50 protein-coding genes and 4 tRNA genes (1 of these 54 cut by a window edge) are annotated in these 56,658 nt (G+C 63.2%); 37 read left to right on the forward strand and 17 right to left on the reverse strand.

Features of this window, described 5'->3' with window-relative positions; all coding sequences use genetic code 11:
- The 3 genes from aroQ to QFZ88_RS24570 all read right to left on the reverse strand — a co-directional run.
- Positions 1-196 carry the 5' portion of a type II 3-dehydroquinate dehydratase gene (aroQ, locus tag QFZ88_RS24560; protein ID WP_024926537.1) on the reverse strand. 239 nt of this gene lie to the left of the window's left edge, so only the first 196 of its 435 coding nucleotides appear in the window; its start codon is at positions 194-196; the stop codon falls past the left edge of the window.
- A 163-nt stretch (positions 197-359) separates the two neighbouring features.
- Positions 360-1,130 carry a DsbA family protein gene (locus tag QFZ88_RS24565; protein ID WP_024926536.1) on the reverse strand — a complete coding sequence of 257 codons (771 nt, stop codon included), beginning with the start codon at positions 1,128-1,130 and terminating at the stop codon, positions 360-362.
- A 62-nt stretch (positions 1,131-1,192) separates the two neighbouring features.
- Positions 1,193-2,542, reverse strand: coding sequence for a M48 family metalloprotease (locus QFZ88_RS24570; protein WP_244431210.1), 1,350 nt, complete (start codon positions 2,540-2,542; stop codon positions 1,193-1,195).
- 210 nt (positions 2,543-2,752) lie between these two features.
- Between QFZ88_RS24570 and QFZ88_RS24575 the strand changes: the two genes are divergently transcribed.
- On the forward strand, positions 2,753-3,901 hold the full coding sequence (locus tag QFZ88_RS24575) for a pyridoxal phosphate-dependent aminotransferase (protein WP_024926534.1): 1,149 nt from the start codon (positions 2,753-2,755) through the stop codon (positions 3,899-3,901).
- A gap of 112 nt (positions 3,902-4,013) precedes the next feature.
- Entirely contained in the window at positions 4,014-4,241 is a 228-nt protein-coding gene (locus QFZ88_RS24580) for a DUF378 domain-containing protein (RefSeq protein ID WP_373426398.1), read from the forward strand.
- Positions 4,242-4,359: 118 nt separating this feature from the next.
- Here QFZ88_RS24580 and QFZ88_RS24585 read toward each other — a convergent pair whose 3' ends face one another.
- Positions 4,360-7,170 carry an Rne/Rng family ribonuclease gene (locus QFZ88_RS24585; protein ID WP_024926532.1) on the reverse strand — a complete coding sequence of 937 codons (2,811 nt, stop codon included), beginning with the start codon at positions 7,168-7,170 and terminating at the stop codon, positions 4,360-4,362.
- Positions 7,171-7,806: 636 nt separating this feature from the next.
- Here QFZ88_RS24585 and QFZ88_RS24590 point away from each other — a divergent pair.
- Positions 7,807-9,054, forward strand: a complete 1,248-nt coding sequence (locus QFZ88_RS24590; RefSeq protein ID WP_024926531.1) for an N-acetylmuramoyl-L-alanine amidase — start codon at positions 7,807-7,809, stop codon at positions 9,052-9,054.
- 6 nt (positions 9,055-9,060) lie between these two features.
- On the opposite strand, the gene QFZ88_RS24595 is transcribed toward QFZ88_RS24590, so the two are convergent.
- Complete coding sequence (locus QFZ88_RS24595) at positions 9,061-9,873, reverse strand: class I SAM-dependent methyltransferase (RefSeq protein ID WP_024926530.1); 813 nt, start codon at positions 9,871-9,873, stop codon at positions 9,061-9,063.
- Between the two features lie 410 nt (positions 9,874-10,283).
- Here QFZ88_RS24595 and QFZ88_RS24600 point away from each other — a divergent pair, with 410 nt between their 5' ends.
- The 6 genes from QFZ88_RS24600 (at position 10,284) to QFZ88_RS24625 (ending at position 17,347) form a co-directional block, all read left to right on the forward strand.
- Positions 10,284-12,737: a penicillin-binding protein 1A gene (locus QFZ88_RS24600; protein ID WP_024926529.1), complete on the forward strand. Its 2,454-nt coding sequence runs from the start codon at positions 10,284-10,286 to the stop codon at positions 12,735-12,737.
- Between the two features lie 206 nt (positions 12,738-12,943).
- A protein-coding gene (prfB, locus tag QFZ88_RS24605; protein WP_137900470.1) for a peptide chain release factor 2 occupies positions 12,944-14,075 on the forward strand; the annotation gives its coding sequence in 2 pieces (ribosomal slippage) (positions 12,944-13,009 and positions 13,011-14,075; 1,131 coding nt in all).
- Between the two features lie 302 nt (positions 14,076-14,377).
- On the forward strand, positions 14,378-14,545 hold the full coding sequence (locus QFZ88_RS24610) for a DUF3311 domain-containing protein (protein ID WP_161773076.1): 168 nt from the start codon (positions 14,378-14,380) through the stop codon (positions 14,543-14,545).
- The gene (gene mctP, locus QFZ88_RS24615; RefSeq protein WP_024926527.1) at positions 14,545-16,089 is read left to right on the forward strand and encodes a monocarboxylate uptake permease MctP; all 1,545 of its coding nucleotides are present in this window, start codon (positions 14,545-14,547) and stop codon (positions 16,087-16,089) included. The genes QFZ88_RS24610 and mctP overlap by 1 nt, the downstream gene beginning before the upstream one ends.
- Positions 16,090-16,161: 72 nt before the next feature.
- On the forward strand, positions 16,162-16,530 hold the full coding sequence (locus tag QFZ88_RS24620; RefSeq protein WP_024926526.1) for a GFA family protein: 369 nt from the start codon (positions 16,162-16,164) through the stop codon (positions 16,528-16,530).
- A gap of 169 nt (positions 16,531-16,699) precedes the next feature.
- A complete protein-coding gene (locus QFZ88_RS24625) occupies positions 16,700-17,347 on the forward strand; it encodes an OmpA family protein (protein ID WP_024926525.1) in 648 nt (215 codons plus the stop codon).
- A 96-nt stretch (positions 17,348-17,443) separates the two neighbouring features.
- Here the strand turns inward: QFZ88_RS24625 and QFZ88_RS24630 are convergent, their stop codons facing one another.
- Together QFZ88_RS24630 and QFZ88_RS24635 are read right to left on the reverse strand one after the other, a co-directional pair.
- On the reverse strand, positions 17,444-18,964 hold the full coding sequence (locus QFZ88_RS24630) for a DEAD/DEAH box helicase (RefSeq protein ID WP_024926524.1): 1,521 nt from the start codon (positions 18,962-18,964) through the stop codon (positions 17,444-17,446).
- Positions 18,965-19,157: 193 nt separating this feature from the next.
- Positions 19,158-19,931, reverse strand: coding sequence for an NAD kinase (locus tag QFZ88_RS24635; RefSeq protein WP_024926523.1), 774 nt, complete (start codon positions 19,929-19,931; stop codon positions 19,158-19,160).
- Positions 19,932-20,174: 243 nt separating this feature from the next.
- Between QFZ88_RS24635 and QFZ88_RS24640 the strand changes: the two genes are divergently transcribed.
- On the forward strand, positions 20,175-20,324 hold the full coding sequence (locus QFZ88_RS24640; RefSeq protein WP_162835314.1) for a hypothetical protein: 150 nt from the start codon (positions 20,175-20,177) through the stop codon (positions 20,322-20,324).
- Positions 20,325-20,544: 220 nt separating this feature from the next.
- Here QFZ88_RS24640 and QFZ88_RS24645 read toward each other — a convergent pair.
- Positions 20,545-20,620 (reverse strand) — tRNA-Thr (locus tag QFZ88_RS24645).
- Positions 20,621-20,782: 162 nt separating this feature from the next.
- On the opposite strand from QFZ88_RS24645, the gene QFZ88_RS24650 reads away from it, so the two are divergent.
- On the forward strand, positions 20,783-20,950 hold the full coding sequence (locus tag QFZ88_RS24650; RefSeq protein WP_162835315.1) for a hypothetical protein: 168 nt from the start codon (positions 20,783-20,785) through the stop codon (positions 20,948-20,950).
- A 9-nt stretch (positions 20,951-20,959) separates the two neighbouring features.
- Here the strand turns inward: QFZ88_RS24650 and bhcR are convergent, their stop codons facing one another.
- Positions 20,960-21,781 (reverse strand): HTH-type transcriptional regulator BhcR, encoded by an 822-nt coding sequence (bhcR, locus tag QFZ88_RS24655; RefSeq protein WP_024926522.1) that lies wholly within the window; start codon positions 21,779-21,781, stop codon positions 20,960-20,962.
- 212 nt (positions 21,782-21,993) lie between these two features.
- Here bhcR and gcl point away from each other — a divergent pair, with 212 nt between their 5' ends.
- The 3 genes from gcl to QFZ88_RS24670 all read left to right on the forward strand — a co-directional run bounded on the left by gcl (position 21,994) and on the right by QFZ88_RS24670 (position 25,585).
- Positions 21,994-23,775 (forward strand): glyoxylate carboligase, encoded by a 1,782-nt coding sequence (gene gcl, locus QFZ88_RS24660; RefSeq protein WP_024926521.1) that lies wholly within the window; start codon positions 21,994-21,996, stop codon positions 23,773-23,775.
- Between the two features lie 45 nt (positions 23,776-23,820).
- Positions 23,821-24,618 (forward strand): 2-oxo-tetronate isomerase, encoded by a 798-nt coding sequence (otnI, locus tag QFZ88_RS24665; RefSeq protein WP_024926520.1) that lies wholly within the window; start codon positions 23,821-23,823, stop codon positions 24,616-24,618.
- Positions 24,619-24,700: 82 nt separating this feature from the next.
- Positions 24,701-25,585: a 2-hydroxy-3-oxopropionate reductase gene (locus tag QFZ88_RS24670; RefSeq protein WP_024926519.1), complete on the forward strand. Its 885-nt coding sequence runs from the start codon at positions 24,701-24,703 to the stop codon at positions 25,583-25,585.
- Between the two features lie 346 nt (positions 25,586-25,931).
- On the opposite strand, the gene QFZ88_RS24675 is transcribed toward QFZ88_RS24670, so the two are convergent.
- Entirely contained in the window at positions 25,932-26,780 is an 849-nt protein-coding gene (locus tag QFZ88_RS24675) for a TrmH family RNA methyltransferase (RefSeq protein ID WP_024926518.1), read from the reverse strand.
- Between the two features lie 210 nt (positions 26,781-26,990).
- Between QFZ88_RS24675 and QFZ88_RS24680 the strand changes: the two genes are divergently transcribed.
- Together QFZ88_RS24680 and QFZ88_RS24685 are read left to right on the forward strand one after the other, a co-directional pair.
- Positions 26,991-27,075 (forward strand) — tRNA-Tyr (locus QFZ88_RS24680).
- 122 nt (positions 27,076-27,197) lie between these two features.
- Positions 27,198-27,271, forward strand: a tRNA-Gly gene (locus QFZ88_RS24685).
- A gap of 259 nt (positions 27,272-27,530) precedes the next feature.
- On the opposite strand, the gene QFZ88_RS24690 is transcribed toward QFZ88_RS24685, so the two are convergent.
- Positions 27,531-28,154, reverse strand: a complete 624-nt coding sequence (locus QFZ88_RS24690; protein ID WP_024926517.1) for a class I SAM-dependent methyltransferase — start codon at positions 28,152-28,154, stop codon at positions 27,531-27,533.
- Positions 28,155-28,429: 275 nt separating this feature from the next.
- Between QFZ88_RS24690 and QFZ88_RS24695 the strand changes: the two genes are divergently transcribed.
- Positions 28,430-29,104 (forward strand): response regulator transcription factor, encoded by a 675-nt coding sequence (locus QFZ88_RS24695; protein ID WP_024926516.1) that lies wholly within the window; start codon positions 28,430-28,432, stop codon positions 29,102-29,104.
- Positions 29,105-29,235: 131 nt separating this feature from the next.
- Positions 29,236-30,573, forward strand: coding sequence for a sensor histidine kinase (locus QFZ88_RS24700; protein WP_307420660.1), 1,338 nt, complete (start codon positions 29,236-29,238; stop codon positions 30,571-30,573).
- Between the two features lie 89 nt (positions 30,574-30,662).
- Here QFZ88_RS24700 and QFZ88_RS24705 read toward each other — a convergent pair whose 3' ends face one another.
- Complete coding sequence (locus QFZ88_RS24705; protein WP_024926514.1) at positions 30,663-31,106, reverse strand: YidB family protein; 444 nt, start codon at positions 31,104-31,106, stop codon at positions 30,663-30,665.
- Between the two features lie 134 nt (positions 31,107-31,240).
- On the opposite strand from QFZ88_RS24705, the gene QFZ88_RS24710 reads away from it, so the two are divergent.
- Complete coding sequence (locus QFZ88_RS24710) at positions 31,241-31,495, forward strand: GlsB/YeaQ/YmgE family stress response membrane protein (RefSeq protein ID WP_024926513.1); 255 nt, start codon at positions 31,241-31,243, stop codon at positions 31,493-31,495.
- A 96-nt stretch (positions 31,496-31,591) separates the two neighbouring features.
- Here QFZ88_RS24710 and QFZ88_RS24715 read toward each other — a convergent pair whose 3' ends face one another.
- Complete coding sequence (locus QFZ88_RS24715) at positions 31,592-31,822, reverse strand: DUF680 domain-containing protein (RefSeq protein WP_024926512.1); 231 nt, start codon at positions 31,820-31,822, stop codon at positions 31,592-31,594.
- A gap of 357 nt (positions 31,823-32,179) precedes the next feature.
- Here QFZ88_RS24715 and tuf (QFZ88_RS24720) point away from each other — a divergent pair, with 357 nt between their 5' ends.
- From tuf (QFZ88_RS24720) to QFZ88_RS24785, 14 genes are all read left to right on the forward strand, one after another.
- Positions 32,180-33,355, forward strand: a complete 1,176-nt coding sequence (tuf, locus tag QFZ88_RS24720) for an elongation factor Tu (RefSeq protein WP_065998099.1) — start codon at positions 32,180-32,182, stop codon at positions 33,353-33,355.
- A gap of 170 nt (positions 33,356-33,525) precedes the next feature.
- A complete protein-coding gene (locus tag QFZ88_RS24725; RefSeq protein WP_024927080.1) occupies positions 33,526-34,008 on the forward strand; it encodes a group II truncated hemoglobin in 483 nt (160 codons plus the stop codon).
- A 154-nt stretch (positions 34,009-34,162) separates the two neighbouring features.
- A tRNA-Trp gene (locus tag QFZ88_RS24730) sits at positions 34,163-34,238 on the forward strand.
- Between the two features lie 343 nt (positions 34,239-34,581).
- Entirely contained in the window at positions 34,582-34,785 is a 204-nt protein-coding gene (gene secE, locus QFZ88_RS24735; RefSeq protein WP_024927081.1) for a preprotein translocase subunit SecE, read from the forward strand.
- Positions 34,786-34,810: 25 nt separating this feature from the next.
- Positions 34,811-35,350 carry a transcription termination/antitermination protein NusG gene (gene nusG / locus QFZ88_RS24740; protein ID WP_024927082.1) on the forward strand — a complete coding sequence of 180 codons (540 nt, stop codon included), beginning with the start codon at positions 34,811-34,813 and terminating at the stop codon, positions 35,348-35,350.
- A 171-nt stretch (positions 35,351-35,521) separates the two neighbouring features.
- Entirely contained in the window at positions 35,522-35,950 is a 429-nt protein-coding gene (gene rplK / locus QFZ88_RS24745; RefSeq protein WP_024927083.1) for a 50S ribosomal protein L11, read from the forward strand.
- Between the two features lie 4 nt (positions 35,951-35,954).
- Entirely contained in the window at positions 35,955-36,653 is a 699-nt protein-coding gene (gene rplA / locus QFZ88_RS24750) for a 50S ribosomal protein L1 (RefSeq protein ID WP_024927084.1), read from the forward strand.
- A gap of 392 nt (positions 36,654-37,045) precedes the next feature.
- Positions 37,046-37,564: a 50S ribosomal protein L10 gene (gene rplJ, locus QFZ88_RS24755; protein WP_024927085.1), complete on the forward strand. Its 519-nt coding sequence runs from the start codon at positions 37,046-37,048 to the stop codon at positions 37,562-37,564.
- A 51-nt stretch (positions 37,565-37,615) separates the two neighbouring features.
- Positions 37,616-37,993, forward strand: a complete 378-nt coding sequence (gene rplL / locus QFZ88_RS24760; RefSeq protein WP_024927086.1) for a 50S ribosomal protein L7/L12 — start codon at positions 37,616-37,618, stop codon at positions 37,991-37,993.
- A 230-nt stretch (positions 37,994-38,223) separates the two neighbouring features.
- The gene (gene rpoB, locus QFZ88_RS24765) at positions 38,224-42,360 is read left to right on the forward strand and encodes a DNA-directed RNA polymerase subunit beta (protein ID WP_024927087.1); all 4,137 of its coding nucleotides are present in this window, start codon (positions 38,224-38,226) and stop codon (positions 42,358-42,360) included.
- A gap of 129 nt (positions 42,361-42,489) precedes the next feature.
- Positions 42,490-46,686 (forward strand): DNA-directed RNA polymerase subunit beta', encoded by a 4,197-nt coding sequence (gene rpoC / locus QFZ88_RS24770; protein ID WP_024927088.1) that lies wholly within the window; start codon positions 42,490-42,492, stop codon positions 46,684-46,686.
- Between the two features lie 169 nt (positions 46,687-46,855).
- Complete coding sequence (locus tag QFZ88_RS24775; protein WP_244431352.1) at positions 46,856-47,314, forward strand: hypothetical protein; 459 nt, start codon at positions 46,856-46,858, stop codon at positions 47,312-47,314.
- Positions 47,315-47,420: 106 nt separating this feature from the next.
- Positions 47,421-48,167: a 2OG-Fe(II) oxygenase gene (locus QFZ88_RS24780; protein ID WP_024927090.1), complete on the forward strand. Its 747-nt coding sequence runs from the start codon at positions 47,421-47,423 to the stop codon at positions 48,165-48,167.
- Between the two features lie 112 nt (positions 48,168-48,279).
- Positions 48,280-48,819, forward strand: a complete 540-nt coding sequence (locus tag QFZ88_RS24785; protein ID WP_024927091.1) for a methylated-DNA--[protein]-cysteine S-methyltransferase — start codon at positions 48,280-48,282, stop codon at positions 48,817-48,819.
- A gap of 32 nt (positions 48,820-48,851) precedes the next feature.
- Here QFZ88_RS24785 and QFZ88_RS24790 read toward each other — a convergent pair whose 3' ends face one another.
- The 4 genes from QFZ88_RS24790 to QFZ88_RS24805 all read right to left on the reverse strand — a co-directional run bounded on the left by QFZ88_RS24790 (position 48,852) and on the right by QFZ88_RS24805 (position 51,876).
- On the reverse strand, positions 48,852-49,394 hold the full coding sequence (locus tag QFZ88_RS24790; protein WP_024927092.1) for a phosphatase PAP2 family protein: 543 nt from the start codon (positions 49,392-49,394) through the stop codon (positions 48,852-48,854).
- 142 nt (positions 49,395-49,536) lie between these two features.
- Complete coding sequence (locus QFZ88_RS24795) at positions 49,537-50,469, reverse strand: Gfo/Idh/MocA family protein (protein WP_036255134.1); 933 nt, start codon at positions 50,467-50,469, stop codon at positions 49,537-49,539.
- On the reverse strand, positions 50,466-51,578 hold the full coding sequence (locus QFZ88_RS24800; protein ID WP_036255131.1) for a PLP-dependent cysteine synthase family protein: 1,113 nt from the start codon (positions 51,576-51,578) through the stop codon (positions 50,466-50,468). Before QFZ88_RS24800 ends, QFZ88_RS24795 begins: the two co-directional genes overlap by 4 nt.
- Positions 51,579-51,591: 13 nt before the next feature.
- Positions 51,592-51,876 carry a hypothetical protein gene (locus QFZ88_RS24805; protein ID WP_024927094.1) on the reverse strand — a complete coding sequence of 95 codons (285 nt, stop codon included), beginning with the start codon at positions 51,874-51,876 and terminating at the stop codon, positions 51,592-51,594.
- A 478-nt stretch (positions 51,877-52,354) separates the two neighbouring features.
- On the opposite strand from QFZ88_RS24805, the gene rpsL reads away from it, so the two are divergent.
- The 4 genes from rpsL (at position 52,355) to tuf (QFZ88_RS24825) (ending at position 56,624) form a co-directional block, all read left to right on the forward strand.
- On the forward strand, positions 52,355-52,726 hold the full coding sequence (rpsL, locus tag QFZ88_RS24810; RefSeq protein ID WP_024927095.1) for a 30S ribosomal protein S12: 372 nt from the start codon (positions 52,355-52,357) through the stop codon (positions 52,724-52,726).
- Between the two features lie 63 nt (positions 52,727-52,789).
- The gene (gene rpsG / locus QFZ88_RS24815) at positions 52,790-53,260 is read left to right on the forward strand and encodes a 30S ribosomal protein S7 (protein WP_024927096.1); all 471 of its coding nucleotides are present in this window, start codon (positions 52,790-52,792) and stop codon (positions 53,258-53,260) included.
- 30 nt (positions 53,261-53,290) lie between these two features.
- Positions 53,291-55,381 (forward strand): elongation factor G, encoded by a 2,091-nt coding sequence (fusA, locus tag QFZ88_RS24820; RefSeq protein ID WP_024927097.1) that lies wholly within the window; start codon positions 53,291-53,293, stop codon positions 55,379-55,381.
- 67 nt (positions 55,382-55,448) lie between these two features.
- On the forward strand, positions 55,449-56,624 hold the full coding sequence (gene tuf, locus QFZ88_RS24825) for an elongation factor Tu (protein WP_065998099.1): 1,176 nt from the start codon (positions 55,449-55,451) through the stop codon (positions 56,622-56,624).
- Positions 56,625-56,658: the final 34 nt, after the last annotated feature.

The following is a 56,658-nucleotide window of genomic DNA, read 5'->3' on the forward strand; positions in this document are numbered from 1 at the left end:
CGCCCGCTTCCTGGATCCAGTCGACCAGATGGCCTTCATGATTCGACTGGCGGAAGTCGACGGTCAGCCCGAGTTCGGTTCCTACCTTCACGCAATCGGCGGCGATGTCGTCCAGTGTCTTGTCGCCATAGATGGACGGCTCGCGTTTGCCGAGCATGTTGAGGTTGGGACCGTTGAGGACGAAAACCGTTTTCAAAAAAATGGCACCTTTCCCCGCGCCGAACGTAGCCGGCGCGCCGGACCTCTATAATGGGCATAACCGGCCGCGAAAAGAGCGCAAGTGCGTTCTTGCCCTGTCCACAGCGCGAACGCGCCGCTTCCGGACGGACTGGCCCGCCCGGCTACGGCGCGGAGACGCTCTACAGCGTCGGCTTGGCCGTCTTGATCTTCTGCTCCAGAACATCGGCACCGAGCGCGCCGAACACGACCTCGTTGCCGATGACATAGGAAGGCGTGCCGGTGATCGCCAGCTTGTTGGCGAGATCATAGGTCTTGGCGAAGCGCTCGATGATCGCCGGGTCCTTCATCGCTTCGCGCAGCTTGGCCTCGTCGGCGCCCAGCGAAACCGCGACCTTGATGGCGACGTCCTCGGTGGCGCGGGTCTGGCCGCCGAGCAGCTCCAAATGGAATTCGCCGGCCTTTTGCGGCATCAGCTTCTGGAAAGCCTGCGAAACGACGTGCGCCTTCTGCGAATCCGGGCCGAGGATCGGGAATTCCTTGAGCACGAAACGCAGGTCCGGATTGGTCTTGGTGAGCGCAGCCATGTCGGACATGGCGCGTTTGCAGAAGCCGCAATTGTAGTCGTAGAACTCGACGATCGTCACCTTGCCCTTCGGATTGCCGACGACGGTGTCGAAGGCCGAATTGAAGATCGCGTCCTTGTTTTCCTTGATGACGCCGAGCGCCGCGAGCTTCTGCTCGTCCTTCTGCTTGGCCTCCAGCGCGTCCTGCACTTCGAGCAGGATTTCCGGGTTCTTCAGGAGGTAGTCGCGCACGATCTCCTCGACCTGAGCCTTGTCGAGTTTGGTGTCGGCAAGGGCCGGGCGGGTGGCGCTGGCGGTGAAGCCGACGGCAAGGGCGGCGAAGGCGGCAACCGCCCCGACGGTGCCGAGCAAATGGGTCTTGTTCATGGTCGTCTTTCCTCTCGCCTGTCTTGGCTTGCGCCGGTCCTGTTCAGGATATGGTGGGCGCTTCAGTTGGAATCCTTTGGCAGCGCCTTGGCGCCGATGATGTCCTGGGCACGCACCCAGGCCGGTTCGCCGGGCTTGAGCAGCTTCTGTGCTCGCATGGCGAAGATCTTGGCGTCCTTGCTGGCGCCTTGGTAATAATAGCCTTCGGCGGTCGCCAGTTCGGCCCGGCCCACTTCGCCGAGCTCGCCATAGGCCTGCGCCAGGAAGCGGTAGCCGGCGGCGTTCTCGCGGTCGCGTTCGAGGCCGCTGGAAATCTGCGCGACGGCCTGTTTCAGGGTTTCGGGCGTGCGTTGCGCAAGCAGCGCCTGGCCGTAGGAGACCGACAGCAGGCCCGATTTAGCCGGGTCGAGGCTGACCGCCTTGGAATAGGCCGCCGCCGCTTCCTTCGCCCGGTTGGCCTTCATCAATATGTCGCCGCGCAATTCGTAGAGATACGGGTTCTTCGGCTGGCCCTTGAGCAGGGCGTCGGTCTTCGACAGAGCCGAATTCGGATTGCCGGTCAGATAGGTGGTAATGGCGTCGCCATACTGGATGGCGACCGTGTCCGGGTTCTTGCGCAGAAGCCGCGACGTTGCTGCCTGGCCCTGGGTGAAGGCGGCGATCTTGACCCGCATCATGTCATGACGCTGCTGCAGGCCCGGCGCGTCCTTCTTGTCCAGATAGGGGCTCTTGGCGACCAGTTCCTGCAGGTTGGCGATGCGTTCCTGCGGCATCGGGTGGCTGATGCGGTAAGGGTCGACGCGCGCGCCGGAGAGCGACAGCGCGCTCTGGAAGCGCTTGAAGGTCTTCAGCATGCCGGCGCCGGACTGGCCGGTGGCGTTGAGGTAGGTGATGGCGGAGCGGTCGGCGGTTATCTCCTCGCTGCGCTGATAGGCAAGCAGCGAACGCTGCGCCATCTCGGTGCCGCCGGTGGCGAGGCCCATGCCGGCGCCCGCCAGGCCGCGGCTGTCGGTGGCGGCACCGGCAACCAGCGCGCCGGCGCCGAGCAGGCCGGCGACAATCGCCATGGTCTTGGCGCGTTCGAGCTGGTCGCGCAGCCGCTGCTGGTGGCCGCCCGCGATGTGTCCAGTTTCGTGCGCCAGAACGCCGATCACCTCGTTCGGCGTCTCCGCCTGCATCAGCGTGCCGGTGTTGATGAAGACGCGGCGGCCGGCGACGAAGGCGTTGAAGCTCGGATCGTTGACCAGCACGATCTGCAGGCCGGCATTGGAGAGCCCCGCCGCCTTGAAGATCGGCTTGGCATAGTCGCGAACCAGCGCTTCGATCTCGGCGTCGCGCACCACCGGCACGTTCTGGGCGAAGGCGGAGACGGTGCCGGTCAAGGCCACCGCCGTGCCGAGCGCCAGCGTCATCAGGGCACGCGCAGTCCTGGCGATCCTCGGTCCCGGTCGTGAAAGGCTCAGCATGATGTGTACACTGGTAGACGAGGCAGTTGACGATGAAAAGGCGGCGGGCGAAAACTTACCGAACTTGTGATCCCCATCAATCGGGCAATTGTGCGGCGTACGCTCGGCCAGTCCGACGTGTACTGCAGCGACTGCCGCCGGGAGTTGTCGTTAACAATGGTAGTTTCGCTTTCGCGGCGCGGTGACGTCGAGCCTTTCCACGCCATGGACGTCCTCGCCGGTGCCAATCGGCTGATCGCGCAGGGCAAGGATGTCATCTCGATGGCTGTCGGCCAACCGTCCGATCCCGCCCCGGCAATCGTGCGCGAAGCGGCGGCCGCGGCCCTTAAAGCGGGTCGCATCGGCTATACCGACGCGCTTGGCCTCGCCGCGCTGCGCCGTGCGATCGCAGCGCATTATGGTGAGCATTACGGGCTCGACGTGGCGCCGGAACGCATTGCCGTCACCACCGGTTCCTCGGCCGCCTTCAACCTGGCATTCCTGGCGATGTTCGATGCCGGCGACCGCGTCGCCATCGCCGCGCCTGGCTATCCGGCTTATCGCAACATCATGGCGGCACTCGGCATCGAGGTGGTGGAGATCGAGCTGGAGGGCGCCGCTTATCTGCACGCCGAGCATCTGCGCGCCGCGCACGCCGACAAGCCCTTGAAAGGCGTGCTGTTCGCCAGTCCGGCCAACCCGACCGGCGCCGTCATCCCGGCCGACGCGCTGAAGGAGCTGGTCGAGACGGCCGACACGCTCGGCATCGCGGTAATTTCCGACGAGATCTATCATCGGCTTGCCTATAATGCGCCCGACACCACGGCGCTGGCATTCGGCCGCGACGTCACCGTGATCAACTCCTTTTCCAAATATTATTGCATGACCGGCTGGCGCATCGGCTGGATGGTGCTGCCGCAGCCACTGGTCAGGCCGGTCGAGCGCATCGCCCAGAGCCTCTACATCTCGGCGCCCGAACTGTCGCAGGTTGCCGCCATCGAGGCGTTCAAGGCGACGGCGGATCTGGAGGCGGTCAAGGCCCGCTATGCCTGGAACCGCGAATTGCTGATGAAGCGGCTGCCGGAACTCGGCTTTGCGCTGGCGGCGCCCATGGACGGTGCCTTCTATGCCTTCTGCGATGTCTCGCGGCTGACCAACGACAGCATGGCGTTCGCCGGGCGCATGCTGGGAGAGGCCCATGTCGCCGCAACGCCTGGCCGCGATTTCGACCTCTTGCAGGGACACCGCACCATGCGCTTTTCCTATGCGGGAAGCCATGACGAGATCGTCGAGGCGGTCAGTCGGCTAGAGCGCTGGTTGAAATAGGCAAGGGGGCTCTTCGCCGTCTTCGTTCACGATTTCGCGACTGGGCGGGAACGGCCGGTGCACTTGCGCGTTGTTATGCAGGCAACAACTCATGGAGGCACAAATGCGCGCCATGAACCTTATAACCCTCATCCTGGTCATTCTCGGCGGCCTGAACTGGCTGGCCGTGGGCGTCGTTGGCTACGACGTTCTCGGTACGCTGTTCGGAGGTAGCGGCGGCGCTGCGGCCCGTCTGGCTTACGTGATCGTAGGCCTGTCGGCCGTGTGGCAGCTGATGCCGTTCGTGCAGGCCTTCAGCGAGGGCGAGGTTTCGGCGGAGCGCCATATCCGCCATCACTGACAGTGTGCGACGACGAAAAAGGGCGACGGCATTCGTGCCGTCGCCCTTTTGCTGTTCATGTCTCAAAGCCGCGATCGACGGAAGCGGCTGGCTTCCGTCACGCTAGCCTTGCCCGGGGCTAGAAGAAACCCTTGCGCTGCCACCAGCCGCCGCGCTTCGGCTTTTCCTCGCCCGCGCCTTCGGTCTCGGTCGTGACGACCGAGGAAACCACCGGCGCGGCGGGAGCCTCGGTGGCGGCCGCCTTGCGGCGCGTCGCGCGTGGCTTCTTTTCGGCCGGAGCTTCCGGTGCTGCCGGCGCCGGCTCGACGACGATCGCGGCGGGCGCTTCGGCAGCGGCGGCCGCCTCAGCTGCTGCGGCTTCCGCCTCGGCCTTCTTCGACTTCGCGGTACGGCGCGGTTTCTTCGGCTTTTCGGCTGGTGCTTCCTCGACCACGGGCGCTGGTTCGGCGACCACCTCGGCCACGGGTGCCTCGGCGACAGCCTCGGCCTTTTCGTCGGCCGCTACGGCTTCAGCCGTCTCGTCGCCGGCCTCGCCGTCTTCCTTGCGGTTGCGCTTGCCGCCGCGCTTGCCGCGCCGGCGCTTCTTAGCCGCGCCATCGTCGTCGGCCTCGGCAGCAGCGCTTGCCTCGGCATCGGCGCTCGCAGCCTCGGCCGCAACGACCTCAACCTCGTCGTCGGCTTCGTCTTCGCCATCAGCCGAGACGGCGTTTCCGTCGTCAGCCGAAGCCGGTGCGGCGTGATCGCGATCCTTGCCGCCACGACGCCGGCGGCGACGACGACGCTTGCGGTCGCGCTGGCTGTCGCCGTCGCGGGCCTGCTGGCTCGCCTGCGGCTGTTCGCTCTCGGCCTCGGCTTCGTCCTCTTCCTCGACGACGATGTCGTCTTCCGGCTCCTCGATCTCGATCGGGATCGGCTGTTGGCGCACTTCGACGAAACCTTCCGGCTTCTCGGCCAGCGCGCCGCGCGTGATCTGGTAATGCTGTGAGCCGACCGTCTCGTCGGCCTCGACGGTGATGGTCAGGCCGAAGCGGCTTTCCAGCTCCACCAGCGTCGCGCGTTTATGGTTGAGAACATAGAGCGCGGTGGCCGCCGGGGTGCGCACGGTAATGTGGCTGCGCGAATCCTTGAGCAGGAATTCCTCGATCGCACGCACGACCAGCAGTGCCACCGACGAATCGGACCGCACATGGCCGGTGCCGCCGCAATGCGGGCACGGCTTCATGGTCGATTCCAGAACCGAGGCGCGAATGCGCTGGCGGCTCATTTCCAGAAGGCCGAAATGCGAGATGCGTCCGACCTGGATGCGCGCGCGGTCGTTCTTCAGGCAATCCTTGATCTTCTTTTCGACGGCCCGGTTGTTCCGGTTCTCTTCCATGTCGATGAAGTCGATGACGATCAGGCCGGCGAGATCGCGCAGCCTGAGCTGGCGCGCCACTTCATCGGCCGCCTCCAGATTGGTCTGGAGCGCGGTATCCTCGATGGAATGTTCGCGCGTCGAGCGGCCGGAGTTCACGTCGATGGAGACGAGAGCTTCGGTCTGGTTGATGATGATGTAGCCGCCGCTCTTCAGCGTCACCTGTGGCTGCAGCATCTTGTCGAGTTGCGCCTCGATGCCGTTGCGGGCGAAAATCGGCGATGTGTCGCGATAGGGCTGGACCATCTTGGCATGGCTGGGCATCAGCATGCGCATGAAGTCCTTGGCCTCGCGATAGCCGTCCTCGCCGGCCACAAGGATCTCGTCGATCTCCTTGTTGTAGAGGTCGCGCACCGAGCGCTTGATCAGCGAGCCTTCCTCATAGACGAGGGCAGGGGCCGTCGACTGCAGGGTCAGGTTGCGGACGTTTTCCCACAGCCGCATCAGATATTCGTAGTCGCGCTTGATCTCCGCCTTGGTGCGGCTTTCGCCGGCGGTGCGCAGGATGACGCCCATGCCCTGCGGCACTTCGAGGTCGGTGACGACTTCCTTCAGCCGCTTGCGGTCCTGGGCGTTGGTGATCTTGCGCGAGATACCGCCGCCACGCGCCGTATTCGGCATCAGCACCGAGTAGCGGCCGGCGAGCGACAGATAGGTGGTCAGCGCCGCGCCCTTGTTGCCGCGCTCTTCCTTGACGACCTGCACCAGCAGGATCTGGCGGCGCTTGATGACTTCCTGGATCTTGTACTGCTTGCGCACCGGCTTGCGGCGGTTGCGGATTTCCTCGAGTGCATCCTCGGCACCAACCGATTCGATCTCGTGTTCGTCGGAATGGGCGACCGGAACCTCTTCCAGCATGCCGCGATCCGAATCGGCGGCGGGCGCGTGGTCTTCGGTCGCGTGTTCTTCGCTGTGATGGGCCTCGTCGCCGATGGTTTCCACCACCTCGACGGTTTCCGAAATCACGTCGACTTCGACGCTGGCCGCGATCGAGCCGCCCTTGGCGCTCTCGTTCTCGCCGTCGCCATTGGTCTCGACGCCTTCATGGGCGTCATCAGAGGCCTCGGCGACGCTGTCGTCGCCGTTTTCACCGTTTTCGCCGGTCGAGGCGTCGCGCTTGCGTTCGCCGCGCTCGCGGTTGCGGCCGCGACGTCTGCCGCGACGTCCGCGGTTGCGGTCCTGGCGCTCGTCGCCGTCGCCATTCTCGTCGTCTTCCTCGTCCTCGGCCTGCTCGGCCTCGGCGCGCAGCAGCGCCTGACGGTCGGCGACCGGGATCTGGTAATAGTCGGGATGGATTTCGGAGAAGGCGAGGAAGCCGTGGCGGTTGCCGCCATATTCGACGAAAGCCGCCTGAAGCGATGGCTCTACACGCGTTACGCGGGCGAGGTAGATGTTTCCTTTGAGCTGCTTCTTGTCTTGCGATTCGAAGTCAAATTCTTCAATGCGGTTACCGCGAATGACGACGACGCGTGTTTCCTCCGGGTGGGAGGCATCGATTAGCATCTTGTTGGGCATTATTGTGTTTCCTCCCGGCAGCCGCCAGCGGCGGCGAGCGGAACGATGTCCACTGCCGTGATGCTGCGTTTGCGTGCGTGCCGGATATTTGATCGTCCGCAGTGGGCCGCTTCAGGGTGATGGCGGTGCCGCCCGCAGCCATGATGGCGCGGTTGAATGCGGACCTTTCCAATATAGTGCCTGAAACCGTCAAAACCGAACGGACCTTTTTGAACCAAAGCCCGGAAAACCGGACCAGCTTGTTTGCTCATGTCGAGCCGGCGCGGGACAACCCATGCCGTTTTCCTGCCGCAGCTGCTTCCCCCGCCTTGGGTGGGCACCTGCGAAAATCGTCGCGATCGACTGCCATCCTGTCGCTTTGAGCGAAAGAGCCATCCTGCCTGTGGATTGCAGCGGAATGCTGCGCGGCGAGGAGGCTCCGGGATTGCAGAGACCCACTGTCGCTTTTATGATTTGGAGCGGTCGAAGGCAACCCCGATTTCCATGCCGGCAAAAAGCCGGGGCGGAACGGAAAACGCCCGCGAAAAGGCTTGGTTAACCTTCTCTGGATACCAATCGTTAATCGAGTTCGCGGCCTACCTGCGTGTGTGAACAACCGCCGGCGAGCACGTCGACCCGGAAGCGACTGGAATTGAAATGGGGCTGCAGCCAATCATACACAAGGGTCTCGACCGCCTGGCTGCCTTGTTGTGCGCGCTTTTCCTCGCTGTCACCTGCCTTGCCACCCCTTCCGTTTCGCATGCCGCCGAGGCGTCTATCGCGGCCAACGGCTATAAGATGGCCGGCGATGCCACCAAGATGCGCATCGTCATCAACTTCGATCGCGAGCCGAACCCGAAATGGTTCCTGCTGCGCGGACCGCACCGCCTTGTCGTCGATCTTCCCAACACCAAGCTTTCCTTCAGCGCCAAGGATTTGAAGGCCCGCGGCCTCGTCAAAGGCGTGCGCTACGGTCTGCACGACGCAAACACCTCGCGGCTGATCCTGATCACCAAGGGGCCGTTCCACGTCGACAAGCTGGACGTGCTCAAGAACGAGGACGGCTCGGGCTATCGCATGGCGCTCGACATTTCCGCGGTTTCCGACAAGGAATTTGACGCTGCGCTGGCGGACCAGGCCTTGACCACCGCCTCGACCGTCGCGCCCGACAAGCGCGAGCGCCTGGCGAAACCTGTCCCGGTGGCGGCGAGCCACCGCTTCACGGTGGTGCTCGACCCCGGCCATGGCGGCGTCGACGGCGGCGCCGAGGGGCTGAACGGCACAATCGAAAAGGATGTCACGCTCGCTTTCGCCAAGGAATTGCGCGACAAGCTGGTCGCCGAAGGCAAGTACGATGTCTCGCTGACGCGCGACGACGACACCTATCTGCGCCTCGACGATCGCGTGCGCATCGCCCGCCAGCGCGGCGCCAACCTGTTCATTTCCATCCACGCCGACACGATCCGCCTGAAGGGCATCCGCGGCGCCACCGTCTACACGGTTTCCGACAAGGCGTCCGACCCGGAAGCCCAGGCGCTCGCCGCCCGCGAAAACCTGTCCGACCAGTTCGCCGGCATGGAGATCAAGGAAGAGAGCCAGGAAGTCACCGACATTCTGATCGACCTGATCCGCCGCGAGACGCATTCCTTCTCGATGGGCTTTGCCCAGACACTGGTTGGGCAATTGTCGACGAGCGTCGGCCTGATCAACAACCCGCATCGCTTCGCCGGTTTCCGCGTGTTGAAGGCGCCTGACGTGCCTTCCGTGCTGGTAGAGCTTGGCTACCTGTCAAACGCCAAGGACGAGGCCCAGCTCACCGACCCGGAATGGCGCGGCAAGGCCGCCGACAGCATCGCCAAGGCGGTGTCGTCCTTCGCTGCTTCCCGTGTGAACGCCGGCGGCTGATGCCGCCTAGATCGCAGCCGTGATGATGTGTGCCTGGATCTTGGCGGTAAGTTCGCCGCTGCCATATTTCTCCGCGATCGCGGTTGCAACGTAATCGGTCGCCGCTTCCAGCTTTCCCGCATCCCTGGCTTCGATTTCGCTGCGAAGAACAGTTCCCTGGCAATAAGCTACGGCCAGAAGGCGGGGCGAGGGGGCACGGCTCTGCTCGGCTTTCGTCTCGGTCGCGACGTGGGAAAAACCCACGCTCTCCAATTCGCGGCGTATCAAGGCCGTGTCGTGGTAGCCGTGCGGCGTGCGCGCCAGGAAGCGCGGCGGATCATCCGGAAAAAACCTTGCGAGCGCGTTGGTCACGTCGTTCCCGAAGGCATTCTCCTCGATGCGATCCCATACATTGAACAGAAAATGCCCTCCCGGTCTCAGCACCCGCCTTGCCTCGCGATAGGCGGCAGGGCGATCGGGAAAGAACATCGCGCCGAACTGACAGCAGACGAGGTCGAAGGTCGCATCCTCGAACGGCAGCGCCAATGCATCCGCCTGGCGCCATGTGATGCGGCTGTCGGCGGCCTGTCGCGATGCGGCGTAGTCAAGCATTGGCTGGTTGAGGTCGGTGACGACATAGCGCGCGTCGGTGGAGAGTTTCGGCGCCAATGCGCGGGTGACGGCTCCGGTGCCTGCGGCGACTTCCAGGACGGCGACGGGCGACAACGACGCTGCACGTTGAGCAAGATCCGCGGCATACGGCGCGAAAATCAATGGCACCATGTAGCGGTCGTAGTTTTCCGGGATGGAGCCAGCAAATAGCTTGTCTGCTTCCAACATGACGATCACCCACCGTCTGTCCGATGATGCGCGAGACTAGCACGGAACTGTTTGCTTCGCGCCGTTTTTGACCGCGAGGGCACAACGGCGCGGCAATTGAAGATGCGAAGGGCGCGCGCTCTTTTCCTCGGCGTTGCGTCAAGACAACACCGGATGATATTCTTTGGCCAATTGACCAGTAAGTTGGCTATTGCCGCAATTTGCCCACATCGCCGCGACAAAGGGTGGCGAGCGAGCCGGGACTGTTCCCGGGACTTGCGTGGCAAACGGTATCGTTTATGGCGTCTCGGGCAGGAACCGTCGCCGAGATTGCCGTGGTGCATAGGTGATGCGTGGGTTTGTTCGGGAAATCGATTCCGATTTCCGGGACCATGCGCTAGGGAAATCCTGAGCCACGGACTGGAGCGGGCATGATTCGTCTTATCGGCTATTTCTTCGGCATCGGCACGATGCTGGCATTGGTGGCCGCGGCGGTTGTCGCGATGTATGTCGGCAATCTGGCCAAGCAGCTGCCGGACTACGAGGTCTTGGCCAAATACGAGCCGCCGGTGACCACCCGTATCCACGCCTCCGACGGCGCGCTGATGGCGGAATATGCGCGCGAACGCCGCCTCTATCTGCCGATCCAGGCCGTGCCGGACCGCGTCAAGGCCGCGTTCCTTTCGGCGGAAGACAAGAATTTCTACAGCCACCCCGGCATCGATATCACCGGTCTCGGCCGCGCCATCATCGTCAACGTCCAGAACTGGGGCTCGCGCCGCCCGGTCGGCGCCTCGACCATCACGCAGCAGGTGGCGAAGAACTTCCTGTTGACCGCCGACCAGACGATGGACCGCAAGATCAAGGAAGCGCTTCTCGCCTTCCGCATCGAGCAGGCCTATTCCAAGGACCGCATCCTCGAGCTCTATCTGAACGAAATTTTCTTCGGCCTGGGCGCCTACGGCGTCGCCGGCGCCGCGCTGACCTATTTCGACAAGTCGGTGAACGAGCTGACCGTGTCCGAGGCCGCTTATCTCGCCGCATTGCCGCGCGGCCCGTCCAACTACCATCCGTTCCGTCACACTGAGCGCGCCATCGAGCGCCGCAACTGGGTGATCGACCAGATGGTCGAGAATGGCTACGTCACCAAGGAAGAGGGCGCCAAGGCCAAGGCCGAGCCGCTCGGCGTCAAGCCGCGCCGCAACGGCACCTATTTGTTCGCCGGCGAATACTTCACCGAGGAAGTGCGCCGCCAGATCATCTCCCGCTATGGCGAGAACGCGCTCTATGAGGGCGGCCTTTCCATCCGCACGACGCTCGATCCCAAGCTGCAGCTCATCGCCCGCAAGTCGATGCAGAACGGCCTGATGAAGTTCGACACGCTGCGCGGCTATCGCGGCCCGGTGACGAAGATCGACGTGTCCGGCGAGTGGGGCGTGCCGCTCGGTGCCGTCAAGGGCCTGAGCGACGTGCCGGAATGGTCGCTGGCCGTCGTGCTCGACAGTTCCGACAAGGGTCTCAGCATCGGCCTGCAGCCGGACCGCGCCGCCTCCGGCGATCTGGTCAAGGAGCGGGTCGAGGGAACGATCACCCGTGACGACATGAGCTGGGCCATGCGCTACAAGCAGGGCGACAAGACGCTGAAGGCAAAGTCGCCTTCGGAAGTGCTGAAGCCGGGCGACGTCATCTTCGTGCAGAAGAAGGACGACAGCGGTTCCGACTACCTGTTGCGTCAGGTTCCCGAGGTCGAGGGCGGTCTGATCGCCATGGACCCGCATACCGGCCGCGTGCTCGCCATGGTCGGCGGCTTCTCTTATGCGGCGTCGGAATTCAACCGCGCCACCCAGGCGATGCGCCAGCCGGGTTCGTCGTTCAAGCCGATCGTCTATTCGGCGGCGCTCGACAACGGTTATACGCCGGCCTCCGTCATCATGGACGGGCCGATCACCATCCAGACCGGCAACACCACCTGGACGCCGAAAAACTATGACGGTGGCTCGGCCGGCCCGGCGACGCTGCGCTCCGGCATCGAGCGGTCGCGCAACCTGATGACGGTGCGGCTTGCCAACGACATGGGCATGAAGCTGGTGGCTGAATATGCCGAGCGTTTCGGCGTCTACGATCACCTGGCGCCTTATCTGCCTATGGCGCTGGGTTCTGGCGAAACCACCGTCATGCGCATGGTCTCGGCCTATTCGATCATGGCCAATGGCGGCAAGTCGATCAAACCGTCGGTCATCGACCGTATCCAGGACCGCTACGGCAAGACCGTTTTCCGCCAGGACGAACGGACCTGCGAAAACTGCAACGCCACCGAGTGGAAGAACCAGCCCGAGCCTGATCTGGTCGACAATTCCGAGCAGGTGCTCGACCCGATGACTGCCTACCAGATCACCTCGATGATGGAAGGCGTCGTCCAGCGCGGTACGGCTGTTACCATTTCGCAGCTCGGCTATCCGATCGCCGGCAAGACCGGCACCACCAATGACGAGAAGGACGCCTGGTTCATCGGCTTCACGCCGAACCTCGTTGTCGGTCTCTACCTTGGCTACGACACGCCCAGGCAGCTGGGCAAGGGTGTCACCGGCGGCGGTCTGGCCGCGCCTGTCTTCAAGGACGTCATGCGCGAAGCGCTGGTCGGCCAGCCGAAGATCGAGTTCAAGATGCCGGACGGCATGACCCAGGTCGCTATCAACCGCAAGACCGGCATGCGTGCCGCCGAAGGCGATCCTGCCACGATCATGGAAGCCTTCAAGCCCGGCACCGGTCCGGCCGACAGCTACTGGGTCATCGGCATGGGCACCGACGGCTCGAACGGCCCCGGCACGGGATTGTCGCCGCAGGCTTCGCAAGCCATCCAGTCGGGTGGCGGCGGCCTCTACTAGTATCCTGGACAATGGCTTTGGGCCGGCCTCGCGCCGGCCCATTTCGCTTTACAGGGAGCAGGGCGATGCCTATGTATCGCGCCGACTTGGGCGTGTCGGGATTCATGCCATGGCGAGCCGCCATCTGCGGTCCGACATCGCTCTGATCTCAACAGGCCCCGAAACAGCCGGCCATCGGCTCAAGAAAACCGGAAAAGAAAAGCACCATGCGCGCGGAAACGCAGAACATCGTCGACGAGATCAGGCAGGCCGTAAGCCTGCTGAGGAGGCATCTTTGACTGGGATCAAGCGGTAAAACGGCTTGAATACCTGAACATCCGCGCCGAGGACGCCAGCCTCTGGAACGACCCGCAGGAAGCGCAGAAGCTGATGCGCGAGCGGCAGAGCCTGGAAGAAGGCATCGGCACGGTCAAGGGCGTCACCCAGGCGCTCGAGGACAATATCGGCCTCATCGAACTCGGCGAGGAAGAGGGCGACGAGAGCGTCGTCCAGGAAGCCGAGACGGCAATCCGTTCGCTGGCCGGAGAGGTCAGGGCGCGCCAGATCGAGACGATGCTGTCGGGCGAAGCCGACGGCAACGACACCTATCTGGAAGTCCACGCCGGCGCCGGCGGCACCGAAAGCCAGGACTGGGCGAACATGCTGCTGCGCATGTACACGCGCTGGGCCGAACGGCGGAAGTTCAAGGTCGAGGTGCTCGAAGTCCATGACGGCGAAGAAGCCGGCATCAAGTCGGCCACCGTGCTGATCAAGGGCCACAACGCCTATGGCTGGCTGAAGACGGAATCGGGCGTGCACCGCCTGGTGCGTATCTCGCCCTACGATTCCAACGCGCGTCGCCACACCTCGTTCTCGTCGATCTGGGTCTATCCGGTCATCGACGACAACATCCAGATCGATGTGAGCGAATCCGACGTGCGCATCGACACCTATCGTTCGTCCGGCGCCGGCGGCCAGCACGTCAATACGACAGACTCGGCCGTGCGTATCACGCACATCGCGACCGGTATCGCGGTTGCCTGCCAGGCCGGCCGGTCCCAGCACCAGAACCGCGCCAAGGCGTGGGAGATGCTGCGTTCGCGCCTTTACGAGGAAGAGCTGAAGAAGCGCGAGGCGGCTGCCAACGCCACCGAGGCGGCGAAGACCGAGATCGGCTGGGGCCACCAGATTCGCTCCTATGTTCTTCAGCCCTACCAGCTGGTGAAGGACCTGCGCACCGGGGTCGAATCGACCAGCCCGTCCGACGTGCTCGACGGCGACCTCGACGACTTCATGGAAGCGTCGCTGTCGCAGCGCATCGAGGGTGGCGTCGGCCAGGCTGTCGCCGACCTCGATTAGAGTTTAGTCGCGGGACAAACGATATCAGGCGCCGGTCGAAAGGCCGGCGCTTTTCATTATTTGGCAGAACCGTTCTTGAACCGCCTGCCGATGACCCAAACAGGCTTCGCAGAGGACTGTTGAGGAGCTGGCGTCCGGCGCAAAGCACGCTGGACATTTCGCCTGTGTCCGCAGAAGCTCCACTGCAATTCGCGCGATGGGGGACTCGGCGAAATTGGGAGCGAAATCTGTCGGACCGATCCTGGTTCCGACAGCACTGTCGCTTACGGCGAGCGTGCCCAATGGGCACCGAGGAGGCGCCAGTGCGTTACGTCTTGCTTCTCATTCCCTGCATATTGGCGGTCATTGCGCCGTTTTATAACGCGGTCGATCCGAGACTGTTCGGGTTCCCGTTCTTCTACTGGTTCCTGCTGGTCCTGATCCCGGTCTCATCACTGTTCATCTACCTCGCATCCAGGGTGGGCCGGTGATGATCGACAATCTCAACTGGCCGGCGACCATCGTTTTCGTCTTCTTCTTCGCCCTGGTCACCATCCTCGGCTTTGTCGCCTCGCGCTGGAAAGCCGGCGACCTCGACCAGTTGCACGAATGGGGTCTGGGCGGGCGCCGCTTCGGTTCCTGGATCACCTGGTTCCTGCTCGGCGGCGACCTCTACACCGCCTATACGGTGATCGCGGTGCCGGCCCTCGTCTACGCCGTCGGTGCCTACGGCTTCTTCGCCGTGCCCTACACGATCCTCATCTATCCGTTCATCTTCCTCACCATGCCGCGCTTGTGGAATGTCACCCACCGGCGCGGTTATCTGACTGGCGCCGACTACATACTCGGCCGCTACGGCAACAAATGGCTTGAGCTGGCCGTCGCTTTCACCGGCCTGCTCGCCACCATGCCCTATATCGCGCTGCAACTCGTCGGCATGGAGATCGTCATCCAGGCGCTCGGCTTCTCCGGGCAGGGGATATTGTCGCACCTGCCGCTCACCATCGCCTTCGTCATCCTCGCCCTCTACACCTACAAGAGCGGGTTGCGGGCGCCGGCGATGATCGCCGTCGTCAAGGACGTGATGATCTACGTCTTCGTCATCGCAGCCGTGATCATCATCCCGATACAGCTTGGCGGCTATGGCGCGATCTTCGACGCGGCCGCGACCGTCTTCCAGGCGAAAAACGACGCCGCCATTGCCGCAGGCAAACCGGCCGCGACAGGCCTTATCCTGCAGCCGCAACAGATCTGGCCGTTCATCACCCTTGCGCTGGGTTCGGCGATGGCGCTGTTCATGTATCCGCATTCGATGACCGGCGTGCTCTCGGCCTCCGGCCCGAAGGCGATCCGCCGCAACGCCATCGCCCTGCCGGCCTATTCGCTGATCCTCGGCCTCATCGCGCTGCTCGGGCTGATGGGCCATGCGGCAGGCATCAAGGTCGACAATGCCCAGCAGGTCGTGCCCCAGCTGTTCCTCAAGCAATTCCCGGCCTGGTTCGCCGGCTTCGTTTTCGCTGCCATCGCCATCGGTGCGCTGGTGCCGGCTGCGGTGATGTCGATCGGCGCCGCCAACACCTTCACCCGCAATGTCTGGAAGCCCTTTGTCGAGCCGGACCTGTCGGCGCGCCGCGAAGCCTTCCTTGCCAAGCTGGTGTCGCTCATCGTCAAGATCGGCGCGCTGGCGGTGATCATTTTCATGCCGACCAAATTCGCCATCGACCTGCAATTGCTCGGCGGCGTCTGGATGATCCAGATTTTCCCGGCGCTGATCTTCGGTCTCTACACGCGCTGGTTCGGCGGCTGGGCCCTTTTGATGGGCTGGATCGCCGGAATGGTGCTCGGCACCTGGATAGCGTTCTCCTACGCGCTGACTCCGCTCACCCCGCTCTGGTCGGGTTTCGCGGTCTATACCGGGCTGCTGGCGGTGCTGGTCAACATCGCGGTCAGCGCGGTGTTCTCGCTGATCCTGCCCAACGACGCGCCGGACGAGACGCGCGACGCCGACTACGAGGACGCCCGGGCGGCCTCCTGACGTTAAGTTGTCAGGAGGGCCCCTCTATGGTGTGTTGCGGCCTGGTTGCCGCGCCACGGAAGGAGAGACATGATGATCGTCAAGGGAAGCTGTCACTGCAAGGCCACGACATTCGAAGTGTCGGATGCGCCCGGGACGGTGACGCAGTGCACCTGTTCCTTCTGTTCCAAGCGCGGCGCGCTCTGGGCCTACTACACCCCGGACCAGTTCAAGCTGACCAGCGCGCCGCAGAACGTGAGCTTCTATCGCTGGGGTTCCAAGACCATCAAACACGGCTTCTGCGCCGTCTGCGGTTGCGGCACCTTCACCCAGACGCCGGACTGGTCGACCGGAGAGCCTGACTTCGACAACCCCAAGATCAGCGTCAACGCACGCCTGTTCGACGATTTCGACCTCGACGAGGTCGAGGTGGTCGTGATCGATGGCAAAAATCTCTGGTGACGGGCCGAAGATCGTTTTTTCCCCTCATCGAAAAATTGGCCGAAGCGCCGGGCAAATCCCCGGTGCTTGCCATTTGGTGTTCCGGTTTTCGCCGCAATTCGTGCTAGAAGCGCGTCTAATCAGTGGCCCGGCCGGCGAGTCGCGGCCGCAGCTTGGAGAGGGGTATCCCATGAAGAAGACAGTGCTCAGCCTGGTGGCCGTTGCCGTGCTGGCCAGCGCCTGCACCACCGATCCGTATACGGGCGAGCAGAAGGTTTCCAACACCGCGGGCGGCGCCGTTCTCGGCGGTCTCGCGGGTGCAGCACTTGGCACCTTGGCCGGCGGTAACGACCGTCGCAATGCCTTGATCGGCGCCGGCATCGGCGCGCTGGCCGGCGGTGCCATCGGCTCGGTGATGGATCAGAACGAGAATGCGCTGCGCCAGCAGCTGGAGGGCACCGGCGTCTCCGTCACCCGCGCCGGCAACCAGATCATCCTCAACATGCCGTCCGACGTGACGTTCAACACCGACCAGGACGCGGTGAAGGCGACCTTCTATCCGGTGCTGAATTCGGTGGCCCTGGTGCTCAAGAAGTACAACCAGACGACAGTCGACGTGTTCGGCCACACCGATTCCACCGGTGGCGCCCAGCACAATTTCGACCTGTCGCAGCGTCGCGCGCTTTCGGTCGCGAACTACCTGTCGGCGCAGGGTGTCGATTCCCGGCGCTTCGCCGTCACCGGTTTCGGTGCGACGCGCCCGGTTGCGCCCAACAACACCCCTGCCGGCCGCGCGCAGAACCGCCGCGTCGAAATCCAGCTCTCGCCGCTCACCTGAGGCAGGGCGATTCACGCATACAAAAACGGCCCCGTTTCGGGGCCGTTTTTGTCTGTCTCGATGGTGGGGCTTGAGCCGGTTTTCGTAGCGGCGCGATCAGACCTTCGCCACGATCTTCATGAAAGCCGGCATGTCGTCGCCGAAACCAACGGTGGCGTCGTTCTCTTCCTCGCGGCGGCGATGCGGACGCTGGTCGCGCTGCGGCCGGGGGTCGGGCCGCTGTTCCTTGCGGCCGGCGTTCTCGGTGCGGATCGCATCCTTGCGCGCGCGGCGCTCGTCATTTTCGACAGCCGGCGCATCCGCCACGGCCTGTTCTTCGGTGTTCTCGTTGGCGGCGCGCTTGTCGTCGCGCTTGCCCTTGCGGCGGTCGTCGCCATCCTTGCGGCCGGCGCGGCGCGGCGCGCCACGGCCGCGGCGCGGCGTTTCGCTATCGTCTTCCTTGACGACGAGGGTCGACATGTCGCCGTCATGCCATTCGATCTGTTTGCCGATCAGCTTCTCGATCGCGTCGACATATTTCCCGTCCGACTTGGTCACGATGGTGAAGGACTTGCCGGAACGGCCGGCACGGCCGGTGCGGCCGATGCGGTGGACGTAGTCCTCGGCATGGATCGGCACATCGTAGTTGAAGACGTGGCTGACATCGGGGATGTCGAGACCGCGCGCCGCGACGTCCGAGGCGACCAGCAGCTTCAGCTTGCCGTCGCGGAAGTTGGACAGCATGGTCATGCGGGCGCGCTGGTCCATGTCGCCATGCAGCGCACCGGCATTGAAATCGTATTTCACCAGCGAGCGGAACAGCTCCGAAACCTCGACCTTGCGGTTGCAGAAGATGATGGCGTTCTTCAAGCCGTCTTCTTCCTGCCGGATCAGATCGCGCAGCACCTCGCGTTTGTCCCACGGCTTCGAGCCGGACTTGACCAGGCGCTGGGTCACGGTGTCGGCGGTCGTGGCGGCCTTGGCAACCTCGACGCGGACCGGCGCGTGCAGGAACTTTTCCGTCAGCTTTGTGATCTCGGGCGGCATCGTCGCCGAGAAGAACAGCGTCTGGCGGGTGAACGGGATCATCTCGCAGATGCGCTCGATGTCGGGGATGAAGCCCATGTCGAGCATGCGGTCGGCCTCGTCGATGACGAGGATCTCGACACCATTCAGAAGCAGCTTCCCGCGCTCACGATGGTCAAGCAGGCGGCCAGGCGTGGCGATGAGAACGTCGGCACCGCGCTCCAGCTTCTTGTCCTGCTCGTCGAACGAGACGCCGCCGATGAGAAGCGCGATGTTGAGTTTATGGTTCTTGCCGTATTTGACGAAATTCTCTTCGACCTGCGCGGCGAGTTCGCGCGTCGGCTCCAGGATGAGCGTGCGCGGCATGCGGGCCCGGGCGCGGCCCTTTTCCAGGCGCGTCAGCATCGGCAACACGAAGGAAGCGGTCTTGCCGGTACCGGTCTGGGCGATGCCGAGCACGTCCTTGCCGGTCAGCGCGTGCGGGATCGCGCCGGCCTGGATTGGCGTCGGCTGTGTGTATCCGGCATCGGTGACGGCAGAGAGGACCTTTGGCGAGAGGCCGAGGTCGGAAAAAAGCAACGCTTCTTGAGCGGTCTGGGTGTCTGAGGACAAGTTTTGCTGTCTTTGGCTTGTATTGGGAGCGCGGCGGCTTCCGTCGCGGCAGACGCCCCGCGTCTGCGATATGCTGCACGGCGATAGGCGCAAGTCCGCGTTTTGTCAACACAAACGGGCCGGAAACCGCGCGATTGCGTGGGTCAACCTTAATGTGGGGCCGCGAAGCACGCCGTCAAGGCGGGCGGGACGCTCAATAGCGGAATTGTTCGGCGAGAATGCGCTCGTCCCAGGAATGGTTGGGATCGAACAGCAAAGTGGCGGTCGCGGTCAGCGATTCCCGCACCGTCACCGAGGTCACCGCCTTCACTTCCGTGTGGTCGGCGGCGGCGTTCACCGGACGTTTTTCCGCCTCGAGGATGTCGAAGCGCACCGTCGCCCGGTTGGAGAGCAGCGCGCCGCGCCAGCGCCGCGGCCGGAACGGGCTCACCGGCGTCAGCGCGAGCAGCGGCGCGTCGAGCGGCAGGATGGGGCCGTGGGCGGAGAGATTATAGGCGGTCGAGCCGGCCGGCGTGGCGATCATGACGCCGTCGCAGCTCAATTCCTCCAGCCTGACATGGTCGTCCACCGCGATCCGGATCTTGGCGGTCTGATAGGACTGGCGCCACAGCGCCACCTCGTTGATGGCAAGCGCCGAGACGGTCTCGCCATCGGCGCCGGTCGCCACCATTTCGAGCGGGCGGATGGTTTCGGGCACGGCCTTCGCGATGCGTTCGGGCAAGTTCTTCTCACGGAACTCGTTCATCAGGAAGCCGATCGTGCCGCGGTTCATGCCGAAGACGCGCTTACCCGTGCTCATCGTGTCGCGCAGCGTCTGCAACAGGAAGCCGTCGCCGCCCAGCGCCACGATCGTATCGGCTTCGTCCACCGGAGCCTGGCCATAACGGGCTGACAGCCGCTCGAGCGCTGCCTTGGCGTCGTCGGTGTCGGAGGAAACGAAGGCGAGGCGGCTTGCGGTGTTCGTCATGGTCCCCGGCTGGCGATTGGTGATCCTCGGCATCGCCCGTCGCGGGGTAGCATGCGTGATGCGTGCCTGCAAAGGGTGTGACGCGGGCGGTGGTGACGATGTTGCCGCTCCCGGACCAGAACCGCGGCATCGCGACCCTGCCGAAAACATGGTTAAAACCTGTCTTAATTTTTCGGAAATTTGCTTTGGTCATGCTAAGGACAGCAATCGGGAGGCGGGGGCCACATTTTCGAGAGCTGCGCTTTGCCCTTGTCACGCCTGATGATCCTGTTCCTGATGCTCGGCTCGTTTGCCGTCATGTTCTCAATCGTCGTCAGGGCTTCGGACCAGATGAATGAACCCGTCGTCTCGAAATGCAGCGGCATCCTGATGCCGTGCCTGAACAAGCGCTGAAAAGGCAGTCGGGAAGGGTCGAAACCACGGGATTCGCGAGGGCGGTAGCCCGTCGCTCCATCGGAGCGGCAAGCGAAACAAGCTGAAGTGGGATCGGGAATGGCGCACCTCTCCGGCGCAGGATCGAACCCGCGGGATTCGCAAGGACGACTGTCCGTCGGCCCAACAGGCCGCCCCATCGGAGCGGTGAGCGAAGCGAACTCGCGTGAGATAGAGAAAATGGTGCCCCCGGACGGGATCGAACCGCCGACCTTCGGTTTACAAAACCGCTGCTCTACCAGCTGAGCTACAAGGGCACGGCGCTCCGGTTAGCATATTTGCCGTTCCAGTAAAGATATTTGTCGACGCCGCGCGTGTCGAGATTTGGGCATTTGCCGCCACCGGCATGAAATCGGCGGGCTCCATGCCTATATCCTTTGCTGGCGCTCCTCGTGGGCGTCGTTGCGCGGGGATTGGTGATGCTCCGGATCGTCTTTGTCGTCCTGATCGTGCTGGCCGTGTGGGTGCTGGTCATGAAGCTGTACAACGCCGTCAAGGGGGCGAATGTCGACTGGACCGGCGTCAGCTTCGTCATCGGTTTCATCGTCCTGGCATTCTGGCTGCGCCACGTCACCGGCATTGGCTGAGGACGACGGTCAGTCCGGCGCGCTGCCGCCGATCATCTTGGTCACCTCCGCCGCCGCGTCGCGCACCAGGGGGCCGATCTCGGCCAGGCGGTCCGGCGTGACCCGAGCGGTCGGTCCCGACACTGAAACACCGCCGACCGGCTCGCCGAACTCGTTGAAAATGGCGGCCGCGACGCAACGCATGCCGAGGTTGCGCTCTTCGTCGTCGACCGACCAGCCGCGTTCGCGGATCGTCTTCAGGTCGAGCGCCAGCGCGGGCAGGGTGGACAAGGTCTTGCCGGTGAAGGCCTCGAGCCCGGCCTTGCGGCTGATGGCGGCGACGCGGTCGCCGTCGAGATAGGCCAGCACCGCCTTGCCGATACCCGACGCATGGAACGGGCTGCGCGTGCCCGGCCTGAAGAAGGCGCGGATCGCCTGATGCGTCTCGACCTGGCTGACGAAAACCACGCAATCATCCTCGGCAAGACCGAGATTGGCGGTTTCGCCGGTCCTTTCCATCAATTCCTGCATGACGATGCGGGCGCGGTCGACCAGCTTGCGGCGACGCAGGAAGGCGGCGCCCATGCGATAGGTCTCGACCCCGATCGACCAGAGCTGGTCGCTCTTGTCGAACTCGACCATGCCATGCGCCTCCAGCGTGGTCAGCATGCGATAGGCGGTGGAGGCGGCGATACCCGACGCATTGGCGATCTCGGAGAGCGACAGGCCGCTGCCTTCCGCGACGATGGCGAGGATGCGCAGCGCGCGGTCCAGGGATTGCACCTGCGCCGCATCCGACGGGGCATTGAAGGCGCGCGGACGGCCGCGCTGGCGTTTTTCGGTCGGTTCCATGCCGGCATTGTCACCGTTATCGGCCGAACTTCAATAAAAAAGTTTTTCATATCGTGGCGAGGACAATTATCTGGAAAACGAATAATCGTTTAGAAACAATTAGTAGTCGAAGAAATTGAAAAATGAAAAAATATTCTGGAAAAATTGAAAAATAGCCTCGGCGCTGGCAGACTCCGGTCATTCGAACATCACTCGGTTTGGAGGGCTTACACATGGCCAGGATGCGCGCCGTCGATGCGGCTGTTCTCGTTCTCGAGAAGGAGGGGATCTCCTGCGGTTTCGGCGTGCCCGGCGCCGCCATCAATCCGTTCTATTCGGCGCTGAAAGCGAGGGGCACCATTCGCCATGTGCTGGCCCGCCACGTCGAGGCCGCCTCGCATATGGCGGAAGGCTACACCCGCGCCAAATCAGGCAATATCGGCCTGTGCATCGGCACCTCCGGCCCGGCCGGCACCGACATGATCACCGGCCTCTATTCGGCTTCGGCGGATTCCATTCCGATCCTTTGCATCACCGGCCAGGCGCCGCGTGCCCGCCTCACCAAGGAAGATTTCCAGGCCGTCGACATCGCGGCGATCGCAGCACCCGTCGCCAAATGGGCGGTCACCGTCATGGAGCCTTATCTGGTTCCGATGACGCTGCAGAAGGCGTTTTATTTGATGCGTACGGGCCGTCCGGGCCCGGTCCTGGTCGACTTGCCGATCGACGTTCAGCTTGCAGAGATCGAGTTCGACATCGACGCCTATGAACCGATGACGGTCGCCAAGCCGGCCCTGACCCGCGGCCAGGCCGAAAAGGCGCTGGCCATGCTGAACAAGGCCGAGAAGCCGCTGATCGTCGCCGGTGGCGGCATCATCAACGCCGACGCTTCCGACCTGCTCATCGAATTCGCCGAGATCACCGGCGTTCCGGTCGTACCCACGCTGATGGGCTGGGGCGCGATCCCGGACGATCACCGCCTGATGGCCGGCATGTGCGGCCTGCAGACCTCGCGCCGCTACGGCAACGCGACCATGCTGGAGGCCGATTTCGTCTTCGGCATCGGCAATCGCTGGGCCAATCGCCACACCGGCTCGGTCGATGTCTACACCAAGGGCAAGAAGTTCATCCACATCGACATCGAACCGACCCAGATCGGCCGCGTCTTCGCGCCGGACCTTGGCCTGGTCTCCGATGCGGGCGCGGCGCTGAAAGCGCTGCTCGACGTCGCCACCGAGTGGAAGACGGCCGGCAAGCTGCGCGACTGGTCGGGCTGGGCGAAGGAATGCCAGGCTCGCAAGAAGACCATGAAGCGCAAGACGCATTTCGACCAGGTGCCGCTGAAGCCGCAGCGCGTCTACGAGGAGATGAACAAGGCGTTCCCGCGCGACACCACCTACGTCACCACGATCGGGCTCAGCCAGATCGCTGGCGCGCAGTTCTTGCATGTCTACAAGCCGCGCAACTGGATCAATTGCGGCCAGGCCGGCCCGCTCGGCTGGACTTTGCCCGCGGCCCTTGGCGTCCGCGCTGCCAACCCCGACGCCTATATCGTCGCGCTGTCGGGCGACTACGACTTCCAGTTCATGATCGAGGAGCTGGCCGCCGGTGCCCAGCACAAGCTGCCCTACATCCACGTCGTCGTGAACAACGCCTATCTCGGCCTTATTCGCCAGGCACAGCGCGGCTTCCAGATGGACTTCGAGGTCTCGCTTGCCTTCGAAAACCAGAACAGGAAGGATGATCCGCAGGCGGGCTACGGCGTCGACCATGTCGCGGTTGCAGAGGCGATGGGCTGCAAGGCGGTTCGTGTCTCGAAACCGGAAGAATTCGCCGGCGCCTTCAAGGAGGCGGAGCGGCTGATGCAGGAACATCAGGTTCCGGTCGTGCTGGAATTCATCCTGGAGCGTGTCACCAACATCTCCATGGGCACCGAGATCAACAACATCACCGAGTTCGAGGACCTCGCCGAGAAGAACGAAGACGCCCCCACCGCGATCGTGCTGCTCGATTGAATCAGTTTCTCAACGCGTTGACTCAAATTCCAAGGAAGTTCCGCTATGCCACGGTTTTCAGCCAATCTTTCGATGCTCTTCAACGAGCACGAATTCCTCGATCGCTTCGATGCGGCGGCTCGCGCCGGCTTCAAGGGTGTCGAATACATCGCCCCTTATGACCATGCGCCGGAGGCGGTCGCCGCGCGCCTGAAGAAGAACGGCCTGACCCAGGTCCTGTTCAACCTGCCGCCGGGCGACTGGGCCAAGGGCGAGCGCGGCATCGCCGTTCTCCCCGAGCGCATCCACGAATTCCGCCAGGGCGTGGCCAAGGCCATCACCTACGCCCATGCGCTGGGCTGCGAGCAGATAAACTGCCTGGCCGGCATCGCCCCGGCTGGCGTCGCTTCCCAGGCACTGGAGAACGTTTTTGTCGAAAACCTCGGCTTCGCCGCCGAGAAGCTGGAGCAGGCCGGCATCAAGCTTTTGATCGAACCGATCAACACGCACGACATTCCGGGCTTCTTCCTGACCAACACCAGACAGGCGCTCGACATCATCGCGCGCGTCAATTCGAAGAACCTCTATCTGCAATACGACATCTACCACATGCAGGTCATGGAGGGGGATCTCGCCCGGACCATCGAGGCCAATCTCGGCCGCATCGCGCATATCCAGCTGGCGGACAATCCCGGACGCAACGAGCCGGGGACGGGCGAGATCAACTATCCCTTCCTCTACGACCACATCGACCGCATCGGCTATTCGGGCTGGATCGGCGCTGAATACAAGCCGAAGGCCGGCACCGAGGCAGGCCTCGGCTGGTTCAAGCCATTCGCCGGCAAGGGCAGCGCAGCGGCCTGACCGGGTTCACGGATATTCCCCTCGCTGGCACGGCGCGAGCCTGACAGCCGCGAGAACGACCGACATCGAAAGGAAAATGACAATGGAAAAGATCGGTTTCATCGGCCTCGGCATCATGGGCGCGCCGATGGCGGGACACCTGCTCGACGCGGGCTACGAAGTGGTCACGACCGATCACTTCGCCAAGCCGTCGGCCGAGCTTTCGGCCAAGGGCATCAAGGTCGTCACCGGCAATGACGCGGTGGCGCGCGCGGCCGACATCATCATCGTGATGGTTCCCGACACGCCGCAGGTCGAGGAGGTTCTGTTCAGCGCCAAGGGCGTCGCCGAAGGCTTGTCGAAGGGCAAGCTCGTTGTCGACATGAGCTCGATCTCGCCGATCTTCACCAAGGAATTCGCCGCCAAGGTCAAGACGACGGGTGCCGATTATCTCGATGCGCCGGTGTCGGGTGGCGAAGTCGGCGCCAAGGCTGCTTCGCTTGCCATCATGGTTGGCGGGGAGGAAGCCTCGTTCGAGCGCGCCAAGCCGATCTTCGAGCGGCTGGGCAAAAACATCACGCTGGTCGGCCCGAACGGCTCCGGTCAGACCGCCAAGGTGGCCAACCAGATCATCGTCGCGCTGACCATCGAGGCCGTCGCCGAAGCGCTGGTGTTCGCCTCCAAGGCCGGTGCCGATCCGGCCAGGGTGCGGCAGGCGCTGATGGGCGGGCTCGCCAATTCGCGCATCCTCGAAGTGCATGGCGATCGCATGGTCAAGCGCACCTTCGCGCCGGGCTTCCGCATCGAACTGCACCAGAAGGACCTGAACTTGGCGCTGGAGGGCGCGAAGTCGCTCGGCGTCGCGCTTCCGAACACATCGACCACGCAGCAGCTGTTCAATTCCTGCGCGGCCAATGGCGACGCCAGGGACGACCACTCCGGCCTCGTCAAGGCGCTGGAGCGCATGGCCGGCCACGAGGTGGCTTAGGACTAAGGGAACCTCTCCCCTGAGCGCATCCTTCTCGGGTGCGCTCCGTTTTGAGGTCCGCCGCAATACGTCTCCCTGCCTTGGGTCGTGCCTGGGGGAGACGGTGCCCCCGGCGGTGCAGGAGAGCAGGGTTCCCGATTGCGGTTCACCTTGGGAGTGGCGGACCGCCTCTTGATCCACCTCGTTTTGCCTTGCGGCGGGCGAGGTGGATCAAACCGATCTCGATGCGGTATCGGCGTGCCGCCAATCAGGCCGCCAGATGCTCGCAGCCGATTTCCGTTCAGGCGCAAGCCCTTGCCCTCGTTTCCCAACGCGAGGGCATTCTTTTTGGCGAGGCGATGTTTGCTCAGCCGAGAAAGCGCCGCACCGCGTAGAGCGCAACCGCCGCCGCGTTGGAGACATTGAGCGAGCGGATGACGCCCGGCATGTCGAGCCTGGCCAGCGCCGTCACCGTCTCGCGGGTCTTCTGGCGCAGGCCTTTTCCTTCCGCGCCCAGCACCAGCGCGATCTTCTCGCCCGAGAAAGTTTTTTCGAGCTCCGCCGCTCCGTCCGAATCGAGGCCGATCGTCTGGAAACCGGCCGCGTGCAGTTCGCCGATGGCGTCGGCCAGGTTCTTCACCTCGATATGGTCGATATGCTCCAGCGCGCCGGAGGCGGATTTGGCCAAAACGCCGCTTTCCTGCGGGCTGTGGCGCGCGGTGGTGATCAGCGCGCCGGCGCCGAAGGCCACGGCCGAGCGCAGTATAGCGCCGACATTGTGCGGGTCGGTCACCTGGTCGAGCACCAGCACCAGCCTGGTGTCGCCAAGCGCATCGAGCCGCTTCGGCTTGAGCGGCTCGGCCTCGATCAGCACGCCCTGGTGCACGGCGTCGGAGCCGGTCACCTTGTCGATCTCGCGCGGCTCGACCAGTTCGGCCTTGAAGGGCAGGGCGGCGATGTCGGCGATGCCCAGCCGCTCCAGCGCGTTGCGTGTCACCAGCATGGAGCGGATGCGGCGGCCGGGATTGTCGAGCGCGGCGCGCACCGTGTGCAGCCCGTAGAGCCTGACCAGCCCGTTGGCCGCGGCTTCACCGGGCCCGACCTTAGGACGCGGCCGGAAGGCGGGCGCGCCGCCGCTCTTTTCGTCGCGATGCGCGCGCCGCAGCTTGGCGTAGTGCGTGTCTTTGGCGGTGCCGGTTTTCTTATCGTCTGTCATGGGGCCTCTATAGCGGTAGTGGCGGCCTTTGCCCATATTTCGATGGTGTTCGGCCGGCTAACTGCACAAGACAGATGCGCAAGCCAAAACTTGCCATGAAAAACAATCACAGTGCGGTTGACACATAAGGTACCAGCCGCCATAAGGCACCCGGTTTCCGGCCCGGTATCGGGCAGGCCGGCTCCTTCAACGGAGCATGGCAACGGTTACGGGAGAATGTCCCGAGCGGCAAAGGGGGCGGACTGTAAATCCGCTGGCTACGCCTTCGTAGGTTCGAGTCCTACTTCTCCCACCACTCTTTCCTTTAAGGAATTTCGCTTGACGACCACGCCGCGCCCGACTGCGGCGCAGCGACGAAATTTCTCGCGGAACGGGCTTTTAGAACGCCGCCATCTCATCTATGGATGCGGACGCGGCGCGGGTGTAGCTCAATGGTAGAGCAGCAGCCTTCCAAGCTGAATACGAGGGTTCGATTCCCTTCACCCGCTCCAAATCTCCCATGGAAATCAGCGCTATTTTGCGATTTGGCTCGCTGAGCTGGTCACTGCCGTTTCACGGACGTACCACTGCCTGAGATTCGACCTTGCAGCCGCTGCGGCGCGATTTCCTTTAGGCTGTTGTCGTGGAGATATCGCTGCGCAATGACGGTGTTTTGAACAAATGCTGAGCGGGAGGATATGTCTCGGCGCGTGGCGCCTGGCTCTGTTTTTGCCAGGCGACGGAACGGTTCGGATCGGTCTGGCGGAAATGTCAGCCGCGGCTATCCGCAACGGCCCGCAACACCTTCTGTCCAAGGTCATTTGCCTGGGCGCAGCGTTCAATCCGGTAGACGGCCGCCGGTGGGATGTTGCGGAGGGTGCGGCCGATATGCACCGCCCTTAGATTGAGCGGTTTGAGGATGCGGTCGGGTACGGGGCAGCGCGGACCGTAGGTGAATTGATAAAAGGCACCGCCAGGCTTCAGATAGGTAAAGGCGCCGGAAAGGATGGCGATGACCTTGTGGGTGGGCATCGACAGAAGCGGCAGGCCGCTGATGACGGCGCCGACGTCGGGCCGCGAGAACAGGCCGGCCCTGCCGAGATCGGCGGCATCCATGTTCACGACGCGCGCGTCGGGGAAACGGTGCTGGAGCAGCGTGGCGAACTCCGCGCCATATTCGATGAGCGTCAGATCGCGCTGCTGCAACCCGCAGGCAATGAGGGCGCGGGTGAAAGCGCCGGTGCCCGGCCCTAATTCGATAACCGGTCCGCTCCCTGAGGTGAGTTCCTTGGTCATCAGCCTGGCCAAGGCCGGGCTGGATGGCGCGACGGCGGCGACGCGCAAGGGTGCGGTAAGCCAGGCGCGAAGAAAGGTGATGATGTCGGACTGAAACATGGTGATCGGCTCTGCGGGTCTGAGGGGGTTCCAGACCCTCGTCGCAAGCCGCTCTGGCATCTGCATTGCACGGCGACGTCATGTTGCCGCAAGGTTCAGGGCTTACGGGCCAGGAGCTTCTCGGGATGTTTTGGCGGTTTGCCCGAGCGAGCCGACGCTCCAGGCACCATCTTGCGCCGCGGTCACAAGCGCGCTGCCGGCAAGCAGTCGATCCATGATTGTTGGGGCCGCGCCTTGGCGATCGGGTCCACCAAGCGGCTTTGAGAAGGACAATCATGCGGCTGCTTTTGGTGGAGGATGAGCCGGAATTCGCCTCGGCCCTTTGCGCGGCGCTGAAGAAACACGACATGATCGTCGACCGTGCACTGACCGTCGCACAGGCGATGGACATAGCCATGGCAGGCGTTCACGGCGCCGTCCTGCTCGACAGGCGCCTGCCCGACGGCGACGGCCTCTCCCTCATTCCGTTGCTCAGGGGGCATGGCAAGACCATGCCGGTTATCGTGCTGACGGCGCGCGGCAACCTCGCCGAACGCATCGCCGGCCTGGACGGCGGCGCCGACGACTACCTGGCCAAGCCCTTCGCCCTGGAGGAATTGCTGGCCCGGTTGCGCGCCGTCCTCAGGCGACCGGGTCACGTTCAGCCCGACACGCTCGGGCTTGGGCGGCTGACGCTCGACGTCGACCAGCGCGACGTGCGCGTCGACGGCATGCCGCTGGATTTGCCGCGCCGTGAGCTTTTGGTGCTGGAGGCCCTGATGCGCCGCATGGGGCGCATGGTGCCCCGCCCGGCATTGATGGAGGCGGTATTCGGCCTGGACGACGATATCCAGGCCAACACTCTGGACACCCACATCTCCCGTCTGCGCCGCAAGCTGCTCGACGCCGAGGCGGGCGTTGTCGTCAATGGCATCCGCGGCGTCGGTTATGTGCTGCGAGAAGTTCCATGATCACTGCCGAGCGAATTCCAAGCGCCATACAAGGCATTAAGGAAAACATCTCCGGTCATATCGGGCGGCAGATCAGGCGGCAAAGCGGCCGATCCGCGAGACCGGTCCGCACGCTGAAGCGACAATTGATCGTGCGCTTGCTGACACTGCAGGCAACCATCTTGCTTGCGGTCATGGCCGTGCTTTTCTGGTCGGGCAATCTCTTCGACTTCAAATCCCCCGACAACACCATCGAAATTCTCGGCCCCGCTGTGGAACGCGCGCCCGGCGGCGCGCTGAAACTGCGGCAAACGGCCGACATCATCGCTCTGCGAACCGCGATACCCGATTTGTGGTTTGTCATTCACGACCGGCGGGGTGATCGCCTTGTCGAAGGCGTCGTTCCGCCGCAATTCAGCGCCATCGGCGATGCGCTCGACGATATCGGCCAGGCAAGGCTTGGCTGGAACATATGGGACCCGGCCGATCTGCCGACGGCACGGGTTCGCTGGATCGACACGGCCGCCGGCGAGGTCCAGATCATGACCGGCTCGGCAGCGGCGGCGCCTGCGCACATAATCGTCTTAGGCATTTCGCTGGTGTTTCTGAAGCTCGTCGTGCCGATCATGATCATCATCGCGGTCGGCGTTCTTGTTGCCACCCCGATTGTGGTGCGTGGTGCGCTTGCCGGGCTGAGCGATGCGGCAAAACAGGCTGCAAGCATCGATATCGACCGCCACGCCACGCGCCTTTCAGTGGACAACGCCCCCTCGGAGGTGCTCGCCCTGATCAAGGCCATCAACGATGCGCTGGGCAGGCTCGACGAGGGCTATGAACGCCACCAGCGTTTCCTGGCGGATGCCGCACATGAACTGCGCACGCCGGTCGCCATTTTGAGCATGCGCGTCGCGGCCCTGCCGACCGGTTCGGAAAAGGCGCGGCTGGGCGAAGATGTTGCGCGATTGGCGACCCTGACCGAACAACTCCTCGACCTGCAGCGCCTCGACAAGCAGGCCGACCGTTTCGCGCCTGTCGATCTCGTCGCTATCGGTCGGCAGGTCCTGCTCGACATGGGCCCGCTCGGCTTTTCGGCGGGCTATGAGATGGAGTTCCACACCGATATCGAACACGCCGTCGTTTCGGGCGACCAGCTTGCATTGGAACGGGCGCTGACCAACTTGCTGCAAAACGCCATCGACTATGGCGGCAGACGCGGCACCATTACAGTGCAGATATCGGCTCCAGCGACAATCGAAGTGCGTGATCAAGGCGCCGGCATTCCGTCAAACGATCGCGAGCGGGTATTCGAGCCGTTCCACAGATTGCAGCCACACGGTCAGGGGACCGGCCTGGGCCTCAACCTCGTCAAGGCGATCGTCGAACTGCATGGCGGGCGCGTGATGGTAGCCGACGCTCTGGCGAAGGGAGCCTGCCTGCGCATGATTTTCCCGCCAGTTTCCAGGTGCCCGGAACGTCAAAGCGATAGTTAGCGAGAAGCACCGGCGGAATGCCGGCTTCGCGATCCGGACGAAATACGGGCGCCGTAGCGCCCGTTTCAATGGTCAAGAATTGTCCGGCCTCAGTTGCCGAACAGAGATTCCAGCTGGTTGCGCGACGGCACCTGACCGTTCGGGGTGAGCTTGTCGACGACGCCCGGCAGGGCGGTGGACAATTGTTTCAGCAATTCCTGCTCGTCCATGCCGGTGCGGGCGGCGATCTCTTTGATGACCTGCGGCCCCAGCGCCTGGCCGAGATCATTGGCGTTGATCGACTGGTTCTGCCCGGTGCCGACCCAGGAATCGGCGGTCTGGCCGTGCCCGGCGTCCTTCAGCTTGTCGAGCAAGCCGCCAAGCCCGCCGAGCAGCCCGCCGTCGGAGGCGCCGCCCGCCGGGGCGGGGGCAGCCTGTTGCTGTGAGGAAGAGCCGCCGCCGCTGAGCATTTTCCCGACCAGCAGGGCGCCCAATGCGATCATCAGGGGCTTGGTGATATTGCCGCCCGGAACGGCGTTGTCGAACAGTCCCATCGTGGATCTCCGTTGTGAACGTTACCCGGCCCGCCCTGACAATTGCCCGTCCGCCGCCGAAATTCAAGGCCAGCTTGAGCTTTGCCGCGTCCTATGGAAATGTCTCGGTGCCTGGGGGCGAATGGAGCAACGCAATGGGAATCATCAGCTGGATTATCCTCGGCGTGGTCGCCGGTTTCATCGGCAGCAAGATCGTCAATAAGAGTGGTCAGGGCTTCCTGATGGATATCGTGCTCGGCGTTGTCGGCGCGGTCGTCGGCGGCGTCATCTTCAGCGCGTTCGGCGCGGCGGGGGTCACCGGCCTCAATATCTACAGCCTGATCGTGGCCGTGATCGGCGCTGTCGTTGTGTTGTGGGCATATCACGCCATCAGTGGCCGCAGCGCCTGACGCTGTAGCCGCCGTCAATTCCGAAGCGTTTCGGGCGCCGCGGGCATGGTCCGCGGCGCGCTTTCTCGATTTGCACCGAGCGTTTTTGGGCAATCGTCAGTTGCCCCAGATGCCCTGTCCGTAACCGGCATCCGGTATCTTAAACGGATCCCTGTCGGTCGGCGAAACGCGCGGCGTGGCATACATCTGGCTGGTGGACGCGGTCGTCGAGGTGTCGACCTGCTCGACGGCCTGCTGTTTGTGCGGACGCGGCTTCTGGTTCGCGGCGAAGGCGCTGCCGGAGGCCGCAACGACAAGGGCAGCGGCGATGAGGACGATCTTCTTCATGGGATACTCCTTTTTGCCAGACAACGGCTGCACCCGGATGGATCGCACCGTTCGGTAAGACGGAGATGGGGCGGGGTCGGCAGCGCTTCCAATCACAAGAACCTCGCGCCCGGTCACGAGATCGTTGGTTGGCTGTGAGCGTTTCGGCAGGTTTCGCAAGGGGACGACATACCCTTGCGCGCTAGGTGAAAATTCCTACATGTACGGAAATCCACAGCACTGAACCTGCCCACGTCGCTGGCGGCATCCAGACGGGGTCCGGACGCCGGCCACAAGAGGCTTGTGTTTTTGGACCTTTGTCGCTAATCGCCGCGCATCCGACTGAACGTAGGTCCAGGCCGTCCAAGGAAAGAGACTATGGCAAAAGGTAAATTCGAGCGTACGAAGCCTCATGTGAACATTGGCACGATTGGTCACGTTGACCACGGCAAGACGTCGCTGACGGCGGCGATCACGAAGTATTTTGGCGAATACCGCCCGTACGACCAGATTGACGCGGCTCCGGAAGAGAAGGCGCGCGGCATCACGATCTCGACGGCGCACGTCGAATACGAGACGCCGGCCCGCCACTACGCCCACGTCGACTGCCCCGGCCACGCCGACTATGTGAAGAACATGATCACCGGCGCTGCCCAGATGGACGGCGCGATCCTGGTCGTTTCGGCCGCCGACGGCCCGATGCCGCAGACCCGCGAGCACATCCTGCTCGCCCGTCAGGTCGGCGTTCCGGCGATCGTTGTGTTCCTGAACAAGGTCGACCAGGTCGACGACGCCGAGCTTCTCGAGCTGGTCGAGCTGGAAGTGCGCGAGCTTCTGTCGAAGTACGAGTTCCCGGGCGACGACATTCCGATCGTCAAGGGTTCGGCTCTGGCTGCTCTCGAGGACAGCAACAAGGAGATCGGCGAGAACGCGGTTCGCAAGCTGATGGAAGAGGTCGACGCCTACATCCCGACGCCTGAGCGTCCGATCGACAAGCCGTTCCTGATGCCGATCGAGGACGTGTTCTCGATCTCGGGCCGCGGCACGGTCGTGACCGGTCGCGTCGAGCGCGGCATCGTCAAGGTTGGCGAGGAGCTGGAAATCGTCGGCATCCGTCCGACCTCGAAGACGACCTGCACGGGCGTCGAGATGTTCCGCAAGCTGCTCGACCAGGGCCAGGCCGGCGACAACATCGGCGCGCTGCTGCGCGGCGTTGACCGTGAAGGCGTCGAGCGCGGCCAGGTTCTGGCCAAGCCCGGCACCGTGAAGCCGCACAAGAAGTTCAAGGCAGAAGCCTACATCCTGACCAAGGAAGAGGGCGGCCGTCATACGCCGTTCTTCACCAACTACCGTCCGCAGTTCTACTTCCGCACGACGGACGTGACCGGCATCGTGACGCTGCCGGCTGGTACGGAGATGGTTATGCCTGGCGACAACATCACCGTTGACGTCGAGCTGATCGTGCCGATCGCCATGGAAGAGAAGCTGCGCTTCGCTATCCGTGAAGGCGGCCGCACGGTTGGTGCAGGAATTGTTGCTTCGATCGTCGAGTAATCGGCGTTTCAATTGACCAATCGAAAGGGCGGCCTTCGGGTCGCCCTTTTGTTTTGGGATGGCGATTGTTCAATTGGGAATGGAGGGCTTTGCTGCCCGTCCGGCCAGCTTGCGTCCTTGTCTCCATTCCGGGACAGTCGTCGCTCGAACAATCGAGGGAAACGACGGACATGGCCGCGGATGTACCCACACTTTACGATTGGGCCGGCGGGTCCGAAAACCTCAACCGCCTGACTGCCACCTTTTATGCCAAGGTGGCGAAGGACCCTGTCGTCGGCCCGGTGTTCAAGGCGATGTCGTCGGATCACCCCGCCCATGTCGCGGCCTTCATCGGCGAGGTGTTCGGCGGGCCGAAGACCTATTCCGAACAGCATGGCGGCCATCGTGAAATGGTGATGCACCATCTCGACAGGCATCTGACCGAGGAGCAGCGCCGCCGCTGGATCAGCCTGTTGATGGACGCCGCCGACGAGGTCGGTCTGCCCGACGATCCGGAATTCCGCTCCGCCTTCGCCGCCTATATCGAGTGGGGCTCGCGCCTCGCCAGGATGAACTCCACGCTCGGCGCCACCTGCGATCCCGAGCAGGAACCGATGCCGCAATGGGGTTGGGGCGTGCCGGGTGGGCCCTACACGCCGCCCGCCAAAAGTTGAGAGCGAGGCGAAGCCGGGAGCCTTCGTGCCCGCAGCAATTGCTGCGCCGGCATCGACGCGCAATAGGCTGGCATCAACGCGCAAACGGCTCTTTACAGACGGCGCGGAAGCTTCTAGGAAGCGCCTGCCGCGCAGATGATGCGCAGCAATTTGTAGGGGTATAGCTCAGTTGGTAGAGCGGCGGTCTCCAAAACCGCAGGTCGCGGGTTCGAGCCCTGCTGCCCCTGCCAGTCTCCCGAAATTCCCGGAAGCGCAGGCCTTGAAACAGGCGTAAGCCTTGCCATATGAGCGTTTCTCGGGCATAAGGGCCCCATAGCCGGGACGGAACGACTGGATGGTTCCGATGCGGCGTTTGGTCATAAAGCGGAAGCTTGCCACTTGCGTGGATCAAGAATCGGTTTTATGTAGACATGACAGACACGCGACGCGTGGAGCTGGGAAGCCGGCTTTGCGCGTCTGATTTGCATGGATCGAAGGCCTGCTGATTCGGCTTGGAATTCGATCCGGCGGTACGTCCCGGCCGGCGGGATCATCCAGGAGATCCGGTCAACGGGTCTTGAAAGCAGAGCGGACATGGCGTCGAAGACATCCAATCCTTTCGTCTTCCTTCAGCAGGTGCGGGCGGAAACCGCCAAGGTCACTTGGCCTTCCAGGCGCGAAACGGTGATTTCGACGGTCATGGTTCTGGCCTTCGCTGCGATCGCCATGATCTTCTTCTTTGCTGCCGATCAGATCATGGGTCTGGCGGTCGAGATGATCCTCGGCATCGGCAAATAAGACCACCAGGACAGGGAATTCATAGATGACTGCGCGGTGGTACATCGTTCACGCTTATTCGAACTTCGAAAAGAAGGTCGCTGAAGACATCGAAAACAAGGCCAAGCAGAAGGGCCTGTCGGAGAGGATCGAGCAGATCGTCGTGCCGACCGAGAAGGTCGTCGAGGTTCGACGCGGCAAGAAGGTGGACGCCGAGCGCAAGTTCTTCCCGGGCTACGTGCTGATGAAGGCCGAGCTCAACGACGCGGTCATCTCGCTGGTGAAGAACACGCCGCGCGTCACGGGTTTCCTCGGTGAAGACAAGCATACGGCCAAGCCGATGCACATCACCGACAAGGAAGCCGAGCGCATTCTGCACCAGGTGCAGGAAGGCGTCGAAAGGCCGAAGCAGTCGGTTACCTTCGAGATCGGCGAGCAGGTGCGCGTTTCGGACGGGCCATTCGCCTCGTTCAACGGTTTCGTCCAGGAAGTGGACGAAGAGCGCGCCCGCCTCAAGGTGGAAGTTTCGATCTTCGGGCGCGCTGTGCCTGTCGATCTGGAATTCGGTCAGGTCGAAAAGGGCTGATCCGGATTTCCGCTCCTCGATAAGAGGGGCGGAGGGCGGTGCCATTGGCGTCGCCATGAGCGGTGGGAGGCAAGCGCGGCTTAGCCGGTCGCGTGAACCGAACCACCAGGCTGCAACCGCCGGTGTTCTCTTGTTCTGAAGAGGCCGGCATGACTGAAGGCAGGAAAGAGTATGGCTAAGAAAGTAGCGGGCCAGCTCAAGCTCCAGGTTGCCGCGGGTTCTGCGACTCCGTCGCCCCCGATCGGCCCGGCGCTTGGTCAGCGTGGCATCAACATCATGGAATTCTGCAAGGCGTTCAACGCGCAGACCCAGGAACTCGAGAAGGGATCTCCGATCCCGGTCGTCATCACCTATTACCAGGACAAGTCGTTCACCTTCGTCATGAAGACGCCGCCGGTGAGCTACTTCCTGAAGAAGGCCGCCAACCTGAAGTCGGGCTCGAAGGAGCCGGGCAAGGTCAAGGCCGGCACGATCGCCCGCGACAAGGTGCGCGAGATCGCCGAGAAGAAGATGAAGGACCTGAACGCCAACGACGTGGAAGCAGCAATGCGCATGGTCGAAGGTTCCGCCCGTTCGATGGGCCTGGAAGTGGTGGGCTAAGACGATGGCAAAGATTGCAAAGCGTGTAGCCAAGACCCGCGAAGGCATCGACCCGAACAAGGCCTATGCCCTGGGCGAGGCCCTCAAGATCCTCAAGGATCGTTCGAAGGTGAAGTTCGACGAGACCGTCGAGATCGCCATGAACCTCGGCGTCGACCCGCGCCATGCCGACCAGATGGTCCGCGGCGTGGTCAACCTGCCGAACGGCACCGGCAAGAACGTCCGCGTCGCCGTGTTCGCGCGTGGCGACAAGGCTGACGAAGCCAAGGCCGCCGGCGCCGATCTGGTTGGCGCCGAAGAACTGGTCGACATCGTCCAGAAGGGCACGATCGATTTCGATCGCTGCATCGCCACCCCGGACATGATGCCGCTCGTCGGCCGTCTGGGTAAGGTGCTCGGCCCGCGCGGCATGATGCCGAACCCGAAGGTCGGCACCGTGACCACCGATGTCGCCGCCGCCGTCAAGGCGTCGAAGGGCGGCGCGGTCGAGTTCCGCGTCGAGAAGGCTGGCATCATCCACGCCGGCATCGGCAAGGTCTCGTTCGAGGTCAAGGCTCTGGAAGAGAACATCCGCGCCTTCGCCGATGCGGTCACCAAGGCCAAGCCGACGGGCGCCAAGGGCAACTACGTCAAGAAGGTGTCGGTCACCTCGACGATGGGCCCGGGCCTCAAGCTGGACGTCGCGACGCTCGCGGCTTCCTGAGACGATTGATCGAGGATCGGCCTTTAGCGGGCTGATCCTCCTGAAGAATTCCGGGCTCCGCGCAAGCGGGTCCCGGATGCCGGAAATCGAAAGAGATCCGGCATCCTGTCCGAGATTGCAGGCGGCCTAGTCCCGAAAGGGCGGACCTTAATCATACGGCCTGCATGAGACGGGGTAGGACCAGACAACGGAGCCTCTGCTCCAATGGAAGGTTCGAACCGTGTTTGCCTTTTGTCTGCGCATCGCGCCGGGGAAACCTGTCGGGTGTGGCGAAAGGGGGCAGGATCCTCGAGCGCCGTTCGGGAGATCTGGAATTTCTGGATAGCCCGCCCGGCAAAAGGCAACCCGACTGCTTTCCCGCAAATGGGGAGGTGGTCAACTGGAGATAGGCAGTGGACAGAGCGGAAAAACGCGAACTCGTCACGGGCCTGAACGACGCCTTCAAGGGCGCCGGTTCAGTCGTCGTGGCCCACTATGCCGGTATCACCGTCGCGCAAATGAACGATCTTCGCACGAAGATGCGTCAGGCCGGCGGCACCGTCAAAGTCGCGAAGAACCGCCTCGCCAAGATCGCTCTTCAGGGCACGGAATCCGAAAGCATCATCGATCTGTTCAAGGGACAGACGCTGGTTGCCTATTCGGACGATCCGATTGCGGCGCCGAAGGTCGCGTCCGATTTCGCCAAGGGGAATGACAAGCTCGTCATTCTCGGTGGCTCGATGGGCACGACCTCGCTCAACGCCGACGGTGTGAAGGCTCTTGCCTCGCTGCCGTCGCTCGACGAGCTGCGCGCCCGCCTGGTTGGCATGATCGCCACCCCGGCAACCCGGATCGCTCAGATCGTCAATGCACCGGCGGCTTCGGTCGCGCGCGTCATTGGCGCCTATGCCCGGAAGGACGAGGCGGCGTGAGGCCGTTCCTCATCACAACAACACGTTCGAACCTTATAAAGGAATATCAAAATGGCTGATCTGGCAAAGATCGTAGACGACCTGTCGAAGCTGACCGTCCTCGAGGCGGCTGAGCTGTCGAAGCTCCTCGAAGAGAAGTGGGGCGTTTCGGCCGCCGCTCCGGTGGCTGTTGCTGCTGCTGGCGGCGGTGCTGCTGCTGCTGCTCCGGCTGAGGAAAAGACCGAATTCGACGTCATTCTGGCCGCCGCTGGCGACAAGAAGATCGAAGTCATCAAGGAAGTGCGCGCCATCACCGGCCTGGGCCTCAAGGAAGCCAAGGACCTGGTCGAGGCCGCTCCGAAGCCGGTCAAGGAAGGCGCCAACAAGGCTGACGCCGAGAAGATCAAGGCCCAGCTGGAAGCAGCCGGCGCCAAGGTCGAGCTGAAGTAATTCAGGGTTTCGGCGGACGGCATCAGCCGTCCGCCGGTCCTTGAAAGGACGCTGTGAAAACCTCTTTCCTGAGGGCCGGATGACGGCTCTCAGGAAACGGGTTTTCAACCGTTCTGGCCCGGCGCCGCAAGGCGAGGGGCAACCCGATGGGCCGCTGGCGGAAGCGGTCGAGAATTGCAAGGCAGGTCGAGGCGAAAGCCTGCCCCAAGAGAGCTAGCCAAGGAGCGACGATGGCCCAGACCCAGACTTTCAATGGCCGCAGACGCGTACGCAAGTTCTTCGGAAAGATCCCGGAAGTTGCGGAGATGCCGAACCTGATCGAGGTTCAGAAGGCATCTTATGACCAGTTCCTGATGGTGGACGAGCCCGAAGGCGGCCGTCCGGACGAGGGGCTGCAGGCCGTTTTCAAGTCGGTCTTCCCGATTTCCGACTTTTCCGGCTCTTCGATGCTGGAATTCGTCAAATACGAGTTCGAGGCACCGAAGTTCGACGTTGACGAATGCCGTCAGCGCGACCTGACCTATGCCGCGCCGCTGAAGGTGACGCTGCGCCTGATCGTGTTCGATATCGACGAGGATACCGGCTCCAAGTCCATCAAGGACATCAAGGAGCAGGACGTTTATATGGGCGACATGCCGCTCATGACCATGAACGGCACCTTCATCGTCAACGGCACCGAGCGCGTCATCGTCTCGCAGATGCACCGCTCGCCGGGCGTCTTCTTCGACCACGACAAGGGCAAGTCGCACTCGTCGGGCAAGCTTCTGTTTGCCGCGCGCGTCATCCCCTATCGCGGTTCGTGGCTCGACATCGAGTTCGATTCCAAGGACGTCGTGCACGCCCGTATCGACCGTCGCCGCAAGATCCCCGTGTCGTCGCTGTTGATGGCGCTCGGCATGGACGGCGAGGAGATCCTGTCGACCTTCTACAACAAGATCACCTACAAGCGGACCGGCGACCATTGGCGCATCCCCTTCAGCGTGGACCGTTTCCGCGGCCTGAAGGCCGTCAACGATCTGGTTGACGCCGATACCGGTGAGATTGTTGTTGAGCAGGGCAAGAAGATCACCGCCCGTCAGGCGCGCCAGCTGGCCGACAAGGGCCTGAAGGCGATCAAGGCGACCGACGAGGATCTGCTCGGCAGCTATCTGGCCGAGGACATCGTCAACTACGGCACCGGCGAAATCTTCCTCGAAGCCGGCGACGAGCTGGACGAGAAGACGCTGAAGGTGCTTCTGGGCACCGGCGAGCAGGAAATTCAGATCCTCGACATCGACCATATCAATGTCGGTGGTTACATCCGCAACACGCTGGCCGTCGACAAGAACGAAAGCCGGCAGGACGCGCTGTTCGATATCTACCGCGTCATGCGTCCGGGCGAGCCGCCGACGCTGGAAACGGCTGAAGCCATGTTCAACTCGCTGTTCTTCGACAGCGAGCGTTACGACCTGTCGGCCGTCGGCCGCGTCAAGATGAACATGCGTCTGGAACTCGACGCCGAGGATACCGTGCGCGTGCTGCGCAAGGCTGACATTCTGGCCGTGGTCAAGACGCTGGTCGAACTGCGCGACGGCAAGGGCGAGATCGACGACATCGACAATCTCGGCAACCGCCGCGTCCGTTCGGTCGGTGAATTGATGGAGAACCAGTACCGCGTCGGTCTGCTCCGCATGGAGCGCGCGATCAAGGAACGCATGTCCTCGATCGAGATCGACACGGTGATGCCGCAGGATCTGATCAACGCCAAGCCGGCGGCTGCCGCCGTGCGCGAGTTCTTCGGTTCCTCGCAGCTCTCGCAGTTCATGGACCAGACCAACCCGCTGTCGGAGATCACCCACAAGCGTCGCCTGTCGGCGCTTGGACCGGGCGGTCTGACCCGCGAGCGCGCCGGCTTCGAGGTGCGCGACGTGCACCCGACGCATTACGGCCGCATCTGCCCGATCGAAACGCCGGAAGGCCCGAATATCGGTCTGATCAACTCGCTGGCCACCTTCGCGCGCGTCAACAAGTACGGTTTCATCGAGAGCCCGTACCGCAAGATCGTCGACGGCAAGCTGACCGACGAGGTTGTCTATCTGTCGGCTATGGAAGAGGCCAAGCACTACGTTGCCCAGGCCAACGCCGAGCTCGACAAGGACGGTGGTTTCGTCGACGAATTCGTCATCTGCCGTAACGCCGGCGAAGTGATGATGGCGCCGCGCGAAAACGTCGACCTGATGGACGTTTCGCCCAAGCAGATGGTGTCGGTCGCAGCAGCGCTGATCCCGTTCCTGGAAAACGACGACGCCAACCGCGCTCTGATGGGCTCGAACATGCAGCGTCAGGCCGTGCCGCTGGTGCGCGCCGAGGCTCCGTTCGTCGGCACCGGCATGGAGCCGATCGTCGCCCGTGACTCGGGCGCCGCCATCGGCGCCCGCCGCACCGGCATCGTCGACCAGGTGGACGCGACCCGTATCGTTATCCGCGCTACCGAGGATCTCGATCCGGGCAAGTCCGGCGTCGACATCTACCGCCTGATGAAGTTCCAGCGCTCGAACCAGTCGACCTGCATCAACCAACGTCCGCTGGTGAAGGTGGGCGACCGCATCGAGAAGGGCGACATCATCGCCGACGGTCCGTCGACCGATCTCGGCGATCTGGCGCTCGGCCGCAACGTGCTCGTCGCGTTCATGCCGTGGAACGGCTACAACTACGAGGATTCCATCCTCCTGTCCGAACGCATCGTCGCCGACGACGTCTTCACCTCGATCCACATCGAGGAGTTCGAGGTCATGGCGCGCGATACCAAGCTCGGGCCGGAAGAAATCACGCGCGACATTCCGAACGTCTCGGAAGAAGCGCTGAAGAACCTCGACGAAGCCGGCATCGTCTATATCGGCGCGGAAGTGCAGCCGGGCGACATCCTAGTCGGCAAGATCACGCCGAAGGGCGAAAGCCCGATGACGCCGGAAGAGAAGCTTCTGCGCGCCATCTTTGGTGAAAAGGCTTCCGACGTCCGCGACACCTCCATGCGCATGCCTCCGGGCACCTTCGGCACGGTGGTCGAAGTGCGCGTCTTCAATCGCCACGGCGTCGAGAAGGACGAGCGCGCCATGGCGATCGAGCGCGAGGAGATCGAACGCCTCGCCAAGGACCGCGACGACGAGCAGGCCATCCTCGACCGCAACGTCTATGCCCGTCTCTCCGACGTGCTGATCGGCAAGGAGGCTATCGCCGGGCCGAAGGGCTTCAAGAAGGGCACGACGCTGGCCAAGGAGACGCTGGACGACTATCCGCGTTCGCAGTGGTGGCAGTTCGCCGTCGAGAACGAGAAGCTCCAGGGCGAGCTCGAAGCTCTGCGCGGCCAGTACGACGATTCCAAGAAGGCGCTCGAGCAGCGCTTCATGGACAAGGTCGAGAAGGTGCAGCGCGGCGACGAAATGCCTCCGGGCGTCATGAAGATGGTCAAGGTCTTCGTGGCGGTGAAGCGCAAGATGCAGCCGGGCGACAAGATGGCCGGCCGTCACGGCAACAAGGGTGTCGTGTCGCGCATCGTTCCGGTCGAGGACATGCCGTTCCTCGAGGACGGCACGCATGCCGATATCGTGCTCAACCCGCTGGGCGTGCCTTCGCGCATGAACGTCGGCCAGATCCTTGAAACGCATCTGGGCTGGGCTTGCGCCGGCATGGGCAGGAAGATCGGCGAGCTGATCGAAGCCTATAAGGGTGGTGGCGACATCAAGCCGCTGCGCCAGACGATCGAGCAGATCATCCCGGCCAACGACCGCAACGAGCCGGTCCGCGAGTATGACGACGAGTCCATCGTTCGCCTCGGCGAGCAGATGAAGCGCGGCGTCTCCATCGCGACCCCGGTGTTCGACGGCGCGCATGAGGTCAACATCAACGAGATGCTGGAGCAGGCTGGCCTGCACACTTCCGGTCAGTCTCAGTTGTATGATGGCCGTACCGGTGAGCCGTTCGACCGCAAGGTGACCATGGGCTACATCTACATGCTCAAGCTTCACCACCTGGTCGACGACAAGATCCACGCCCGTTCGATCGGCCCGTACTCGCTCGTCACCCAGCAGCCGCTGGGCGGTAAGGCGCAGTTCGGCGGTCAGCGCTTCGGCGAAATGGAGGTCTGGGCGCTGGAAGCCTACGGCGCCGCCTACACCCTGCAGGAAATGCTGACGGTGAAGTCGGACGACGTCGCCGGCCGCACCAAGGTCTACGAAGCGATCGTGCGCGGCGACGACACGTTCGAGGCGGGTATTCCGGAGAGCTTCAACGTTCTCGTCAAGGAAATGCGCTCGCTGGGCCTCAACGTCGAGCTTGAAAATACCAAGGTCGACGCCGGCCCGCAGAGCCTGCCGGACGCGGCCGAGTAACACGGCACAAAGCAGGCGCGGAGTTCATCGGCGCCTGCCACGGATTTTCCGGCTCACGCCGGCCTTCGCGAGCGGTGGCTCGCAGTCACATGCAAAGGGGTTTTCGAGGACCCCGAAAAGGAGAATGGCATGAACCAAGAGGTCATGAATCTCTTCAACCCGCAGGCGCCTGCGCAGGTGTTCGATTCCATCCGGATTTCGCTGGCGTCGCCTGACAAGATTCTGTCCTGGTCGTTCGGCGAGATCAAGAAGCCGGAGACGATCAACTACCGTACCTTCAAGCCCGAGCGCGACGGTCTGTTCTGCGCGCGCATCTTCGGTCCGATCAAGGACTACGAGTGCCTGTGCGGCAAGTACAAGCGCATGAAGTACAAGGGCGTCATCTGCGAAAAGTGCGGCGTCGAAGTCACGCTGTCGCGCGTGCGCCGCGAGCGCATGGGTCACATCGAGCTCGCCGCTCCGGTTGCCCACATCTGGTTCCTGAAGTCGCTGCCGTCGCGCATCGGCACGCTGCTCGACATGACCCTTAAGGACATCGAGCGCGTTCTCTACTTCGAGAACTACATCGTCACCGAACCCGGCCTCACCGCGCTGAAGGAGCACCAGCTGCTCAGCGAGGAAGAGTACATGATGGCCGTCGACGAATATGGCGAGGACTCGTTCACCGCCATGATCGGCGCCGAGGCCATTCATGACCTTCTGGCCGGCATGGACCTGGAAAAGATCGCGGGCGACCTGCGCTCCGAGCTTGCTTCGACCACGTCGGAACTGAAGCAGAAGAAGTATCTCAAGCGCCTCAAGGTGGTCGAGAACTTCATGGAATCCGGCAATCGTCCGGAATGGATGATCATGAAGGTCGTCCCGGTCATTCCGCCGGATCTGCGCCCGCTGGTTCCGCTGGATGGCGGCCGCTTCGCGACGTCGGATCTGAACGATCTCTATCGCCGCGTCATCAACCGTAACAACCGTCTGAAGCGCCTGATCGAGCTGCGCGCGCCCGGCATCATCGTGCGCAACGAAAAGCGCATGCTGCAGGAAGCCGTCGACGCACTGTTCGACAACGGCCGCCGCGGCCGCGTCATCACCGGCGCCAACAAGCGTCCGCTGAAGTCGCTGTCCGACATGCTGAAGGGCAAGCAGGGCCGCTTCCGCCAGAACCTGCTCGGCAAGCGCGTCGACTATTCCGGCCGTTCGGTCATCGTGACCGGTCCGGAGCTGAAGCTGCACCAGTGCGGCCTGCCGAAGAAGATGGCGCTGGAGCTGTTCAAGCCCTTCATCTACGCCCGCCTCGACGCCAAGGGTTACTCCTCGACCGTCAAGCAGGCGAAGAAGCTGGTCGAGAAGGAGCGTCCGGAAGTCTGGGATATCCTGGACGAGGTCATCCGCGAGCATCCGGTGCTGCTCAACCGCGCACCGACGCTGCACCGCTTGGGCATCCAGGCGTTCGAGCCGACCCTGATCGAAGGCAAGGCGATCCAGCTGCATCCGCTGGTCTGCACGGCCTTCAACGCCGACTTCGACGGCGACCAGATGGCGGTCCACGTTCCGCTGTCGCTGGAAGCGCAGCTCGAAGCCCGCGTGCTGATGATGTCGACCAATAACATCCTGCACCCGGCCTCCGGCGCGCCGATCATCGTGCCGTCGCAGGACATGGTTCTGGGTCTGTATTACCTCTCGATCGTCAACGAGAACGATCCGGGGCAGGGCATGGCGTTCGCCGACATGGGCGAATTGCAGCATGCGCTGGAGACCAAGGCCGTCACCCTGCACGCCAAGATCAAGGGCCGTTTCAGGACCGTCGATGCGGCAGGCAATGTCGTGTCGAAGATCTATGACACCACGCCCGGCCGCATGATCCTCGGCGAACTTCTGCCGAAGAACGTCAACGTGCCGTTCGAGACCGCCAACCAGGAGATGACCAAGAAGAACATCTCCAAGATGATCGACACCGTCTACCGCCACTGCGGTCAGAAAGAGACGGTCATCTTCTGCGATCGCATCATGGCGCTCGGTTTCGCCCATGCCTGCCGCGCCGGCATCTCGTTCGGCAAGGACGACATGCTGATCCCGGACACCAAGGAGAAGCTGGTCGCCGAGACCGAGGCTTTGGCCAAGGAATACGAGCAGCAGTACAATGACGGCCTGATCACCCAGGGCGAGAAGTACAACAAGGTCGTCGACGCCTGGGCCAAGTGCTCGGAAAAGGTCGCCGACGAAATGATGGGCCGCATCAAGGCGGTCGAGTTCGACGCCAACGGCCGTCAAAAGCCGATGAACTCGATCTACATGATGTCGCATTCGGGTGCGCGTGGTTCGCCCACCCAGATGCGTCAGCTCGCCGGCATGCGCGGCCTGATGGCGAAGCCGTCGGGTGAAATCATCGAGACGCCGATCATCTCGAACTTCAAGGAAGGCCTCACCGTTCTGGAGTACTTCAACTCCACGCACGGCGCCCGTAAGGGTCTGGCCGACACCGCTCTGAAGACCGCGAACTCGGGTTATCTGACCCGTCGTCTGGTCGACGTGGCGCAGGACTGCATCGTCAACTCGGTTGATTGCGGCACCGACAAGGGCCTCACCATGCAGCCGATCGTCGATGCCGGCCAGATCGTCGCCTCGATCGGCCAGCGCGTTCTCGGCCGTACGGCCCTGGACGACATCAACCACCCGGTCACCGGCGATACGCTGGTCAAGGCCGGCACGCTGATGGACGAACGCGATGTCGAGCTGATCGAAAAGGCCGGCGTGCAGTCGGTCCGCATCCGCTCGGCGCTGACCTGCGACGTCCGCACCGGCGTCTGCGCGGTCTGCTATGGTCGCGATCTGGCACGCGGTACTCCGGTCAACCAGGGCGAAGCTGTCGGCGTCATCGCCGCGCAGTCGATCGGCGAGCCGGGCACGCAGCTCACCATGCGTACCTTCCACATGGGCGGTACCGCCCAGGTGGTGGACTCCTCCTATCTCGAGGCGTCCTATGAAGGCACGGTGTCGGTGCGCAACCGCGCCGTGGTTCGCAACTCCGACGGCAACCTCGTCGTGATGGGCCGCAACATGGCGATCCTGATCCTCGACGAGACCGGCAAGGAACGCGCCACGCACCGCGTCACCTATGGTTCGCGTATCTTCGTGGACGATGGCGACAAGGTGAAGCGCGGCCAGCGCATCGCCGAGTGGGACCCCTACACCCGTCCGATCCTCACCGAAATCGAGGGTCGCGTGGCGTTCGAGGATCTGGTCGACGGCATTTCCGTTCAGGAAACCGCCGACGAGTCGACCGGCATCACCAAGCGCGAGGTCATCGACTGGCGGTCGACGCCGCGCGGTTCGGACCTCAAGCCGGCGATGGTCGTTCAGGACGCCAAGGGCAAGGTCGGCAAGCTGTCGAAGGGCGGCGACGCCCGCTTCCTGCTCTCGGTCGAGGCGATCCTCTCGGTCGAGCCGGGTGCACATGTGAAGCCGGGCGACGTGCTTGCCCGTATTCCGATGGAAAGCGCCAAGACCAAGGACATCACCGGTGGTCTGCCGCGCGTGGCCGAACTGTTCGAGGCTCGTCGTCCGAAGGATCACGCCATCATCGCCGAGATCGATGGTACGGTCCGCTTCGGCCGCGACTACAAGAACAAGCGCCGCATCATCATCGAGCCGCATGACTCGACGCTGGAGCCGGTCGAATACCTGATCCCGAAGGGCAAGCCGTTCCATCTCCAGGACGGCGACGTCATCGAGAAGGGCGACTACATCCTCGACGGCAATCCGGCGCCGCACGACATTCTGGCGATCAAGGGCGTGGAGGCTCTGGCTTCCTACCTCGTCAACGAGATCCAGGAAGTCTACCGGTTGCAGGGCGTGACGATCAACGACAAGCACATCGAGGTGATCGTTCGTCAGATGCTGCAGAAGGTGGAAATCACCGAGCAGGGCGACTCGACCTACATCCCGGGTGACCATGTCGACGTGATCGAGCTGGACGAGATCAACGAGCGTTTGATTGAGGAAGGCAAGAAGCCTGCGGCCGGCCAGCCGGTGCTGCTCGGCATCACCAAGGCCTCGCTGCAGACGCCGTCCTTCATCTCGGCCGCCTCCTTCCAGGAGACGACCCGCGTGCTGACGGAAGCTGCCGTTGCCGGCAAGACCGACATGCTGCAGGGCCTGAAGGAAAACGTCATCGTCGGCCGTCTGATCCCGGCCGGTACCGGTGGCCAGATGAGCCAGATCCGTCGCATTGCGACGCATCGCGACGAGCTTATCCTCGACGAGCGTCGCAAGACGTCCGGCGCGGAAGTGGCAGAACCGATGCTGACCGAAATGGTCACCGCCGCGCAGTAAGCGACGGTAAAACGACACGGAAAAGGGGCCTTTCGGCCCCTTTTTCTTTTTTGGCGGTGTGCGGCTGGCCAGTGCGCCAGACCGTGGTGTTCAAGCCTCATCTTGGTTATTGATCGGCGGTCAACAGTCGTGTGGGGCCGCCATGAGATGCACCGCATTCGCGTTCAGCATGATCTGCGCTGTTTTTGCCGCGATATTGCCGGCTTTGGCGGCTGCTTGGACGCCCTACGGCAATGCCCGCTACAATTACTGGATCGACGTGCCGCCGGGCTTCTCCGCGATCGAGGAGGCCGAAAACGGCGATGGCGGCACCGCGAAATCGCCGGATGGGCAAGCGGAACTTGCGGTCTGGGGTGGCTATCTGAGCGACCGCGATTTCCCGAACGAGGTGAAGTGGCGCGTCGGGCAGGAGCAGGCGGACGGCTGGTCCGTCACCTATGAACGGCACAAAGCCAAATGGGCGGTCTGGTCGGGCTCAAAGGACGGCCGCATCTTCTTCGAACGGGCGATCCCGGTCTGCGACGGCGCGGCGGCCTATTTCCGTCTCGAATACGACAAGGCCGCGCAGAAGGCGTTCGATCCCATCGTCGCCCGCCTGTCGAAATCGCTGCGCGCCGGCGATTGCTGAAACAACGCAAGAAACGGAATGCGGTGGCGACAGGCACTGGGTAGCCTCGGCCCCATGATGCGCGTTTCGGCTCGGTGAGCCGTCGGCGCCGCCCGAGGAACCCGCCATGGAGGCCACCGTCAAAATGCCTGAACACATGCCCAGGATTTCCGCCGAAAACCGTGTCGCCGGTTACGACTGGACAGCCATCGGCGCCGAGCTCGACAGCTATGGCTGCGCCGTGCTCGAAGGGCTGTTGTTGGGCGACGAATGCGCCGAGATCGCTCGGCTTTACCCGTACGAAGAGCATTTCCGCAGCCACGTCGTCATGGCTCGCCACGGCTTCGGCAAGGGCGAATACCGCTATTTCAGATATCCGCTGCCGGATCTGATCGGCGGCCTGCGTTCGGCGCTCTACCCGCGCCTGTCGGTGGTCGCCAATGCCTGGAATGCACGCATGGGCATCGACCAGCATTATCCCGCCGCGCATGCCGACTATCTCGATCTTTGCCGCGGCGCCGGACAGACGCGGCCGACGCCGCTTCTGCTGCAATATCAGCCCGGCGACTTCAATTGCCTGCATCAGGACCTCTATGGCGATCTGGCTTTTCCCATCCAGGTGGCGGTCCTTCTGTCGGAGCCCGGCCGAGATTTCACCGGCGGCGAGTTCGTGCTGACCGAACAGCGCCCGCGCATGCAAAGCCGCGCCGAAGTGGTGCCGCTCAGGCGCGGCGATGCCGTGGCGTTTGCCGTACACAACCGGCCGGTGCAGGGTACGAAAGGCAACTATCGCGTCAACCTGCGCCACGGCGTCAGCCGCGTCCGTTCAGGGCATCGCCACACGGTCGGCATCATCTTCCATGATGCCCGCTGAACGACATGACGGGCTTCTTTTCCTGTGATCTTCCCGACGCTCCTGACATCAATACGAGCACGGAGCCATTAAGCTGCCGCCGGTTCGGACCAGCCATTGGGGAGATCGTGCGATGACGCGCGGGAACAAGGTTCAAAGCACGCTGACCTCGGCATCGGTCGCCACGCCGATCGGAGCGCTCGTCGTGATCGAGGACGAGACGGACGCACTGTTCATGGTCGAATTCGCCGATTGCGACGACCGCATGGAGCGCTGGCTGCATCACCGGCTGGCGTCGGGCCGTTTTGCGCTGAGGGCAGGCACCGTCTCCAGACGCACGCGCGAGGCCTTCGCGGCCTATTTCGACGGTGGGGTCGGCTCGCTTCGGGACTTGCCCGTTCGGCTCGACGGCACGCCGTTCCAGAACGCGATGTGGACGGCCTTGCGCGACATCCGGCCGGGGGAAACGCTGGCCTATGGCGCTTTCGCGCTGCGGCTTGGCCGCCCGCAGGCGGCCCGCGCCGTCGGCCATGCCAACGGTTCGAACCCGATGTCGATCGTCGTTCCCTGTCATCGCCTGGTTGGCGCGAATGGCGACCTTACCAACTATGGCGGCGGCCTGGAGCGCAAACGCTGGCTCATCGACCATGAGGCGCGCCACGCTGCATCGTAGATTGAAACAGGTTCGAGCGAATGGCCGCTTGGCTACAGAATGCTCGTTACCGCGCGGTCGAGCCTCGTACCTTCCCGATAGAGCAGGCCGACGACAACGGCTGCGGCAATGCCGGTCACGGCACCGCCCGCGACATCGCTGATATAGTGGGTGCCGACATAGACCCGCGAAATGCAGACTGCGGTAGCGATGGCGAGGAAGACGGCGCCCAGCCGCTTCAGCCGGCTCATCAGGAAGCTCGCCGCGATGGCGAAGGATGCGGTTGCATGGTCCGAGGGGAAGGACCAGTCGGCGCTCGGGCTGATGATCAGGTGGCTGACGCCGGCATCATAGGGGCGCATGCGGTGCAGGAAGAGCAGGATGAGCTGGTTGACGCCGAGCCCGATCAGGAAGGCGAGGCCGGCGACGACGGCGGTATGGCGGGCATGTTGCCGCTCGCCGCTGCGCCACCATTGCAACACGACCAATAGGATCAGCGCCGGCACGCCGAATTCGGTCAGCGCCAGCATCACCGCGTCCAGCATGGCGTTTTCGCCCGCCGGTCCGTTGATCCATCCCGTAATAGCCTGGTCCATGCCAGTCCCCCCTTGCCAGCGCACACCGCGGCGAAGGTCGCCGTTCCGGTAGCCTGCTGAAAATCGCAGCCCCGAAAAATCGGGGCGCAGCCATCAAGCAATGGATTCGGGCGAGTTTGCGGCCAAGGCCCGCCTCGTAGGCTTAGTCGAAGAACGGTTCGACGACGTTGCGCTTGCCCAGCATGAAGGCGTCGGCCACGTGCTGCAGCGGCGCGAGGTCGACATCCGAGGTCCGGTCGTGCACCAGTTTGGCGAAGCGGCGGTAGAGCATCGGATATTCGGTTTCCTTCTCGTCCTTGAGAACCTTGCCCTCAACCTCGAGCCTGGTGCCGCCGCCGGACAGCACCATAAAACCCTTGTCGGTCTCCGCCAGGATGTCCCAGCTTTGCGGTCCGGTCTGGCGCCAGTCGAAATCGACGGCTACCGGGGTGCCTTCGCTGGTCCGGAACGAAACCTGGGCGGCGATCGGCGCGTCTCGGTTCTCGGGGAAATCGAGCGTCGCCTCGGTGATGAACATCGGCGGCAGGATATGGGTGGCGATGGAAAGCGCGTTGATGCCGGGATCGAAGACGCCGAAGCCGCCGGCCTGCCATATCCATTCCTGGTTCGGGTGCCAGCGCCGCACGTCTTCCTTCCAGTTGATGGCGGCTGATTTGATCCTCGCCGACGCAAGGAAGCTTCGTGCGGCCTCGACTGCCGGCGCATAACGCGAATGCCAGGAGGCGAACAGCGTCACGCCCTTTTCCGCGGCCAGCGCCTTCAGATGTTCCACCTCGCTCACCGTCGCGCCGGGCGGCTTTTCGAGGAAGACGTGCTTGCCGGCCAGGATCGCCGCGCGCGCGGCGTCGTGGCGAACCTGCGGCGGCATGCACAGCGACACCGCCTCGACCTCGGGCGAGGCCGCCAGAAGCGCCTCGATGCTCTCGAAATTGGGAACGCCGTCCACCTTCCCATGCCGGCTGGCAGCGGCGACGAGCTTGTAGTCGCCGTCTTTTGCCAGGGCCGGCAGATGCTGATCCCGGGCGATCTTGCCGACGCCGACAATGGCGATGTTGATGGGCTGCGCTTTGGTCATCGCCAGCTTTCTTCCAGTTTGAGTTCGAATGGGCCGCCGGCCAGGAAACGCTCGATCGCCGGCTCGAAAGGCGAGGGGTCGATGGCGTTCGCCATCAGCCAGTCGTCGGAATAATAGGTGTTGGCGTAACGCTCGCCCGAATCGCAGATCAGCGTCACCACCGAACCGCTTTGCTTCGCCGCGATCATGCGGGCGGCGTGAAAGCACATGGCCGCGAAATTGGTGCCGGTCGAGCCGCCGACGCGGCGTCCAAGCCGGCGCGACAAAACACGCTTGGCCGCGATCGACACCGCGTCGGGTATGCGCAGCATATGGTCGATGACACCCGGCACGAAGGACGGCTCGACGCGCGGCCGGCCGATGCCCTCGATGCGCGACGGTCGCTCGCAGGAACAGGCGGTATCGTGTGTCGAGTAGCCTTCGAAGAAGGCGGAATATTCGACGTCGGCGACCGACAGCCTCGTCGCATGGCGCTTATAGCGGATGTAGCGGCCGATGGTGGCAGATGTGCCGCCGGTGCCGGCGCCCATCACCACCCAGGAAGGCACCGGGAAGCGCTCCTCGCGCATCTGCTGGAAGATCGATTCGGCGATGTTGTTGTTGCCGCGCCAGTCCGTGGCGCGTTCGGCATGGGTGAACTGGTCCATGAAGTAGCCGCCGAGCCGTTCGGCGAGTTCCGCCGATTCGGCGTAGATGCGCCGGCCGTCGTCGATGAAGTGGCAGTTACCGCCATAATGCTCGATGGCGGCGATCTTCTCGCGCGAGGTCGAGCGCGGCATCACCGCGTAGAAGGGCGTGCCGATCATGCGCGCGAAATAGGCTTCCGAAACGGCGGTGGAGCCGGAAGAGGCCTCGACCACGGCGGTGCCTTCGCGGATCAGGCCGTTGCACAGGGCATAGAGAAAAAGCGAGCGCGCCAGCCGGTGCTTCAGGCTGCCGGTCGGATGCGTGGATTCATCCTTCAGATAAAGGTCGATGCCGGGCAGGGCGGGTACGTCGAGCTTCCACAGATGGGTATCGGCCGAGCGATGCTGGTCCGCCTCGATCGCCGCGATGGCGCGATCCGCCCAATCCCGTGACATCGTCTTGTGACCCTGCTTGCCTCCCATCGCCGGCGTCCGCTCAGATCGGCTCGTCGAAGGTGACGATCGAGACTTCGCCTTCGAGCGCGCCCTGATAGGCGGAGATATGCGGTTCGTCGTCGGGCTCGCCCTGCATCTCGCCGATCTGGTCGAGCTCCGCTTCGGCATAACCTTCGGCGGCGAGTGATTCCAATGCACGCCGCACGGCAGAATCATCGTCGGGCGCGATCAGCATGACGTGGACGCCTTCCGACTTGCCGCCTTTCTTTTTCCAGACCCTGCCGGTGATGATGATGACCGGACGCGGTTCGTCATTGTCGTTTATCGGGTCTTGCAAGGGCTGATTCCTTTGGGATAGGCGTCTCAAGCGGCGCTTTTGCCTGTTTTTGCACGAAGCCGGTCAAGGCGACAGTCGCAAGTGGGTCACTTTCTTCCTCGCGCGCCCAAAAAGGCGCAAGAATATTACATGCGCTGCATGCATGGCTGCCGCGCCCCGGCAAAGGCGGAATTTGTAGGGCTGCGGGGTTGACGGTTTGCCGTGTTGCGAGTAGAAGCCGCCCAGTCTGAACCGATGTGAGGTCAGCTTTTCCGAGGCGTCGCGCCTTGGAGTTTGCCTCAAACAGGGTTCGTTTTACGAGCGAAACGACATTTCCGGCGTGCATGAAGCGGCTTCCGCTTCCTCTGCTTATTGTTCGGGCAAGACCGTAAGCGTGCGGTTTCGGCCCGAATTTGCGTATGGAAACCGCTTGAAACGGCCCTGAACGGGTTTGCGACACGAGATTGAGAACTAGAAGGAAGGTTTAATGCCTACCGTAAACCAGCTGATCCGCAAGCCGCGCCAGGTGCCGGCAACGCGAAACAAGGTCCCTGCAATGCAGCAGAACCCGCAGAAGCGGGGCGTCTGCACGCGCGTCTACACCACCACGCCGAAGAAGCCGAACTCGGCTCTGCGTAAGGTTGCGAAGATTCGCCTGACCAACGGTTTCGAGGTGATCGGCTACATCCCGGGTGAAGGCCATAACCTTCAGGAGCACTCCGTGGTCATGATCCGCGGCGGTCGCGTCAAGGATCTGCCGGGTGTGCGCTACCACGTCATTCGTGGCGTGCTCGACACCCAGGGCGTCAAGAACCGCAAGCAGCGCCGTTCGAAGTACGGCGCCAAGCGTCCGAAGTAAGGTTTTCCGGCTTCGGCGCTTTTTGTTTGTGCGTCGGGCCTGCGAGATTGAGAGACAAGAACCATGTCCCGTCGTCACAGTGCAGATAAGCGTGAGATCAATCCGGACCCGAAGTTCGGCGATCTGGTCGTCACCAAGTTCATGAACGCCGTCATGTATGACGGCAAGAAGTCGATCGCCGAGACCATCGTCTACAGCGCGCTCGACCAGGTGCAGGCCAAGACCAAGCAGGAGCCGATCGGCGTCTTCCATCAGGCGCTCGACAACGTCGCTCCGCACGTCGAAGTGCGTTCGCGCCGCGTCGGTGGTGCTACCTACCAGGTTCCGGTCGACGTTCGTCCGGAGCGCCGTCAGGCGCTCGCCATCCGCTGGCTGATCACCGCTGCCCGCAACCGCAACGAGACGACCATGGTCGACCGCCTGTCGGGCGAGTTGATGGATGCTGCGAACAATCGCGGCACCGCCGTCAAGAAGCGTGAAGACACCCACAAGATGGCTGAAGCCAACCGCGCCTTCGCGCACTACCGCTGGTAAGGCGTGGCGAGAGACTGAGAGGCATCTATCATGGCCCGCGAATATAAAATCGAAGACTACCGTAATTTCGGTATCATGGCGCACATCGACGCCGGCAAGACGACGACGACTGAGCGCGTCCTGTATTACACGGGCAAGTCGCACAAGATCGGCGAAGTCCACGACGGCGCTGCCACCATGGACTGGATGGAGCAGGAGCAGGAACGCGGCATCACCATCACGTCGGCCGCGACCACGACCTTCTGGAAGGGCCGTGACGGCAAGCTGCGCCGCTTCAACATCATCGACACCCCCGGCCACGTCGACTTCACCATCGAAGTCGAGCGTTCGCTGCGCGTGCTCGACGGCGCCATCGCGCTGCTCGACGCCAACGCCGGTGTCGAGCCGCAGACCGAGACGGTCTGGCGCCAGGCCGACAAGTACCACGTGCCGCGCATGATCTTCTGTAACAAGATGGACAAGATCGGCGCCGACTTCTACCGCTCCTACGAGATGATCGGCTCGCGCCTCGGCGCGCAGGCTGTCGTCATGCAGCTGCCGATCGGCGCGGAGACCGAGTTCAAGGGCGTCGTCGACCTGGTCGAGATGAACGCATTGGTCTGGCGCGATGAATCCCTGGGCGCTGCCTGGGATGTCGTCGAGATCCCGGCCGACCTTAAGGAGAAGGCTGAGCAGTTCCGCGAGAAGATGATCGAAGCCGCCGTCGAAATGGACGACGACGCGATGAACAACTATCTCGAAGGCAAGCAGCCGACCAACGACGAGATCCGCGCGCTCATCCGCAAGGGCACCATCGCCGTCAAGTTCTTCCCGATGTTCTGTGGCTCGGCCTTCAAGAACAAGGGTGTGCAGCCGCTGCTCGACGCCGTTGTCGAATACCTGCCGTCGCCGATCGACGTGCCGGCCATCAAGGGCATCGACGCCAAGACCGAGAAGGAAATTGAGCGTCACGCGGACGACAACGAGCCGCTGTCCATGCTCGCCTTCAAGATCATGAACGATCCGTTCGTCGGTTCGCTCACCTTCGCCCGCATCTATTCGGGCAAGCTCTCCAAGGGTGTGTCGCTCGACAACACCGTGAAGGGCAAGAAGGAGCGCATCGGTCGCATGCTGCAGATGCACGCAAACTCGCGCGCCGACATCGACGAGGCTTTCGCCGGCGACATCGTCGCTCTGGCTGGCCTCAAGGAAACCACCACCGGCGACACGCTGTGCGACCCGCTGCACCCGGTGATCCTTGAGCGCATGGAGTTCCCGGATCCGGTCATCCAGATCGCCATCGAGCCGAAGACCAAGGGCGACCAGGAAAAGATGGGCCTCGCGCTGCATCGTCTGGCTGCTGAAGATCCGTCCTTCCGCGTCAAGACCGACGAGGAAAGCGGCCAGACCATCATCGCCGGCATGGGTGAACTTCACCTCGACATCATCGTCGACCGCATGCGCCGCGAGTTCAAGGTCGAGGCCAATGTCGGCGCTCCGCAGGTTGCCTATCGCGAGACGATCACCCGTACTCACGAGCAGGACTACACCCACAAGAAGCAGACCGGTGGTACCGGCCAGTTCGCCCGCGTCAAGCTGGTGTTCGAGCCGAACCCGGAAGGCGAAGAATACGTATTCGAGTCCAAGATCGTCGGCGGTTCGGTTCCGAAGGAATACATCCCCGGCGTCGAGAAGGGCATCGGTTCGGTCATGTCGTCCGGCCCGTTCGCTGGCTTCCCGATGATCGGCGTCAAGGCGACGCTCATCGACGGCGCCTTCCACGACGTCGACTCCTCGGTCCTGGCCTTCGAAATCGCCTCGCGCGCCGCTTTCAGGGAAGCTGCTCCGAAGCTCGGCGTCCAGCTGCTCGAGCCGATCATGAAGGTCGAGGTCGTCACGCCGGAAGACTACGTCGGCAACGTCATCGGCGACCTGAACAGCCGCCGCGGCCAGATCCAGGGTCAGGAGACCCGTGGTGTCGCCGTCGTCGTCAACGCCATGGTGCCGCTGGCCAACATGTTCAAGTACGTCGACTCGCTGCGTTCGATGTCGCAGGGCCGCGCCCAGTACACGATGCAGTTCGACCACTACGAGCCGGTGCCGACCGCGGTCGCCCAGGAAGTTCAGAAGAAGTACGCGTAATTCCTTGGAATTGCGTCCGTAACTAGGTTCAACGCCCTCACGGGCAGGCAGGAAATGGAGACCTCACATGGCAAAAGGTAAATTCGAGCGTACGAAGCCTCATGTGAACATTGGCACGATTGGTCACGTTGACCATGGCAAGACGTCGCTGACGGCGGCGATCACGAAGTATTTTGGCGAATACCGCCCGTACGACCAGATTGACGCGGCTCCGGAAGAGAAGGCGCGCGGCATCACGATCTCGACGGCGCACGTCGAATACGAGACGCCGGCCCGCCACTACGCCCACGTCGACTGCCCCGGCCACGCCGACTATGTGAAGAACATGATCACCGGCGCTGCCCAGATGGACGGCGCGATCCTGGTCGTTTCGGCCGCCGACGGCCCGATGCCGCAGACCCGCGAGCACATCCTGCTCGCCCGTCAGGTCGGCGTTCCGGCGATCGTTGTGTTCCTGAACAAGGTCGACCAGGTCGACGACGCCGAGCTTCTCGAGCTGGTCGAGCTGGAAGTGCGCGAGCTTCTGTCGAAGTACGAGTTCCCGGGCGACGACATTCCGATCGTCAAGGGTTCGGCTCTGGCTGCTCTCGAGGACAGCAACAAGGAGATCGGCGAGAACGCGGTTCGCAAGCTGATGGAAGAGGTCGACGCCTACATCCCGACGCCTGAGCGTCCGATCGACAAGCCGTTCCTGATGCCGATCGAGGACGTGTTCTCGATCTCGGGCCGCGGCACGGTCGTGACCGGTCGCGTCGAGCGCGGCATCGTCAAGGTTGGCGAGGAGCTGGAAATCGTCGGCATCCGTCCGACCTCGAAGACGACCTGCACGGGCGTCGAGATGTTCCGCAAGCTGCTCGACCAGGGCCAGGCCGGCGACAACATCGGCGCGCTGCTGCGCGGCGTTGACCGTGAAGGCGTCGAGCGCGGCCAGGTTCTGGCCAAGCCCGGCACCGTGAAGCCGCACAAGAAGTTCAAGGCAGAAGCCTACATCCTGACCAAGGAAGAGGGCGGCCGTCATACGCCGTTCTTCACCAACTACCGTCCGCAGTTCTACTTCCGCACGACGGACGTGACCGGCATCGTGACGCTGCCGGCTGGTACGGAGATGGTTATGCCTGGCGACAACATCACCGTTGACGTCGAGCTGATCGTGCCGATCGCCATGGAAGAGAAGCTGCGCTTCGCTATCCGTGAAGGCGGCCGCACCGTCGGCGCCGGCATCGTCGCTTCCATCGTCGAGTAAGAAGAACAAGAGATCTGTCGCGGGCGCGGATACG

The organism is Mesorhizobium sp. YL-MeA3-2017 (assembly GCF_030814575.1).
GTDB classification, from domain to species: Bacteria; Pseudomonadota; Alphaproteobacteria; order Rhizobiales; family Rhizobiaceae; genus Mesorhizobium; species Mesorhizobium terrae.

What these genes read in the sequence shown, in the direction of transcription:
- QFZ88_RS24565 (WP_024926536.1), bottom strand. Translation starts at nt 1,130, where the DNA reads ATGAACAAGACCCATTTGCTCGGCACCGTCGGGGCGGTTGCCGCCTTC.
- QFZ88_RS24570 (WP_244431210.1), bottom strand. Translation starts at nt 2,542, where the DNA reads ATGACGCTGGCGCTCGGCACGGCGGTGGCCTTGACCGGCACCGTCTCC.
- QFZ88_RS24575 (WP_024926534.1), top strand. Translation starts at nt 2,753, where the DNA reads ATGGTAGTTTCGCTTTCGCGGCGCGGTGACGTCGAGCCTTTCCACGCC.
- QFZ88_RS24580 (WP_373426398.1), top strand. Translation starts at nt 4,014, where the DNA reads ATGAACCTTATAACCCTCATCCTGGTCATTCTCGGCGGCCTGAACTGG.
- QFZ88_RS24585 (WP_024926532.1), bottom strand. Translation starts at nt 7,170, where the DNA reads ATGCCCAACAAGATGCTAATCGATGCCTCCCACCCGGAGGAAACACGC.
- QFZ88_RS24590 (WP_024926531.1), top strand. Translation starts at nt 7,807, where the DNA reads ATGGGGCTGCAGCCAATCATACACAAGGGTCTCGACCGCCTGGCTGCC.
- QFZ88_RS24595 (WP_024926530.1), bottom strand. Translation starts at nt 9,873, where the DNA reads ATGTTGGAAGCAGACAAGCTATTTGCTGGCTCCATCCCGGAAAACTAC.
- QFZ88_RS24600 (WP_024926529.1), top strand. Translation starts at nt 10,284, where the DNA reads ATGATTCGTCTTATCGGCTATTTCTTCGGCATCGGCACGATGCTGGCA.
- mctP (WP_024926527.1), top strand. Translation starts at nt 14,545, where the DNA reads ATGATCGACAATCTCAACTGGCCGGCGACCATCGTTTTCGTCTTCTTC.
- QFZ88_RS24620 (WP_024926526.1), top strand. Translation starts at nt 16,162, where the DNA reads ATGATCGTCAAGGGAAGCTGTCACTGCAAGGCCACGACATTCGAAGTG.
- QFZ88_RS24625 (WP_024926525.1), top strand. Translation starts at nt 16,700, where the DNA reads ATGAAGAAGACAGTGCTCAGCCTGGTGGCCGTTGCCGTGCTGGCCAGC.
- QFZ88_RS24635 (WP_024926523.1), bottom strand. Translation starts at nt 19,931, where the DNA reads ATGACGAACACCGCAAGCCGCCTCGCCTTCGTTTCCTCCGACACCGAC.
- QFZ88_RS24650 (WP_162835315.1), top strand. Translation starts at nt 20,783, where the DNA reads ATGCTCCGGATCGTCTTTGTCGTCCTGATCGTGCTGGCCGTGTGGGTG.
- bhcR (WP_024926522.1), bottom strand. Translation starts at nt 21,781, where the DNA reads ATGGAACCGACCGAAAAACGCCAGCGCGGCCGTCCGCGCGCCTTCAAT.
- gcl (WP_024926521.1), top strand. Translation starts at nt 21,994, where the DNA reads ATGGCCAGGATGCGCGCCGTCGATGCGGCTGTTCTCGTTCTCGAGAAG.
- otnI (WP_024926520.1), top strand. Translation starts at nt 23,821, where the DNA reads ATGCCACGGTTTTCAGCCAATCTTTCGATGCTCTTCAACGAGCACGAA.
- QFZ88_RS24670 (WP_024926519.1), top strand. Translation starts at nt 24,701, where the DNA reads ATGGAAAAGATCGGTTTCATCGGCCTCGGCATCATGGGCGCGCCGATG.
- QFZ88_RS24675 (WP_024926518.1), bottom strand. Translation starts at nt 26,780, where the DNA reads ATGACAGACGATAAGAAAACCGGCACCGCCAAAGACACGCACTACGCC.
- QFZ88_RS24690 (WP_024926517.1), bottom strand. Translation starts at nt 28,154, where the DNA reads ATGTTTCAGTCCGACATCATCACCTTTCTTCGCGCCTGGCTTACCGCA.
- QFZ88_RS24695 (WP_024926516.1), top strand. Translation starts at nt 28,430, where the DNA reads ATGCGGCTGCTTTTGGTGGAGGATGAGCCGGAATTCGCCTCGGCCCTT.
- QFZ88_RS24705 (WP_024926514.1), bottom strand. Translation starts at nt 31,106, where the DNA reads ATGGGACTGTTCGACAACGCCGTTCCGGGCGGCAATATCACCAAGCCC.
- QFZ88_RS24710 (WP_024926513.1), top strand. Translation starts at nt 31,241, where the DNA reads ATGGGAATCATCAGCTGGATTATCCTCGGCGTGGTCGCCGGTTTCATC.
- QFZ88_RS24715 (WP_024926512.1), bottom strand. Translation starts at nt 31,822, where the DNA reads ATGAAGAAGATCGTCCTCATCGCCGCTGCCCTTGTCGTTGCGGCCTCC.
- tuf (WP_065998099.1), top strand. Translation starts at nt 32,180, where the DNA reads ATGGCAAAAGGTAAATTCGAGCGTACGAAGCCTCATGTGAACATTGGC.
- QFZ88_RS24725 (WP_024927080.1), top strand. Translation starts at nt 33,526, where the DNA reads ATGGCCGCGGATGTACCCACACTTTACGATTGGGCCGGCGGGTCCGAA.
- secE (WP_024927081.1), top strand. Translation starts at nt 34,582, where the DNA reads ATGGCGTCGAAGACATCCAATCCTTTCGTCTTCCTTCAGCAGGTGCGG.
- nusG (WP_024927082.1), top strand. Translation starts at nt 34,811, where the DNA reads ATGACTGCGCGGTGGTACATCGTTCACGCTTATTCGAACTTCGAAAAG.
- rplK (WP_024927083.1), top strand. Translation starts at nt 35,522, where the DNA reads ATGGCTAAGAAAGTAGCGGGCCAGCTCAAGCTCCAGGTTGCCGCGGGT.
- rplA (WP_024927084.1), top strand. Translation starts at nt 35,955, where the DNA reads ATGGCAAAGATTGCAAAGCGTGTAGCCAAGACCCGCGAAGGCATCGAC.
- rplL (WP_024927086.1), top strand. Translation starts at nt 37,616, where the DNA reads ATGGCTGATCTGGCAAAGATCGTAGACGACCTGTCGAAGCTGACCGTC.
- rpoB (WP_024927087.1), top strand. Translation starts at nt 38,224, where the DNA reads ATGGCCCAGACCCAGACTTTCAATGGCCGCAGACGCGTACGCAAGTTC.
- rpoC (WP_024927088.1), top strand. Translation starts at nt 42,490, where the DNA reads ATGAACCAAGAGGTCATGAATCTCTTCAACCCGCAGGCGCCTGCGCAG.
- QFZ88_RS24775 (WP_244431352.1), top strand. Translation starts at nt 46,856, where the DNA reads ATGATCTGCGCTGTTTTTGCCGCGATATTGCCGGCTTTGGCGGCTGCT.
- QFZ88_RS24780 (WP_024927090.1), top strand. Translation starts at nt 47,421, where the DNA reads ATGGAGGCCACCGTCAAAATGCCTGAACACATGCCCAGGATTTCCGCC.
- QFZ88_RS24785 (WP_024927091.1), top strand. Translation starts at nt 48,280, where the DNA reads ATGACGCGCGGGAACAAGGTTCAAAGCACGCTGACCTCGGCATCGGTC.
- QFZ88_RS24790 (WP_024927092.1), bottom strand. Translation starts at nt 49,394, where the DNA reads ATGGACCAGGCTATTACGGGATGGATCAACGGACCGGCGGGCGAAAAC.
- QFZ88_RS24795 (WP_036255134.1), bottom strand. Translation starts at nt 50,469, where the DNA reads ATGACCAAAGCGCAGCCCATCAACATCGCCATTGTCGGCGTCGGCAAG.
- QFZ88_RS24800 (WP_036255131.1), bottom strand. Translation starts at nt 51,578, where the DNA reads ATGGGAGGCAAGCAGGGTCACAAGACGATGTCACGGGATTGGGCGGAT.
- rpsL (WP_024927095.1), top strand. Translation starts at nt 52,355, where the DNA reads ATGCCTACCGTAAACCAGCTGATCCGCAAGCCGCGCCAGGTGCCGGCA.
- rpsG (WP_024927096.1), top strand. Translation starts at nt 52,790, where the DNA reads ATGTCCCGTCGTCACAGTGCAGATAAGCGTGAGATCAATCCGGACCCG.
- fusA (WP_024927097.1), top strand. Translation starts at nt 53,291, where the DNA reads ATGGCCCGCGAATATAAAATCGAAGACTACCGTAATTTCGGTATCATG.
- tuf (WP_065998099.1), top strand. Translation starts at nt 55,449, where the DNA reads ATGGCAAAAGGTAAATTCGAGCGTACGAAGCCTCATGTGAACATTGGC.